At 73.4% G+C, this 56,776-nt stretch carries 55 protein-coding genes (2 of these 55 running past the window's edge); 18 read left to right on the top strand and 37 right to left on the bottom strand.

Annotation, left to right across the window (positions count from 1 at the left end; translation table 11 throughout):
- Positions 1-197, top strand: the 3' end of a protein-coding gene (locus DDJ31_RS37675; protein WP_127175944.1) for an ABC transporter permease. 2,062 nt of this gene lie to the left of the window's left edge; the window shows 197 of its 2,259 coding nt (coding positions 2,063-2,259); the start codon falls outside the window, past its left edge; the stop codon is at positions 195-197.
- 56 nt (positions 198-253) lie between these two features.
- On the opposite strand, the gene DDJ31_RS37680 is transcribed toward DDJ31_RS37675, so the two are convergent.
- From DDJ31_RS37680 to DDJ31_RS37725, 10 genes are all read right to left on the bottom strand, one after another.
- Entirely contained in the window at positions 254-1,360 is a 1,107-nt protein-coding gene (locus tag DDJ31_RS37680; protein ID WP_127175943.1) for a methyltransferase, read from the bottom strand.
- 207 nt (positions 1,361-1,567) lie between these two features.
- On the bottom strand, positions 1,568-3,463 hold the full coding sequence (locus DDJ31_RS37685; RefSeq protein WP_127175942.1) for an ABC transporter substrate-binding protein: 1,896 nt from the start codon (positions 3,461-3,463) through the stop codon (positions 1,568-1,570).
- Positions 3,464-3,726: 263 nt separating this feature from the next.
- Positions 3,727-4,758: an ABC transporter permease gene (locus DDJ31_RS37690; RefSeq protein WP_206280605.1), complete on the bottom strand. Its 1,032-nt coding sequence runs from the start codon at positions 4,756-4,758 to the stop codon at positions 3,727-3,729.
- A 126-nt stretch (positions 4,759-4,884) separates the two neighbouring features.
- Entirely contained in the window at positions 4,885-6,435 is a 1,551-nt protein-coding gene (locus DDJ31_RS37695) for a sugar ABC transporter ATP-binding protein (protein ID WP_127175941.1), read from the bottom strand.
- A 32-nt stretch (positions 6,436-6,467) separates the two neighbouring features.
- Positions 6,468-7,550, bottom strand: a complete 1,083-nt coding sequence (locus DDJ31_RS37700) for a sugar ABC transporter substrate-binding protein (RefSeq protein ID WP_127175940.1) — start codon at positions 7,548-7,550, stop codon at positions 6,468-6,470.
- A 117-nt stretch (positions 7,551-7,667) separates the two neighbouring features.
- Complete coding sequence (locus tag DDJ31_RS37705) at positions 7,668-8,510, bottom strand: polysaccharide deacetylase family protein (protein WP_127175939.1); 843 nt, start codon at positions 8,508-8,510, stop codon at positions 7,668-7,670.
- Positions 8,511-8,611: 101 nt separating this feature from the next.
- Complete coding sequence (locus DDJ31_RS37710) at positions 8,612-9,496, bottom strand: nitrilase-related carbon-nitrogen hydrolase (RefSeq protein ID WP_127175938.1); 885 nt, start codon at positions 9,494-9,496, stop codon at positions 8,612-8,614.
- Positions 9,497-9,551: 55 nt separating this feature from the next.
- Positions 9,552-10,271, bottom strand: coding sequence for an SDR family oxidoreductase (locus DDJ31_RS37715; protein ID WP_127175937.1), 720 nt, complete (start codon positions 10,269-10,271; stop codon positions 9,552-9,554).
- A 124-nt stretch (positions 10,272-10,395) separates the two neighbouring features.
- Positions 10,396-11,139: an SDR family NAD(P)-dependent oxidoreductase gene (locus DDJ31_RS37720; protein ID WP_127175936.1), complete on the bottom strand. Its 744-nt coding sequence runs from the start codon at positions 11,137-11,139 to the stop codon at positions 10,396-10,398.
- Positions 11,140-11,318: 179 nt separating this feature from the next.
- Positions 11,319-12,461, bottom strand: coding sequence for a permease (locus DDJ31_RS37725; RefSeq protein ID WP_127175935.1), 1,143 nt, complete (start codon positions 12,459-12,461; stop codon positions 11,319-11,321).
- 366 nt (positions 12,462-12,827) lie between these two features.
- On the opposite strand from DDJ31_RS37725, the gene DDJ31_RS37730 reads away from it, so the two are divergent.
- A complete protein-coding gene (locus tag DDJ31_RS37730) occupies positions 12,828-13,649 on the top strand; it encodes an NAD(P)H-binding protein (RefSeq protein WP_127175934.1) in 822 nt (273 codons plus the stop codon).
- Positions 13,650-13,786: 137 nt separating this feature from the next.
- Here the strand turns inward: DDJ31_RS37730 and DDJ31_RS37735 are convergent, their stop codons facing one another.
- Positions 13,787-14,107, bottom strand: coding sequence for a beta/gamma crystallin domain-containing protein (locus DDJ31_RS37735; protein ID WP_431029114.1), 321 nt, complete (start codon positions 14,105-14,107; stop codon positions 13,787-13,789).
- 494 nt (positions 14,108-14,601) lie between these two features.
- On the opposite strand from DDJ31_RS37735, the gene DDJ31_RS37740 reads away from it, so the two are divergent.
- On the top strand, positions 14,602-15,264 hold the full coding sequence (locus tag DDJ31_RS37740; protein WP_127175932.1) for a response regulator transcription factor: 663 nt from the start codon (positions 14,602-14,604) through the stop codon (positions 15,262-15,264).
- Positions 15,265-15,555: 291 nt separating this feature from the next.
- Positions 15,556-16,554, top strand: coding sequence for a sensor histidine kinase (locus DDJ31_RS37745; RefSeq protein ID WP_127175931.1), 999 nt, complete (start codon positions 15,556-15,558; stop codon positions 16,552-16,554).
- Here the strand turns inward: DDJ31_RS37745 and fabG (DDJ31_RS37750) are convergent.
- The 25 genes from fabG (DDJ31_RS37750) to DDJ31_RS37870 form a co-directional block, all read right to left on the bottom strand.
- Positions 16,506-17,252, bottom strand: a complete 747-nt coding sequence (fabG, locus tag DDJ31_RS37750) for a 3-oxoacyl-ACP reductase FabG (protein WP_127175930.1) — start codon at positions 17,250-17,252, stop codon at positions 16,506-16,508. The two genes, DDJ31_RS37745 and fabG (DDJ31_RS37750), sit on opposite strands and share 49 nt — an antisense overlap.
- 281 nt (positions 17,253-17,533) lie before the next feature.
- Positions 17,534-18,601, bottom strand: a complete 1,068-nt coding sequence (locus DDJ31_RS37755) for a beta-ketoacyl synthase N-terminal-like domain-containing protein (protein WP_127182404.1) — start codon at positions 18,599-18,601, stop codon at positions 17,534-17,536.
- A 5-nt stretch (positions 18,602-18,606) separates the two neighbouring features.
- Positions 18,607-19,863, bottom strand: coding sequence for a beta-ketoacyl-[acyl-carrier-protein] synthase family protein (locus tag DDJ31_RS37760; RefSeq protein WP_127175929.1), 1,257 nt, complete (start codon positions 19,861-19,863; stop codon positions 18,607-18,609).
- Positions 19,864-19,912: 49 nt separating this feature from the next.
- Positions 19,913-20,170: an acyl carrier protein gene (locus tag DDJ31_RS37765; RefSeq protein ID WP_127175928.1), complete on the bottom strand. Its 258-nt coding sequence runs from the start codon at positions 20,168-20,170 to the stop codon at positions 19,913-19,915.
- 177 nt (positions 20,171-20,347) lie between these two features.
- A complete protein-coding gene (locus tag DDJ31_RS37770; RefSeq protein WP_127182403.1) occupies positions 20,348-21,892 on the bottom strand; it encodes an acyl-CoA carboxylase subunit beta in 1,545 nt (514 codons plus the stop codon).
- Positions 21,893-21,966: 74 nt separating this feature from the next.
- Positions 21,967-22,779: a hypothetical protein gene (locus DDJ31_RS37775; protein ID WP_127175927.1), complete on the bottom strand. Its 813-nt coding sequence runs from the start codon at positions 22,777-22,779 to the stop codon at positions 21,967-21,969.
- A 2-nt stretch (positions 22,780-22,781) separates the two neighbouring features.
- On the bottom strand, positions 22,782-23,795 hold the full coding sequence (locus DDJ31_RS37780) for a 3-oxoacyl-[acyl-carrier-protein] synthase III C-terminal domain-containing protein (protein WP_127175926.1): 1,014 nt from the start codon (positions 23,793-23,795) through the stop codon (positions 22,782-22,784).
- The gene (locus DDJ31_RS37785) at positions 23,789-25,195 is read right to left on the bottom strand and encodes an NDP-hexose 2,3-dehydratase family protein (RefSeq protein WP_127175925.1); all 1,407 of its coding nucleotides are present in this window, start codon (positions 25,193-25,195) and stop codon (positions 23,789-23,791) included. Before DDJ31_RS37785 ends, DDJ31_RS37780 begins: the two co-directional genes overlap by 7 nt.
- A 6-nt stretch (positions 25,196-25,201) precedes the next feature.
- On the bottom strand, positions 25,202-25,990 hold the full coding sequence (locus DDJ31_RS37790) for an NAD-dependent epimerase/dehydratase family protein (RefSeq protein WP_240677931.1): 789 nt from the start codon (positions 25,988-25,990) through the stop codon (positions 25,202-25,204).
- Positions 25,987-26,970 carry a dTDP-glucose 4,6-dehydratase gene (gene rfbB, locus DDJ31_RS37795; protein WP_127175924.1) on the bottom strand — a complete coding sequence of 328 codons (984 nt, stop codon included), beginning with the start codon at positions 26,968-26,970 and terminating at the stop codon, positions 25,987-25,989. The genes DDJ31_RS37790 and rfbB overlap by 4 nt, the downstream gene beginning before the upstream one ends.
- Positions 26,967-27,998 (bottom strand): Gfo/Idh/MocA family protein, encoded by a 1,032-nt coding sequence (locus tag DDJ31_RS37800; protein WP_127175923.1) that lies wholly within the window; start codon positions 27,996-27,998, stop codon positions 26,967-26,969. Before DDJ31_RS37800 ends, rfbB begins: the two co-directional genes overlap by 4 nt.
- Complete coding sequence (locus DDJ31_RS37805) at positions 27,995-29,068, bottom strand: glucose-1-phosphate thymidylyltransferase (RefSeq protein ID WP_127175922.1); 1,074 nt, start codon at positions 29,066-29,068, stop codon at positions 27,995-27,997. The genes DDJ31_RS37800 and DDJ31_RS37805 overlap by 4 nt, the downstream gene beginning before the upstream one ends.
- 43 nt (positions 29,069-29,111) lie before the next feature.
- Positions 29,112-30,257, bottom strand: coding sequence for a glycosyltransferase (locus tag DDJ31_RS37810; RefSeq protein WP_127175921.1), 1,146 nt, complete (start codon positions 30,255-30,257; stop codon positions 29,112-29,114).
- Positions 30,254-30,682 carry an acyl-CoA carboxylase epsilon subunit gene (locus tag DDJ31_RS39955; RefSeq protein ID WP_346656259.1) on the bottom strand — a complete coding sequence of 143 codons (429 nt, stop codon included), beginning with the start codon at positions 30,680-30,682 and terminating at the stop codon, positions 30,254-30,256. The genes DDJ31_RS37810 and DDJ31_RS39955 overlap by 4 nt, the downstream gene beginning before the upstream one ends.
- A 42-nt stretch (positions 30,683-30,724) precedes the next feature.
- Positions 30,725-31,300 carry an NADPH-dependent FMN reductase gene (locus DDJ31_RS37820; protein ID WP_127175920.1) on the bottom strand — a complete coding sequence of 192 codons (576 nt, stop codon included), beginning with the start codon at positions 31,298-31,300 and terminating at the stop codon, positions 30,725-30,727.
- A gap of 72 nt (positions 31,301-31,372) precedes the next feature.
- Positions 31,373-32,812 carry an MFS transporter gene (locus DDJ31_RS37825; protein ID WP_127175919.1) on the bottom strand — a complete coding sequence of 480 codons (1,440 nt, stop codon included), beginning with the start codon at positions 32,810-32,812 and terminating at the stop codon, positions 31,373-31,375.
- 41 nt (positions 32,813-32,853) lie between these two features.
- Positions 32,854-33,621, bottom strand: coding sequence for an SDR family oxidoreductase (locus DDJ31_RS40135; RefSeq protein WP_127175918.1), 768 nt, complete (start codon positions 33,619-33,621; stop codon positions 32,854-32,856).
- On the bottom strand, positions 33,618-35,129 hold the full coding sequence (locus DDJ31_RS40140; protein ID WP_240677930.1) for an FAD-dependent monooxygenase: 1,512 nt from the start codon (positions 35,127-35,129) through the stop codon (positions 33,618-33,620). Before DDJ31_RS40140 ends, DDJ31_RS40135 begins: the two co-directional genes overlap by 4 nt.
- Positions 35,126-36,085, bottom strand: coding sequence for an aromatase/cyclase (locus DDJ31_RS37840; RefSeq protein WP_127175917.1), 960 nt, complete (start codon positions 36,083-36,085; stop codon positions 35,126-35,128). Before DDJ31_RS37840 ends, DDJ31_RS40140 begins: the two co-directional genes overlap by 4 nt.
- A gap of 73 nt (positions 36,086-36,158) precedes the next feature.
- Entirely contained in the window at positions 36,159-36,944 is a 786-nt protein-coding gene (gene fabG / locus DDJ31_RS37845) for a 3-oxoacyl-ACP reductase FabG (protein WP_127175916.1), read from the bottom strand.
- 57 nt (positions 36,945-37,001) lie between these two features.
- The gene (locus DDJ31_RS37850; protein WP_127175915.1) at positions 37,002-37,271 is read right to left on the bottom strand and encodes a phosphopantetheine-binding protein; all 270 of its coding nucleotides are present in this window, start codon (positions 37,269-37,271) and stop codon (positions 37,002-37,004) included.
- 61 nt (positions 37,272-37,332) lie between these two features.
- Positions 37,333-38,547, bottom strand: a complete 1,215-nt coding sequence (locus DDJ31_RS37855) for a ketosynthase chain-length factor (RefSeq protein ID WP_127175914.1) — start codon at positions 38,545-38,547, stop codon at positions 37,333-37,335.
- Positions 38,548-38,578: 31 nt separating this feature from the next.
- Positions 38,579-39,865: a beta-ketoacyl-[acyl-carrier-protein] synthase family protein gene (locus DDJ31_RS37860; RefSeq protein WP_276319288.1), complete on the bottom strand. Its 1,287-nt coding sequence runs from the start codon at positions 39,863-39,865 to the stop codon at positions 38,579-38,581.
- The gene (locus tag DDJ31_RS37865) at positions 39,862-40,191 is read right to left on the bottom strand and encodes a TcmI family type II polyketide cyclase (protein WP_127175913.1); all 330 of its coding nucleotides are present in this window, start codon (positions 40,189-40,191) and stop codon (positions 39,862-39,864) included. Before DDJ31_RS37865 ends, DDJ31_RS37860 begins: the two co-directional genes overlap by 4 nt.
- Before the next feature lie 79 nt (positions 40,192-40,270).
- Positions 40,271-41,725: an FAD-dependent monooxygenase gene (locus DDJ31_RS37870; RefSeq protein WP_127175912.1), complete on the bottom strand. Its 1,455-nt coding sequence runs from the start codon at positions 41,723-41,725 to the stop codon at positions 40,271-40,273.
- 961 nt (positions 41,726-42,686) lie between these two features.
- On the opposite strand from DDJ31_RS37870, the gene DDJ31_RS37875 reads away from it, so the two are divergent.
- The 14 genes from DDJ31_RS37875 to DDJ31_RS37940 all read left to right on the top strand — a co-directional run bounded on the left by DDJ31_RS37875 (position 42,687) and on the right by DDJ31_RS37940 (position 56,670).
- Complete coding sequence (locus DDJ31_RS37875; protein WP_240677929.1) at positions 42,687-43,043, top strand: hypothetical protein; 357 nt, start codon at positions 42,687-42,689, stop codon at positions 43,041-43,043.
- An 89-nt stretch (positions 43,044-43,132) separates the two neighbouring features.
- Entirely contained in the window at positions 43,133-44,374 is a 1,242-nt protein-coding gene (locus DDJ31_RS37880; RefSeq protein WP_164784809.1) for an MAB_1171c family putative transporter, read from the top strand.
- Between the two features lie 307 nt (positions 44,375-44,681).
- On the top strand, positions 44,682-45,146 hold the full coding sequence (locus DDJ31_RS37885; protein WP_127175911.1) for a hypothetical protein: 465 nt from the start codon (positions 44,682-44,684) through the stop codon (positions 45,144-45,146).
- 295 nt (positions 45,147-45,441) lie between these two features.
- Positions 45,442-46,221: an enoyl-ACP reductase FabI gene (gene fabI / locus DDJ31_RS37890; protein WP_127175910.1), complete on the top strand. Its 780-nt coding sequence runs from the start codon at positions 45,442-45,444 to the stop codon at positions 46,219-46,221.
- Between the two features lie 58 nt (positions 46,222-46,279).
- Complete coding sequence (locus tag DDJ31_RS37895) at positions 46,280-47,707, top strand: MFS transporter (protein ID WP_127175909.1); 1,428 nt, start codon at positions 46,280-46,282, stop codon at positions 47,705-47,707.
- 154 nt (positions 47,708-47,861) lie between these two features.
- Positions 47,862-48,389 carry a YceI family protein gene (locus DDJ31_RS37900; RefSeq protein WP_127175908.1) on the top strand — a complete coding sequence of 176 codons (528 nt, stop codon included), beginning with the start codon at positions 47,862-47,864 and terminating at the stop codon, positions 48,387-48,389.
- Positions 48,390-48,639: 250 nt separating this feature from the next.
- Positions 48,640-49,509 carry an NAD(P)H-binding protein gene (locus DDJ31_RS37905; RefSeq protein ID WP_127175907.1) on the top strand — a complete coding sequence of 290 codons (870 nt, stop codon included), beginning with the start codon at positions 48,640-48,642 and terminating at the stop codon, positions 49,507-49,509.
- The gene (locus tag DDJ31_RS37910) at positions 49,496-50,152 is read left to right on the top strand and encodes a putative quinol monooxygenase (RefSeq protein WP_127175906.1); all 657 of its coding nucleotides are present in this window, start codon (positions 49,496-49,498) and stop codon (positions 50,150-50,152) included. The genes DDJ31_RS37905 and DDJ31_RS37910 overlap by 14 nt, the downstream gene beginning before the upstream one ends.
- A 77-nt stretch (positions 50,153-50,229) precedes the next feature.
- A complete protein-coding gene (locus DDJ31_RS37915; protein ID WP_127175905.1) occupies positions 50,230-51,030 on the top strand; it encodes a class I SAM-dependent methyltransferase in 801 nt (266 codons plus the stop codon).
- Positions 51,031-51,146: 116 nt separating this feature from the next.
- Complete coding sequence (locus tag DDJ31_RS37920) at positions 51,147-51,869, top strand: hypothetical protein (RefSeq protein ID WP_240677928.1); 723 nt, start codon at positions 51,147-51,149, stop codon at positions 51,867-51,869.
- Positions 51,856-53,568, top strand: coding sequence for a GH3 family domain-containing protein (locus tag DDJ31_RS37925; protein ID WP_127175904.1), 1,713 nt, complete (start codon positions 51,856-51,858; stop codon positions 53,566-53,568). The genes DDJ31_RS37920 and DDJ31_RS37925 overlap by 14 nt, the downstream gene beginning before the upstream one ends.
- Positions 53,565-54,692 carry a class I SAM-dependent methyltransferase gene (locus tag DDJ31_RS37930; RefSeq protein WP_127175903.1) on the top strand — a complete coding sequence of 376 codons (1,128 nt, stop codon included), beginning with the start codon at positions 53,565-53,567 and terminating at the stop codon, positions 54,690-54,692. The genes DDJ31_RS37925 and DDJ31_RS37930 overlap by 4 nt, the downstream gene beginning before the upstream one ends.
- Positions 54,689-55,879: a hypothetical protein gene (locus DDJ31_RS37935; protein ID WP_346656258.1), complete on the top strand. Its 1,191-nt coding sequence runs from the start codon at positions 54,689-54,691 to the stop codon at positions 55,877-55,879. Before DDJ31_RS37930 ends, DDJ31_RS37935 begins: the two co-directional genes overlap by 4 nt.
- A complete protein-coding gene (locus tag DDJ31_RS37940) occupies positions 55,876-56,670 on the top strand; it encodes a DUF6182 family protein (protein WP_127175902.1) in 795 nt (264 codons plus the stop codon). The genes DDJ31_RS37935 and DDJ31_RS37940 overlap by 4 nt, the downstream gene beginning before the upstream one ends.
- A gap of 23 nt (positions 56,671-56,693) precedes the next feature.
- Here the strand turns inward: DDJ31_RS37940 and DDJ31_RS37945 are convergent, their stop codons facing one another.
- Positions 56,694-56,776, bottom strand: the 3' end of a protein-coding gene (locus DDJ31_RS37945; RefSeq protein WP_127175901.1) for a DUF3592 domain-containing protein. It continues 319 nt past the right edge of the window; the window shows 83 of its 402 coding nt (coding positions 320-402); its start codon lies beyond the right edge, outside the window; the stop codon is at positions 56,694-56,696.

Consider the following 56,776-nt stretch of genomic DNA (forward strand, 5'->3'; position numbering starts at 1 on the left):
TGGCCGGGCTGCCGCTGGCCCGCTGGCTGATCGACGTCCAGGGCCGGTCCACCGGTCTCGGCACCGGCCTCGCGCAGGCGCCCCCGGCCGGCCCGCTGGCGCTGTTCGTCCTGACGGCCACGGCGGGGGCCGCCGTCCTCGCGGCCCTGCCCGCGGCCCGCGCCGCCCACCGCCACCGCGCCGACGCGACCGGCTGACGGCACCCGGCCCCGTCGCGTGCGCCCAGGCCCCTACGCGGCCCGCCGGGGAGCCGTCAGACGGCCACCCCCTCCACCACCGACAGCACCGTCGACGTCGGGAGGGTCCGGGACAGCCGCAGCCCCGCCCGCTCGAAGAGGGCGGAGAAGTCCGCCTCCGTGCGTTCGCGGCCGGTGAGGGACGCCATCATCATCAGGTCCAAGGTCTTGGACTGGTGCGGCTCGTTGCCCCGGGGGACCACCGCGTCCAGGACCAGCACCCGGCCGCCCGGCCGCAGCGCGCCGCGGCAGTGGCTCAGCAGCGTCACACAGCTCTCGTCGTCCCAGTCGTGGGTGATCCGCTTCAGCAGATGGACGTCGGCGGGCGGCACCGCCGCGAAGAAGTCGCCCTCCGCGACCGCCCAGCGGCCCGCGATCTCCGGCTCACCGCCGAGCCGGTGCCTGGCCACGACATGCGACCGGTCGTAGAGGACGCCGTCGAGGCCGGGGTTGCGGCGCAGCACCTCGATGAGCAGACCGCCGTGGCCGCCGCCGACGTCCACGACCGTGCCGGTCGCCGGGAAGTCGTAGGCCGCCGCGATGACCGCGTTCTCCGGGTCGGACATCGCCGCCATGCCCTCGTGGAAGACGGCGGCGGTCCGCTCGTCCTGGGCGAAGTAGTCGAAGAACGCCATGCCGAACAGGCCCTCGAACGCGGTGGTGCCCTCGGTCAGACAGCGCGTCAGCTCTCCCGCGGGCAGCCACATCGTGCGGTCGGAGATCATCTGGACGGCTGTCCGCGCCGAGTACGGCACATCGCCGCGCAGCGCCTGCCCGGCGTCGGTGAGCGCGAACCGGCCCTCGTCGTCCTCGGCCACCACGCCCCGGGTGGCGAGCAGGCGCAGCACCCGGTAGAGGCTGCGGGCGTCGGTGCCGGTCGCCTTCGCGAGGTCGGCGGGGGTGCGGGGACCGTCCGCCAGGTGGTCGGCCACGCCCACGTCGGCGGCGGCGCGCAGGGCGGCGGGGAAGAGGAAGCCCAGCGCCTCGTCGATGAGGAAGGCGGCGGACCGGCGCAGCCGTTCGTCCCGGCCGGTGTCCCCGGCCCCGCCGCTGCCCGGGGTGTCCGTCGCGCCCGCGGCTTTCGCGGCCCCGTCGTCGACGCTCTCGCTCTGGGTCTGGCGCATCCCGTTTCTCCCTCTCGACGTGGCTGCCCCCGCCCCGGGAAGGTTCCCTCGGCCCGCCGGGGCCAAGCACAACGTCACCACTCCGGTGCGCGGAGTGACCGAAAGGCGTCGGGGCCCGGGTCGCACGGAACCGGACACCCGGCGTGCGCCCTCAACACCCCTGGGGGGGAAGGGGCTTCGACGCCGGGGCCACCCGGCCTCGGCCGGCTACGGCGTCGGCGCCCGGCCCTCCGTCGCGTACGCAGTGTCCCCGTCCCCGCCGTCGCCGCCGTCCCGGCCGGACCTGCCGTACCAGGGCGGCAGCCGGAACCGGCCGTCCGAGTACGGCGTCGGCGACAGGATGCGCTGGTGGCCCTCCTGGATCTGGTACACGAGGTGGGCCTGACCGATGGACGGATCGGGTGTCAGCTCCGGGTAGGCGAGCGCGGCCTGGCCCGGATCGGCCAGGTAGTAGGCGCCGTTCACCCCCCGGTGGATCGTGGTGCGGATGGCCTTCGCGACCCGGCGGTGGTCGCGCGGGTCGTCCACCTGGGACCACGCGCCGGCGATCATCCGGGCCCGGTCGTAGGCGATCCCGGCGTGCGAACGGCCGGGGGAGACGCCGTGCAGCGCGCGGAAGCGGGCCGCGAACGACCGGCCCAGATGGTCGGAGTAGGTGCCCGTGACCGTCGCCCAGAGCAGCCCCTCGGAGAGCGGGCCCAACTCCTCGCGGAAGCTCGGGATGGACGGCGTGTACAGCAGGTAGGGCAGGATCGGCGGTCCTTCGGCGAGGAGTTCGCGCAGGAAGGCCAGGCTGCCCGGCATGAAGTAGTGCCCGACGAGGACGGCGGCGGGCGCGGCGGCCCGCACCTGCCGGGCGGTCCGCTGCCAGGCGTCGTCGTCCATCCCCACCTCGCAGACCGTCTCCAGGGTCCAGCCGCCCGCCTCCACCGCCGCCGCCATCTCGGACCTGCCCAGGTCGCCCAGCGGCCAGATGCCCTGGATGACCATCAGCCTGCGGGACTCGGGCCGCCACGCGCCGCTGTCCCGCAGGGACGTCAGGAAGCGGACGAATCCGGGACCGTAGCGGGTGTCGCTCGGACAGACCTGGAAGATGCCGCCGTAGCGCTCGGGGTCCTCGGCGACCCGGGAGACCATCGAGTCCAGGGTCGCCGCGTGCAGATACGGGCAGCCGTAGTCGGCGGCGATCTCATGGGCGACGTCCTGCGGACCGATGTAGCCGGAGGTGAGCGCGTCGACCTCCTGCTCGACGAGTTCGGTGAACGCCGACCTGACGGCCGAGGGGACGGTCACGTCGAAGTCCGCGGTGACCAGCTCGATCCGGCGGCCCGCGATCCCGCCCTGGTCGTTGATCTCCTCGAGCGCCAGCCGGGTGGCGAGCAGCATCTCGCGGCCGTCCGCCGCGGCCGGTCCGGTCAGCGGCAGGGCGGCCCCCAGCATCAGCGGGCGGCGGCGCAGCGAGCGCGGCGCCCCGGGCACCGGGGAGGGGGCGGGGACGCCGCCCCGGGCCGCGGTGGCGATCCGGCCGAGGCCGAGCCGCTCGAAGCGGGTGTCGCCGCCCGGGAACGGCAGCCGGACCAGGCCCTGGTCGAGGGCGAGCGCCGCGGCGGCGGCCCGGCCCGACAGCTGGAGCTTGGTGAGCAGCCGGTCGACATGGGTGGTGACCGTGCGGGGGCTGGTGAAGAGGCGTTCGGCGATCTCGTTGTTGGTGAGGCCGGCCACCACCAGGGTGAGGACGTCGAGTTCGCGCAGGGTCAGACCGTAGGGGGAGGGGTGGCAGGGCTCGATCAGGACCCGGCCCATCGGCCTGCCGCGCGGGTCGGTGAACGGGTCGACCCAGACCCGTACCAGGGTGCGGGCGGTGGAGTCGGTCCACATGAAGCCGGTGCGGCCGGCCTCGGTGCGCAGACACGCCAGCACCAGTGCGGCGAGTTCGGTGTGCTCGCGCAGGAAGGCGACGGCGGGTCCCGGGCCCGGCGTCGCGTCCTGCCGGGTGTGGTCGGCCGCCTCCACGGTGCCGTCGGCGAGCATGATCGCCGAGGCGGGGGGCGAGAGGGTGTCTCCGGCGGGCCAGGCGGGTGCGGTTCGTTTCCGAGCGGACACGGGCGTCGTCTCCCGTCCCTTCGTGCGCGGCCTGCCGCGTGGATCGCGGCGACCGGTGCGATGACAGGCTCATCATGCCCAGGTACTGGGGGATGCGACAGGGTTACGTGTAACGAACGGGTAAGGAATCATTTGGGGTTACTGTCGAGTTTTCCGGGACGCGTGAGGCCCGTGCGACACCGGCACGGAGGGGAGCCTGACCGGTGTCGCACGGGCGGGAGAGCGGCCCCGCGGCGGCCGACGGCCGCGCGGGGCAGCCGGGTTCAGGTGCGGCGGCTGCGCAGCAGCGAGTCGAGGGCCACCGCGGTGACGACGATGACGCCCTTGGCGATGAGCTGCCAGTGCTGGCTGATGTTGAGGCTGTAGAAGACGTTGGTCAGGGTGGCCAGGATCAGCAGGCCCACCGCCGAGCGCCAGACCGCGCCCTCGCCGCCGCGCAGCGAGGTGCCGCCGACCACCACGATGGCGATGGTGTCCAGGGCCACCGTGGCGCCGACGTCCGCCTGCCCCACGCCGAGCCGGGAGGCGTCGATCATGCCGGCCAGGGCGGCCGTCACCCCGGTCATCACATAGGCGCTGCCCACCAGCCACGGCACCCGCAGACCGGAGAGCCTGGCGGCCTCCTCGTTGCCGCCGATGGCGAAGATGTTGCGGCCGTACCCGGTCCGCGACAGCAGCACCGAGCCGATCAGGAAGACGCCGAGCAGGATCCAGATCGGCAGCGGCACCCCGGCGACCGCCGTCAGCGCCAGGTACTGGAAGGAGAGGTCGTCGACGATGAAGGGCGCCGAGTCGGAGTACACGTACGCCAGGCCCGCGATGACCGACGACATGCCCAGGGTGGTGACGAAGGGGTTGACCTTCCAGCGGGCGATGATCGTGCCGTTCGCGGCGCCCACCGCGATCCCGGCGAGCAGCGCGCACACCCCGGCGAGCAGCACCGACCCGGTGCTCTTGGTGACCCCGGCGAAGACGGTGGAGCCGAGCGCGTAGGTGGCGCCCACCGACAGGTCGAAGCCGCCGGAGATGATGACGAACGTCATCGCGACGGCGATGATCCCGACGGCCGCGTTCTGGGTCAGGATGTCCTGGAGGTTCGCGGCCCGCAGGAAGCCCGGGTACAGCACGGTCGCCGCGACGACCAGCAGGACCAGCACCCAGAGCATGCTGAACCGCAGGGCGAGGGCCCGCAGCCGGGCGGCGCGGTCGTCGCCGCCCGGTCCGGTGGTCTTCGGGGGTGCGACGGCGGGTCCGCCCGACGGGGCGGACGGCTGGGAGAGGGTGGACGGGGTCACTTCAGCTCACCTCGCGGGTGGTCGGGTCGATGCTCGGGGCGGCGGTCGGACGGCACGGCGGGCGCGGGCTCCGGGGACGCGGGCGGCACTCGCCGCCCGGGGAGCCGCCGTGACCGGCGCGGGGCGTCACTCGGTGTCCTGGTCGTGGAAGCCGAGCCGGACGATGTCCCGCACCCGGAAGTTCGGCGAGTCGGCCGGGATCTCGGACACCACCCGGCCGCCCGCGAAGACCAGCAGCCGGTTGGCGATGGCGAGCACCTCCTCCAGCTCCGACGAGGTGACGACGACGGCGGCGCCGTCCTGCGCCAGCCGCACCAGCGACGCCAGCACCTCCGACTTGGCGCCCACGTCGATGCCCCGGGTGGGTTCGTCGATGAGGAAGACCCGCGGGTCGCGCGCCGCCCACTTGGCGAGCAGCACCTTCTGCTGGTTTCCGCCCGACAGATGGCGCACCGGGGCGCCGATCCTGGCCGCGTCGAAACCGAAGTAGCGGGTGTAGCGCTCGGCGCGCCGCCGTTCGGTGCCGTGGTCGATCTGTCCTGCGCGGGTCGCCCGGGTGACCCCGACGCTGATGTTGTCGGTGCCGTCCATCGCCGGGACCAGACCGTTCTTGCGGTCCTCGGGGACCATCACCACGCCGGCCGCGATGGACTGCCGGGCCGAGCGCGGCCAGGGCACCGGCCGTCCGCCGAGCCGCAGTTCGCCGGTGGAGGTCCGGTCGAGGCCGGCCAGCGCGCGCAGGAACGTGGTGCGCCCGGAGCCGACCAGACCCCACAGGCCGACGATCTCGCCCTCGTGGACGCGGATGTCGATGCCGGACAGCACGCCGGGCACGTCGACCCCGGCCGCCTCCAGGGCCGGGCCGCCCGGCTCGTGGGTGCCGCCCCGGGCGGTGACCTCGATCTCCCGGCCGACCATGGCGCGGATCAGGGCCTGGCGGTTCCAGCGGGCCCGGGGCGCGGTCTCGACGAGCTGCCCGTTGCGCAGCACCGAGATGCTGTCGCTCAGCCGCAGCACCTCGTCCAGGTTGTGGCTGACGAAGACGATCGTGGTGCCCTGGGAGCGCAGCCGGTCGAGGACCCGGTAGAGGATGTCCCGTTCGTGCTCGGCGAGCGCGGCGCTCGGCTCGTCGAGCAGCAGGATCCGCCCATCGGCCTGCACCCCGCGCATGATCTCGAGGAGCTGCTGCTGGGACACCGACAGGGTGCGCGCCAGGGCGTCGGGCGGGATGTCCACCTCGAAGTCCTCGCACATCCGCAGATAGCGGCGGCGCATCTCGCGGGACGAGAGCAGTCCGCGCCTGCTGAGGGTGCCGCCGAGGAACACGTTGGCCTCGGCGCTGAGCGCGGGGACCATGGTGAGTTCCTGGTAGACGGCGACCAGGCCGAGGCCGCGGGCCTTGCGGGGGCCGCCCGCGTCGAGCGGGGTCCCGAAGACCTCGACCGCGCCGGTGTCGGCGGCGAGCCGTCCGCTGACCATGCCGAGCAGGGTGGACTTCCCCGCCCCGTTCTCACCGACGAGCGCGTGGACGGTGCCCGCCGGGATCCGGAGGCCGACGTCGCGGACCGCGTAGGTCCTGCCGAAGATCTTGGAGACGCCGTGGCAGACGACGGCCGGGTCCTGGGGTGCGGTGACGGCGTCGGCCGTCGGGGGTGACGCGGGGGAGGTGGCGGGCATCGGGGCTCCTTTCCTGCCGTGCCGCGGGCCGGTCAGTACTCGGGGGTGAAGTCGTCGACCGTGTCGGCGGTCGCGAACGGCGTGCCGGGCAGTTCGGAGGACTCGGTGAGGTTGATGAAGTGCGGCACGGTCTTGCCGGACACGTGGTCGGCGAGCGCCTGGAGGGCCTCCTCGGTCTCCTTGGCGGGCAGCATCATCACGCTCTGCTGGAGATCGCCCTTGCGGACCGAGTTCAGCGCCCAGGTGTCGCCGCCGAAGTCGTAGATCTTGACCTTGCCCTTGCGTCCCGCGCTGTTGACGGCCTGCACGATGCCGCGGCTCATCCCGGAGAAGTTGGACATGATCACGTCGAGGTCGGGGTTGGCCCGCAGGATGGTCTGCGCGGCGGAGTTGCCCTTGGGCGTGGTGTAGTCGGTGGCCTGCTGGGCGACCACCTTGAAGCCCTTGTGGGTGGCGAACGCCTTGGCGGCCTGCTGGAAGCAGAGGGTGTTCGCGTTGAGGTCGGGCCCGGAGATCAGCGCGATCCGGGCGCCGCCCGGGTGGTCCTTGACGACCTGGGCGACCCACCGCTCGTACACGTCGAGGGTCTGGCCGCCGACGTAGGTGACGGTGCCGGGCTCCCAGGTCTCCTCGCCGAGCTTGGTCGCCCGGCCGCAGATCGGCAGGTTGAAGACGGAGACCAGGATGCCCTTCTGCGGCGCCTGCCGGGTCAGCAGTTTGCAGACCAGGTTGCCGTCGTTGGGCTCCACGGCGAAGGCGTTGTACTTGCCGCTGGTGAGGGCCGTCTGGATCTGGTCGAACTGCTTCTGCGCGTCGAACTGCCCGTCGAAGACGTCGAGTCCGACGCCCAGGGCGGACGCCTTCTTCTTGCCTGCGGCGATGGCGGCCTGGAGGTAGGCGTTGCTGGTGCCCGCCGAGAAGTAGGCGATCTTCAGGTCGCTGACCTTCTTCGGGCCCGCGGCCTTGCCGCTCGCGGCGGACGGGTCGGCGGCGGACTGGTCGGTGGGCACCGAACAGGCCCCCGCGCCGAGCAGGACGGCGAGGGCGGTGGCGGCGACAGCGAGCCGGCGCGGGGCGGCGCCGCGTCTGACGCGGCGGGACGAGGCACGGTTCATGGCGGTGGTTCTCCCTGTTCGAGACGGGCGGGGCGGGGCGGGGCGAGGCAGGGCGGGGCGAGGCGCCGAGCCGGGTCGGGCGGGGCCCGGCGGCACCGCGGGAGCGCGAAGCGGTGATCAGTCCTCGGTCCAGGTGTCGTAGATGTCGCTCAGCGGGGCGAACCAGGTGCCGGCGTGCCCGGCCATGTACTCGATGAGCCGCTCGAAGCCCATCAGGTAGTGGGCGCGGGCGATCGTCTGCGGGTGGACGGTGAGGGTGAGCACCCCGCCGGGGACGTTGCGGTACGCGTAGTCGAAGTGGTCCTTCCAGCGCTGGAACATCACCTCGCTCGACCCCAGGCCCTGGTTGACGCCCGGGATGTACTCGGCGGCCGGGAAGTCGTCGAGGAACCAGGAGACCGGGAACTCCAGGAGCGGGCTCGGCGGTCCGAAGGTGCTGCCCTCCTCCCAGCCGACCTGGACCGGACGCGGGTGGTACGGCTCGAAGTCCCGGCCCATCAGGGAGGAGTCCCACACGAAGCCGTTCTCCTCCAGCACGCTCATCGTCTGGTCGGTGAAGTCCCAGGCGGGCGACCGGTAGCCGCGCGGACGCACCCCGATGTACCGGTCGTGCTGGGCGAGTTGGGCCTCCATCAGACGGCGCTCGGTGTCGGCGTCCAGCTTCGGCACGCCCTCGTGGTAGCAGCCGTGGGCGGCGATCTCGTGACCGGCGTCCACGATCTGCCGCACCCGCTCGGGGAACGTGACCATGGTGTGGCCGGGCGTGCACCAGGTGGCGCGCACCCCGTGCCGTTCGAACAGGCTGATCAGCCGGGGCACCCCGACCTCGGCGCAGAACTCGCCCCGGGAGAGGTAGCTCGGGCTGCTGAGGTTGAAGGTGCCCATCCAGACGCTGTGCGCGTCGAAGTCGGCACCGATGTTGACGGCGAGGGACTTGCCCTCGGGAAGGTTCAGGGGCATGGGAGACCTCCGTGCGGAGAGGGACGGGCGGAGTGGGACGGGCGGGACGGGCGGGCTGGGTGGGACGGGAGCGGCCGGGTGGGAACGAGTGCGGAATCGATTCAGCTGGTGAGCAGGTCGTCGGCCCAGCGGCGGTAGAGGCCGGCCCGGCGGCGCCGGTCGGTGTCGGTGGTCGCGGCGCCGGTGCGCCGGTTCTCCCGCAGCAGGTCGAGATCGAGGCGGACCGTGATGACGTCCTCGACGTTGGTGCCGGCCTCGGCGAGGACGCCGTCCGGCGCGAAACCGGCGTCGCAGGGCGACAGCACGGAGGCGCGCGCCCAGCCGGGGGAGAGGGGCCCGCCCGGGTCACCGGTGGTCGGGCAGTGCACCACGTACACCTGGTTCTCGATAGCGCGGGCCTGCGCGCAGTGCCGCACCCGCCAGAAACCGGCCTCGGTGAAGGTGTACGACGGGCTGACGATCAGCTCGGCGCCCTGCCGGGCCAGCACCGTCGACACCTCGGGTATCTCGGTCTCGTAGCAGACGGAGACCCCGACGCTGATCCCGCCCACCGTGAACGGCGCGAGGGTGTCGCCCTCCCGGGTCCCCCAGCCGGCCTCGGCCGGGAAGATGTGCGTCTTCACGTGCCGGGTGACCGAGCCGTCAGGGAAGAACACGAACGCGGTGTTGAGGACGCCGTCGCCGTCCGGGTCGCGCACCAGATGGCTGCCGGCCACGATCACCTGCCCCCTGACCCGCGCGAGGTCGGTGAAGAGGGCCAGGTAGTCGTCGGTGTGGTCGGCGATCCGGCCGAGCGCGGAGACCGGCTCGTCCCGCCAGCCGGGGCGGGCGGTGAACAGGGCCGCGGTGAACAGCTCGGGCAGCACGACGAGTTCGGAGCCGTCGGTGCGGTCGAGAAGGGTGCGGACCTGGCGGGCGAAGGCGTCGAAGCCGTCCACCCGCCGCATCTCGAACTGCACCGCGGAGACGGTCAGGGAAGTGCCCATGGACTGCGTTTCCTCTCAAGGGGCGGGGTGCGGGAGCGGAATCTCGCGCCGGTCGTCACTGCGCGAGCAGACCGCCGTCGATGACGAGGTCGGTGCCGGTGACGTACGACGACTCGTCGGACGCCAGGTAGACACAGCCGTGGGCGATCTCGGCGGGGGTGCCGCCGCGCCGCATCGGGGTGCCGGCCAGCACCGCCGCGTTGAGGTCGGCGGGCTGCGCGTCGGTCAGCGGGGTCGCGATCCAGCCGGGGATCACCGCGTTGGCGCGGATGCGGTCGGGGGCGTAGGTGATGGCGGCGTTGCGGGTCATGCTGCGCACCGCGCCCTTGCTGGCGTGGTAGGCGTGGGTGCCCACCCCGCCGACCACGCCCCAGGCCGAGGAGAGGTTGATGATCGACCCGCCGCCCGCCCTGCGCAGGGCGGGGATCGCGGCCCGCATCCCGAGGAAGACGCCGGTCTGGTCGACGCCGACGACCCGGTTCCACTCGTCGAGCGTCAGGGTCTCGATCGGCTCGTAGGAGATCAGGCCCGCGTTGTTGACCAGCACGTCGAGCCGCCCGTGGCGCCGCTCCACCCCGGCGACCGCCGCCGACCAGCCGTCCTCGTCGGTGACGTCGAGGCGGATCTCCTCGACGCCGGGCACCGGCGGTCCGACCTCGTCGAGGTCGGCCGAGACCACGACGGCGCCCTCGGCGGCGAACGCCTCGACGATGCCCCGGCCGATCCCCCGGGAACCTCCGGTGACCAGTGCCACCTTGCCTGTCAGACGCCCCATGGCGTGAACTCCCTTCCTGCGGACGGCCCGAGAGCACGGCCGGCGGTGGTGTGCGGACGGTGTGCGGACGACGGCACACCCGGGCGACGCGGTGGGCGGCGCCGCGCGGGGCGCCGGCGCCGGGTCAGCGGGCGAGGAAACCGCCGTCGATGACGAGGTCGGTGCCGGTGACGTACGACGACTCGTCGGAGGCCAGATAGAGGCAGCCGTAGCCGATGTCCCGCGGCTCGGCGCCCCGCCCGAGCGGGGTGGAGGCGATGACGGCGTCGTTGAACTCGCGGGTCTGCGCCTCGGTCATCGGGGTGCGGATCCAGCCGGGCAGCACGGCGTTGGCGCGGATGCGGTCGGGGGCGTAGGTGATGGCGGCGTTGCGGGTCATGCTGCGCACCGCGCCCTTGGTGGCCTGGTAGGCGAGCGATCCCGGGACCGCGGCGGCGCCGTAGATGGAGGAGATGTTGACGATCGACCCGCCGCCCGCCCTGCGCAGGGCGGGGATCGCGGCCCGCATCCCGAGGAAGACGCCGGTCTGGTTGATGCCCACGACCCGCTGCCACTCGTCGAGTCGCAGCTCGTGGACGGCCTCGTAGGAGCCGACGCCCGCGTTGTTGACGAGGATGTCGAGCCTGCCGTGCCGCTCCTCGATCCCGGCGACGGTCCTGGCCCAGCCGCGCTCGTCGGTGACGTCGAGCGGCCCGTGCTCCACGCGCCCGGCGCCGTCGTCCCCGGTGGGGGCGGCCGGTGCGACGGGGTCGAGGATGTCGACCGCCGTCACGACGGCGCCCTGCTCGGCGAAGAGTTCGGCGGTGGCCCGCCCGATCCCCCGCGCACCGCCGGTGATCAGCGCGACCTTGCCCGTCAGACGTCCCATTCCTGCCCTCCGTCCCGAGCGCCCCGGTGCTCCGGCGACGCCGGCCGAGAAGCTCGTGGCAGGACAGTAGGAGCGGGGGGCGGGCGGCTACGTCCGTAAAACTGCTTACTTTGCGGCGGGCCCCGCTCCGGCCACCGGGGCCGCCGTCCCGCCCCGGCGGGGCCACCGACCGGCGGCGGTCAGCGGCCCGAGCCGGGGGAGCCGCCCATCCCGCGCAGCATCGCCCGGCCGCCCGTGCGCAGGAACCGGATCAGCAGGACGGCCGCGACCAGGAGGAACGCGAGGTTGAGCCATGTCGTGTAGTCCCACCGCACCCCGTCGTCAGGGACGGTGGCGTCCGCGCGGTCGGGGATCAGCCCGAGCCCGCCGAAGACGGCCTCCACCAGCAGACCGGCGGCCACCATGGCCGCGTAGAAGGTGGTCAGCAGGAAGACGGCGGTTCTGGCGCCGTAGTACTTCCGGTAGATGTTCAGGATCGGCAGGATGATCAGGTCCGCGAAGAGGAACGCCACCACGCCGCCGAAGCTGATGCCGCCCTTCCACAGCACGACGGCGAGCGGCACGTTGCCGATCGAGCACACGAACGACACGACGGCCACCAGCGGCCCGACGAACGGCCCCCACACCCGGGCGGCCAGCGGATGGCCGTCGAAGAAGAAGCCCTGCCAGAAGGCGTCGGGCACCCAGGCCGCGATCGCGCCCGCGATCAGCAGGCCGACGACCAGGTCGCGCAGGACCGCCGCCCACTCCATGACGAAGACATGGGCCACGGAGGTGAAGCCCTCGGGTGACACCAGCCGGGCGGCGAACGAACCCTCGCGCCGGACGGACATGTCCATCGCGGCATGGCCCTCCATGGACCCCGCCACCCCGCGCCCGGCCTGCGCGCGGGCGGCCCGCACCAGGGCGTCGCTCAGGAACAGGCGGAACAGCACCGCGAGCACGATGATCATCACGGGCCCGCCGACGAACTCCGCGGCCGTGAACTGCCAGCCCATCAGCAGCGCCAGGATCACCCCCAGTTCCACGACCAGGTTGGTGGAGGCGATCTCGAACGCCATCGCCGCCGTGAAGTGCGCGCCCTTGCGCAGCAGCGAACGGGCGAGCGCCACCGCGGCGTAGGAGCAGGACGAGGAGGCCACGCCGAGCCCGACGGCGGTGGCCAGGGTGCGGGGACGGTCGTCGCCCAGCAGGGAGACGACGGTCGCCTTGCGGACCACCGCCTGCACCACGGCGGACAGGGCGAATCCGAGGATCAGCGCCCAGGCGATCTCCCACGCCATGGACCCGGTGATCGACAGGGCGTGCCGGACGGCGTGCATGGGACTCCTCGGAACCCGGACGGGCACGGTGCGCCGCCGCCCGCACCGTCTACCACCGTGTCCGCACGGCGCGACGCGCGGACACGCCCCACCCCGCCGACCGGGGGAACACCCTCCCCGGAGCCCCCGGACACGGCCGTTCCCGCGCGGCTGGTTCGGGCGGCTGGTTCGCGCGCCTGGTCTGACTGCCGCGGCGGCAGAGGTGGGGCGTGGGCCCCCACAGCGGGGCTCCCGACGCGGGCCGGGCGCGGCGCTACGATCTCCGGGACCGGACTCAAGCACTCGCCGCCGTCCGGCCGCGCGCCGCCCCGCGCGGCCGGCTGGACGCGGTGGTCGACGAGGATCTGCCCAGGGGAGGCCCGCACGATGGTCACGGTTGTTTTCGGTGCGCGAGGGAACGTCGGCCGTCAGGTCGCCGCCGGACTGGCCGACTTGGGCGTGCCGACGCGGCTGACGAGCAGAACACCGGACGCCACCCGGGTCGCGGCGGACCTGGAGGTTCCCGGGACGCTGCCCGGCGCGCTGGAGGGGGCGACGCAGGTCTTCCTCTACGCGAAGCCCGCGGGCGTCGACGCCTTCGTGGCGGCCGCCCGAGCCGCCGGTGTGCGGCACGTGGTGCTGCTGTCGTCGGCGGCGGTCGTCCAGCCCGGCGCCGACACCAACCCGATCGCGCGGGACCACCGGGCCGTGGAACAGGCCCTGGAGGAGTCGGGGCTGTCCTGGACGTTCGTCCGGCCGGGGATCTTCGCGACCAACACCCGGTGGTGGTGGACGCGGCCGATCGTCGCCGGCGAAGCCGTCCGGCTGCCGTACCCGGAGGCGTTGACCGCTCCCGTCGGCGAACGCGACATGGCGGCCGTCGCGGTGGCGGCGCTGACGGACCGGCGCCACGCGGGCCGGGCCTACACCGTGTACGGACCGCAGGCCCTCTCGCTGCGCGCGCAGGTCGGCCATCTCGGCGCGGCCCTCGGCAGGGAGATCCCCATCGAGACCGTCACCCCCGAGGAGGGGCGGGCCGACCTGGCCGCGACGATGCCGGCGGTGGCGGCGGACGCGGTCATGGGGGCCTGGCGGGCGGGTGCCGAGGCGGCCCCGGAGACCTCCACCGTCGTCGAGGAGATCACCGGGCGTCCCGGCCAGACGTTCGCGGAGTGGGCACGGGAGCACGCCGACGACTTCCGCGCCTGACGCCCCGGGCGGTCTGTGCCACCCGCGCGGCCGAAGGGCGCCGAGGAACGGGAACGGCTCCGACGGGCGTGGAGGAACGGGCACGCTCCGGCGGGAGGGCGTGCCCGCCCCGGTGCGCGCGGCCGGGTGTCAGGCCGTCAGAGGATCTGGATGGAGGCGACCTTCGGCGGGTGGTTCGGGAAGGTGATGTCGTGCCAGCGGTTGATCCGCACCGAGTCGCCGTTGGCGTCGTAGTAGATCAGGTCGTTGTTGCCCGTGACGATCCGGTCGACCCACCAGCCGCCGAAGTTGGTCTTTCCCGCGTTCGCGTAGCAGTCCACGCTGTTGCGGCCGTTGAGGTGCGAGTAGATCTTCAGGAAGTTCTCGCCGCCGACGCACTGGACGTGGTCGATGGCGTAGGCGCTGCCGCTCGGCACGCCGACCGTGAGGGTGGCCGCCGCGGCGAACGCGGCGACCATGGAGCAGACGGCCCTCTTGATTTTCGAGATCACGGACTCTCCTTCGTACCTGCGGGCGGAGCCGAACCGGCGGTCAGTCCCTGGTGACGCGCTGGACCCCTCCCCGCATCGGTCACTCAAGGTGAATGACCCATGGCACACGGTAGTCGCCGGGCGCGGCCCGGGTCATCACTCACACAGGTGATCGCTTCTGGCGGCGGGGAAAGGGCCGGCGGCCGGGCCGTGTTCATCTTTTCGGCCTTGCCTCACGAGCGGTGGCGCGCCGGGTGGGGTGCGTGCCGGAAGGTCGCGGGCCTGCCGCTGGTCGCTTCAACTCCCGCTTCTCGTGCGGTGGTTGGCGAACCGACACGCCGGACGGCACGCGGCGGATCGCCTTTCCGCCAACAAGTCTCGTACACTATAGTTATCCGAAAGCGGTGGAGCTCCGTCGGGCAGGCCCGCCGCCCGGAGTCTTTCGTCACCACGATCAACAGCGTAGCCAGCGGAGGGTTTCCATGCGCGTTCTGATCGTCGAGGACCAGGCTGACACCGCCGATGCTCTCAGCAGTGGCCTCAGCGACCTCGGTTTCGAGACAGCGACGGCGCACACCTGCCGGACGGCCCTGGAGCGGTACGCCGAGGCGGACGCGATCCTGCTGGACGTCGGGCTGCCGGACGGCAACGGCATGGACGTCTGCCGCACCATCCGCGCCTCGTCGAGCGTTCCCATCATCATGGTCAGCGGACGCGACGACGAGTTCGACCGCGTCCTCGGCCTGCGGATGGGGGCCGACGACTACGTCGTCAAGCCGTACGGCCTGCGTGAACTCGTCGCCCGGATCGAGGCGGTGGTCAGGCGCGCGGTCGGCGGCCTGACACGGCAGGGCGGCGGATCCCGGGTCGTCGGCCCGCTCACCATCGATCTCAAGCAGCGCCGCGCGTTCATGGACGGCAGGGAGATCGCCTTCACCCGCAAGGAGTTCGACCTGCTCGCGCTGCTCACCGGCGAGCCGGGCAAGGTGTTCGACCGGGAGGCGATCATGCGCCATGTCTGGGGGCACCCCAGCGTGGGGGACACCCGGACGCTCGGCGTCCACATGGTCAGCCTGCGCCGGAAACTGGCCGCGCCCGAACTGATCCAGACCGTGCGCGGAGTCGGCTTCCGGTTCGTTCTCTGAGACCCGCCTCCGCGGACCGCCCTCCCGAAGCGGTTCCCTCCAGCCCCCGATCCCGGCCCAGTTGCCCAGGGCCCGTCCCTCGGGGCCCGTTCCCCAGGGCCCGTTCACGCGGCCCGATCTCAAAGGCCGTCTCCCGTAAGCCTGTTCCGGCCGCACTGATTGCCCAGGCCCGGCCTTCCGGGGCCGTACCGCCGGGCCCCGCCGACCCGTCCGCTCTCCGAACAGCCCTCCGGTCGCCACCCGTTCACCCCGGTCGTCCGCCCTTCGCGCGGCACAGCGCCCCCACACCGCATGGAGAGGCACACGTCGATGCTCCTGCCCCTGCTCGCTGCCGCGGCGGGTCTCGCCCTGGCCCTCCTGGGTGGCGCCTACCGCTACTGGTGCTCACGGATGCTCGTCTCGCTGGACGCGGTCACCAGGACCGTGCGCCAACTGGAGCGCGGTGAGCCCGTGGAACTGCTCGCCGAGCACACCGGGCCGCCGCAGACACGGGAGTTGGTGGAGTCCGTCAACCGGATCGCCTCCGCTGCCCAGGCGGTGGACGAACGCAACCGCATGCTCCTGTCGGACATCGCGCACCAGCAGCGCACCACCCTCCACCTGCTCGGCATCCGCCTGGAACGGCTGGCCCCGCATCTGCCGGCGCACAGCGGCGAGGTGCACCGCATGATCACCACCGATCTGGAACGGCTGCGCGCCACCGTGTCGGAGCTGCGCGAGGCGTCGACCGCCACCGCGAGCCCGCCCGTCGAGGTGGACGCGGCCGCCGTCGTGCGGGAGCGGGTCGCCGCCTGGGCCGACGCCGCCGCCGAACGCCAACTGGCCCTCGGCGCACCGCACACCGGCGGCCGGGCGACCGTCGTGACCCGCGCCGGCACCCTGGAGCGCGTCATGGACATCCTGCTGGACAACGCGGTCCGGATGTCCCGGCCCCGGGGCGCGGTCATCGTGCGCACCACGGTGACCGGCGACCACGTGCACATCAGGGTCACCGACGAAGGTCCCGGCATGACGCCGCGGGAGCGGGAACAGGCGGTGCGCGGAGGCTGGTCGGGCGAGAGGGCGGACGGCGCGCGCGGCGGAGAGGGGTGGGGGCTCGGGCTCTCCATCGCCCACATGCTGGTCGCCTCCCACGGGGGCGAACTCACCCTGGAGAACGGGCCGGGCGGGCGGGGCCTCGCGGCACACATCCGGTTCCCGCGAATGCCGGCGGGCGGCGCCCGCGCGGGCCGCCCGCCCGGTCAGCCGACGACACCGCCGTCGACCCGCAGCACGGACCCGGTCACATAGCCGGCGCCCACCAGGTAGGCGACGCCGTCGGCGACCTCCTCCGCGGTGCCGAACCGGTTCAGCGAGATCGAGGCCAGCAGGTCCCGCCGGGTCTTCTCGGACAGCCCGCCGAGCATCTCGGTGTCGATGAAGCCCGGCGCGATCGCGTTGACCCGGATGCCGAACCGGCCCAGCTCCTTGGCGAGCGACCGGCTGAACCCGATGATCCCCGCCTTGGTGGCCGCGTAGTTGGTCTGGGAGGCGTTGCCGAGGACCCCGGAGACCGAGGAGACGTTGACCACGGCGCCCGACCTGCGCTTGATCATGGGGAAGACGGCCGCGCGGCACACGTGGTAGGTGCCGGTGAGATTGACGTCCAGGACGTCGTGCCAGTCGGCGTCGTCCATCGTCGCCAGCGGGCGGTCCCTGACGATGCCCGCCGAGGTCACCACCGCCCGCAGCGGCCCGAGTTCGCGCTCGGTCCGTGCCACCCACTCCTGGACGGCGCCCAGTTCGACGACGTCGACGCGGCTGCCGACGGCCCGCCCGCCCAGCTCCGACGCGTCCTTCTCCACCGTCCTCGCGTCGTCGCCGCCGGAGCGGTGGCAGAACGCCACGTCGAACCCGTCACGCACCAGGCGCAGGACGACGGCCCGGCCGATACCGCGCGAACCGCCGGTCACCAGGGCGACCGGGCGGGCTTGTTCAGTGCTCTGCATACGTGTCTCCAGGGATCGGGCCGCAAGGGCGCGGGGCCCCTCCGGGCCGCCGGGCGGCGACCGCGGAGCGAGGGAACAGGGCAGGGAGGGAGCAAGGGAAAGCAGGAACAGGAAGCGGGGCCGAGGCGGGCGGCCCGCGGCGTCGGACGTCCGGTCCGGGTCCGCCGCCGCACCGGTGGACCCGGACCGGGGGCGGACGCGGACGCGAGGCCGTCGGCCGGCCTTCCCGTCCGCGTCCGCGAGGCCCGGCGCGTGCCTCCCGCGGCGCGCGCCGGTGCTGGTCAGGCGAGGCGCAGCAGCGCGGCGGCGGCCATGCCGCTCGGGTCGACGGAGGTGACCACCGCCGTGCGTCCGGCGGACGCCGGGTCCCGCTCGGCCAGGCCGAGGACCGCGGCGATCTGGAACGCCGAGGCCGCGGAGTGCGTCTCCCCGATCAGCTCCGCCACCGGCGGGATCAGCGTCTCGGCGCCGAACACCTCCTCCAGCCTGGCCTGTTCGGCGGCGCCGGCCGCGCCCGCGGCACCTGACGGCGACACCGCCCACACCTGGTCGGGCTTCTCCTCGACCTGGGACAGCACACCGTCCACACAGTGGCCCACGGCCGCGCCCCAGTCGCCGTCGGCGGCCATCCTGGTCCGCACCGAGAGCACCGACGCGAGCGGCCTGGCGCCCGCGACCGGTTCGAGGCCGAGCAGGAAGATCGCGCAGCCCTCGCCGAGCACCGTGTCGGGCTCACCCTCGGCCCGCCCGTGGTGCTCCACCCAGGACCTGGCCGGGGAGAACTCCTCGGCGGCCCCGCAGAGCACCTGCCTGGCCCGCCCGGCCAGCAGCAGCCGCCGCGCGTACGTCAGACCGACCATGCCCGTCGGACGGCCGGCCGCGACCGTGCTGTTCGGACCGCGCAGGCCGTGCCAGATGGCGCAGCGGCCGGCCGCGCCGTTCATCACCGCGTACGGGATCGTCGCCGGCTCCACGTGGTAGGGCCGGGCGCCGGTGAGGGAGCTGTGGGTGATCTCCATCGAACTCTGCATGCTGCCCGCGGTGGTGCCGAGGACGAGCGCGACATCGTCGGCGCCGCCCTCCGGATGGCCCGCCTCGGCGAGCACATGGCCGACCGTGGCGATCGTCAGGCCCGTCACCCGGTTCATCATCCGGGTGCCCTTGCGGCCCAGGCTCTCCCGCACGTCGAAGCCGGGCACCACACAGCCCTCGCGCTCCGGCACCTGCCACCGCACCGGGTCCAACAGGGCCCTCGTCGACCGGCGTTCGGCGACCCCGGCGGTGAACTCCGCCCGCCCGACGCCGAAGGGGGAGGTCGCCGACCAGGTGCTGATCACCGGGTACCGCATGCCGCTCACCGCGTCTCCTCGTCGTAACGGCCGAGTACCACGACCGAGTTGTTGCCGCCGAAGGCCAGGCCGTTGTTCTGCACGATCCGCAACCGGGCCGGGACCGACTCGTTGGGCACGCAGTCGATCTCGCACTCCGGGTCGGTCTCGACATGGTTGATCGTCGGCGGGATGAACCCGTGGGTGATCGCGAGCGAGCAGGCGATGGTGGCCAGCGCGCTCGCCGCGCCCATGGCGTGGCCCAGCATCGACTTGAGCGAGATGGTGCGCGGCGGCAGATCGTCGTAGACCTCGCGGATCGCCCGCGACTCGGTGGTGTCGTTGGCCCGGGTGCCGGTGCCGTGCGCCGAGATCAGATCGACCTCGTGGGGGGCCACGCCCGCGTTCTCCAGCGCCGACGTCATGCACCGGGCGACACTCGACTGGTCGGGGACGGCCGGGTGGTGCGCGTCGCAGCTCAGCCCGTACCCGAGGACCTCGGCGTAGACGCGGGCGCCGCGGGCGAGCGCCGACTCCAGGCTCTCCAGCATCACCACCCCCGCGCCCTCGCTGTTGAGCAGACCCCGCCGGTCCTTGTCGAACGGCCGGCAGACGTCGGGAGCGACGGTGCCCAGCCGGTAGAACGAGACGAAGTTCTTCAGGCAGACGGCGTCCGCCCCGCCGCACAGCGCGAAGTCGGCGTCACCGACCCGGATGGCGTCGAACCCGTTGCCCACCGAGTAGTTGCCGGCCGAGCAGGCGGTGCCCAGGGTGAGCGCCTCGACGTCGGTCAGCGCGAACTCCCGCGCCACGGCAGCGGAGAGACCCTGCACCCCGAGCCGCCTGGCCAGCCTCCGGTCCACGCCCGCCGGATCGCCCGCGATGCGCTGCGCCACCAGGGTGTCGGCGTCCCGTGACTCGCCGTCGGTGGTGCCGATGGAGATCTGGCCGCGCAGCGCGCGCAGGTCGTCGTCGGTGAGACCGGCGTCCTGCACCGCCATGCGGGCGGCGGCCACGGAGAACTGGGTGGCCCGGCCGAGCTCCGCCACCGGAGTGTGGTGAATCCATTTCTCCGGTTCGAACGCGGCCACCTCGCAGCCGTTGGCGTATTCGAAACCGGTGGTGTCGAACGCCGTGATGGGCGCGACCCGGCTGCGTCCGGTACGCAGTCCCTCGGTGAACTCAGCGACACCCGTGCCTATGCTGGAGAAAACCCCGAGCCCGGTGATGACAACGCGTTGGGACGCCGGCCTGCGGTCAGCTCGGGAAAGAGCTGAATTCATGAGTACCCCTCGTGGGTCGATTCCGGTTCCTCTGGGTCCCCGCCGCCCGCTACTTGACCCTCGTCCGCGCGTCGGCCAGCACCGCGTAGATGCCTTCGAGGTTGACCATGCGCTTCATCTCGGCCTGCGCGATGGAGACCTGGAGGGCGACCTCGATGGCGGCCAGGATCTCGATGGAGCGCAGCGAGTCGGCGTCGTGCTCCTCGGCGAGCAGGCTGGTCTCGGTGACCTCCTCGGGCTCCACCTCCAGGATGTCGCAGACGATGTTCTTCACGTGCTTGCGGGTCGCTTCGTCGATGGCGGACACGATGCCTCCTGTGCGGAATGAGAAAGAACCAGCGGGAAAGAGCGGGACGGCCCGCGCGATGGAATATGCGGCGCCGGACCTCCGGTAATTCGCCGTACCAGCTTTCCGGTCGGGCGACCTGCGGGCAAGGCGCGCTTTTCTAAGATTGCGCGAAATCCGCGGGCGGTGGCGGCCTGTTCACTGCGGCGGATTTCCGTGCTTGCGGGACGGCAGCTCGGCGTGCTTGTCGGCCAGCATCGTCAGCGACCGGATCAGCACCTCGCGGGTGGCCGCCGGATCGATGACGTCGTCCACCAGGCCGCGTTCGGCCGCGTAGAAGGGGTGCATCAGCTCCGCGCGGTACGCCTCGACCATCTCGGCCCGCGTCGCGTCGGGATCGTCGGATTGCGCGATCTGCCGGCGGAAGATGACGTTGGCGGCGCCCTCGGCGCCCATCACGGCGATCTCGTTGCCCGGCCAGGCGAAGGTGAGGTCGGCGCCGATGGAACGCGAGTCCATGACGATGTACGCCCCGCCGTAGGCCTTGCGCAGGATCAGCGAGACGCGCGGCACCGTCGCGTTGCAGTACGCGTACAGCAGCTTCGCGCCGCGCCGGATGATGCCGTTGTGCTCCTGGTCGACACCGGGCAGGAACCCCGGCACGTCCAGCAGCGTGACCAGCGGGATGTTGAAGGCGTCGCACATCTGGACGAATCGGGCGCCCTTCTCCGACGTGTCGATGTCGAGCACCCCGGCCATGGACTGCGGCTGGTTGGCGACGATCCCCACCACCTGGCCGCCCAGCCGGGTCAGCACGCAGAGCAGGTTGCCCGCCCAGCGCTCGTGGACCTCGACGTACTCGCCGTCGTCGACGATCTCCTCGATGACCCGGCGCATGTCGTACGGTGTGCCGCCGTCCAGCGGCACCAGGTCGGTCAGCGCGTCGCAGCGCCGGTCGGGCGGGTCGTCGACCGGGACGGACGGCGGGTGCTCGCGGTTGTTCTGCGGCAGCAGCGACAGCAGGTAGCGCACGTCCTCCAGGCAGGACTGCTCGTCCGCGTGCGCGAAGTGCGCCACCCCCGAGGTGGAGCTGTGCACATCGGCGCCGCCCAGCCCGTTCTGGCTGATCTCCTCGCCGGTCACCGCCTTCACCACGTCGGGCCCGGTGATGAACATCTGCGACGTCTCACGGACCATGAACACGAAGTCCGTCAGCGCCGGACTGTAGGCGGCGCCGCCGGCGCACGGCCCCAGCATCACGCTGATCTGCGGGATCACCCCGGAGGCCCGGGTGTTGCGCTGGAAGATCCCGCCGTAGCCGGCGAGGGCGCTGACCCCTTCCTGGATGCGGGCGCCCGCGCCGTCGTTGAGGGAGACCAGCGGCGCGCCCGCCGCCATGGCCATGTCCATGATCTTGTGGATCTTCGCGGCGTGCGCCTCGCCGAGCGCGCCCCCGAAGATCCGGAAGTCATGGGCGTAGACGAAGACCGTCCGCCCGTTCACCGTGCCCCAGCCCGTCACCACCCCGTCGGTGTACGGCCGCTTCGCCTCCATGCCGAACCCGGTCGAGCGGTGCCTGCGGAAGGGCTCCACCTCCGTGAAGGAGCCCTCGTCGAGCAGCAGGTCGATGCGCTCGCGCACGGTCAGCTTGCCCTTGGCCCGCTGCGCCGCCGTCGCCCGCTCGTCAGGACCGTCGAGGACCGACCGCCGCAGCGCGGCCAGTTCCGCGACCCGGTCGCGCAGGGCGGCGGGCCCGGCCGCCGCCGCGGACTCGCCCGCGGCGGGCGGGACCGCCCGGCGCTCGGCCGGGGGCGCGCTCACTGGCCCCGCCCCAGCACGGCCACATGGGCGGTGTCCGAGCGGGGGTCGCGGTCGCAGAGGACGACGGTGTCGTACTCCTCGCGCCACCGCGGCCCGTGCTCGGCCAGCGCCGACCAGACGCTGGTGCAGTAGCCGCCGGGCGGCACCCGGTGGCGGTCGACGCCCTCGGGCACCGCCGCCGGGTCGGTCCAGGGGCCCGCCACCACCAGCGGACGCGGGGCCGCCGCCGTCACCTCGGCGAGCCGCGGCCCGAGCAGGCCGGCCTCCGGCAGCCGCGTCACCGAGTCGATCTCGCCGAAGCCGCCGCCGCTCTCGAACAGCAGCAGCACCCCCGAGTCCCGCACCGGCACCCCGTCGTGCACCACCGGGTCGTGGGCCGGCAGCGTGGTCTGTTCGAGGACCGCGAGCAGGAACGCCGAGGAACCGCCCGTCCGTTCGTGCGCGGCCCCCACCCGCAGCGCGGTGAACGCCGCGCCGAGACCCTGCTCGGTGACCGAGAAGCACTGGTCGGCCCGCCCGCCGGTGAGCAGCCCCAGATAGGCCGAGACCGACCTGACCGGGTTGAGGTCGGGCAGCGCGGCGGCCAGCACCACCAGGTCGGGCCGGACGCCGCCGGCCGGCAGCCGCTCGACCAGCAGCTCCGCCATCCGGGTGTGGCTGACCTGGGCGCCCGCCCGCAGCAGCTCCTCGTCCAGCTTGCCGCCGAAGAGTTCGACCAGGTCCCGGTGGTAGCGCAGCACCGTCTCGTTCGGCTCGTAGGTGCCACCTGAGGGTGCCACCACGGCACCGGAGTGAAGTCGCAGAGGCACGGTTACCGGCCCTCCGTTTCCTGAGTCGCGCCCGCGCCCACGGCGGCACGGGCAGGCACCCGCGCCTCCTGGGCCGTGGCGGTGAAGACCATGGCGGTGAACGTCGAACCGATGCCGGTGGCCAGGAACAGGTAGCTGCGGCCGGGCACCAGCCGGCCCTCGTCCCGCAGCGTCACGTAGTTGACCATCAGATCGGCCGTCAGACAGTGGCTGTAGCGCGGGATGTTCTCCAGGAAGAGCTTGCCCGGCGGCCAGCGAAGGTCCTGCGCGATCTGCCCCCAGAACGTCCGGTTGGGATGGGTGGGGATCACGATGTCGATGTCGTCGAACGTGCACCCGGCCGCCTCGACGGCCTCCTCGATCAGCTCCGCCATCACCGCGGGACGCTGCTCGCCCGCCACCCGGTGCTGCTCGGGCGTCATCTCGACACCGGCCGCGTACTCCCCGAAGGTGCGCACCGCGAAGGAGCGGACCGGGTCGCCGGGACCGTTCCAGGACAGCAGGCAGGCGCCCGCCGCCTCGCCGATGACACACGAGTTGAAGATGATCTGGAGGTCCCGGGTGAAGATCTTCTCCCCGGTCAGGATCAGCGCCTTCGCCTCCGGGTCGCCGTCCGCCCGCAGCAGCCGCCCGGCGACGTCGATGGCCGACACCGTGCCCGCGCAGTTCTGCTGGGTCAGCGCGAACGCCGTCGCGTGCCGCAGCCCCAGCATCCCGAGCATCTCCTGCACCGGGTCGACGGTGGAGGGGCCCGCGTGCGGCACCGCGTGCGGATACACGACGTACCGGATCGCTGCCGGGTCGACCCCCGCGAGGACCTTGCGGGCCGGCGGCAGCACCAGGTCGTACAGGCTCAGACCGGGGTCGTAGCGCAGCCGGTCGAGACCGTGGATGGAGCGGAACAGATGGACCTGGGCCGGGGAGAGGCCGAAGGCCTCGGCCCGTTCCTCCACGGTCGTCTCGCGTTCCGGCAGGAAGATCTCGACGGCGTCCATCGTGAGCGTGCCGCTCAGCATGACGGCTCCTCTCCTGTGTCCATGGCGTACAGGCAGGCCAGCAGGGTGCGTGCCTGGACGTTGATGTAGTGGGCGTGCCGCACCAGCGAGGTCAGCTGACCGGCCGTCACCCAGCGGAAGCCCTCGGGCGCGGCCGTCGGGGCCTCCTCGGCGGTCGCCTCCACCACCAGGTAGCGGCTCTCGGCGTTCAGGAAGCGCCCGCCCTCCTCCGCGTGCACGGCCGCGTACCTGATCCGCTCGGGCCCGGCGCGCAGCACCGTGTCCAGGAACCGCGGCCGGTGCTCGGGCGGCAGATGGGCGACGTTGCCCGGCACGCACTGCACGGTGGGCCCCAGCTCCACCGTGTCGAGGAACCCGCCCTCCACCCTGGCCTGCGCCAGGTAGTGCCGCACCCCGCCGATCCGCCGGGTCAGGAACGCCGTGACGCCCAGGCCGCGCGGCTCGAACAGGGGCTGCGTCCACGAGGTGACCTCGCGGCTGCCCGCCCGCACCGACACCGCGACGACGTCGAAGAACCGCTCGTGCGCGTGCCGGATGCGGGCCTCCTCCCGCACCCACCCCGCCACCTCGCCCAGCGGGATCAGCTCGGCCGCCACTTCGTGCCGCGCCCGCTCCCCGGTGATCCAGGACAGCAGCTCGGTGTCGGAGTGCAGCGCGCCCGGCGCCAGGTCGGGCAACGGCAGGCAGGACAGCACCGTGCGGGAGTCCATGTTGACCAGGTTGTCCCGGCGCAGCAGGGCGTGGATCTGGCCGAGCGTCAGCCAGCAGAAGTCGTCGTGCGGCTCGACCTCGCCGGACGTCTCGACGATCAGATTGCGGTTGGCCTTGCGGTAGAACCAGGAGCCGTGCTCCGACTGGAGGGTGTCCGCGACGACCCGCTCGGGCCGCTGGAAGTGGTCGAGGAAGCGCACCGGCGCCCCCTGGTGGACCCGCGTGTAGTTGCTGCGGGTGGCCTGCACGGTGGGGGAGAGCTGGAGCAGGTTGGGGTTGCCCGGCTCCATCTTGGCCTGCATCAGGAAGTGCAGCACCCCGTCGAACTCCTTGGCGAGGATGCCGAGGATGCCGACCTCGGGCTGGTCGATCACCGGCTGCTGCCAGGCGCCGACGGCCGCGCCCGCGGCCCGCGCCCTGAGCCCCCGCACGGTGAAGAACCGCCCGGTGCGGTGCCCGAGGTCGCCCGTGACGGGGTCGAACGACCAGGCGTCCAGCTCCGCGAAGGGGATGCGCCGCACCTCGAACCGGTGCGCCCGGTCGCGCCCGGCCAGCCAGCCGGGAAAGTCCGCGAGGGACAGGTGCGCGCCCTCGGTGGTGGCGGCGGAGCGGGCGAGCCGGCCGGGCAGCTCGGCGTTGTCCCGCGGCCGCGGTGAGTCGAGCACGGCGCTCGTGACGTGCCGGGTCATGGGTTCCTACCTCTCCGTTCCCAGGGGCGCGGGGGCCAGGGAGGCCGCGTACGCGTCCAGCACCCCGCGGTAGTAGTGCGGTCCGAGGACCTGATCGGCCACCTCAGGCACCAGCGCGCGCAGCCGCTCGACGCTGACGACGCACCCCGAGCCGGTGTCCCGCGGCTCGCGCCTGAAGACCAGGCCGAGCCGCCGTTCGAGATGGTCGACGACGGCCGGTACCGGTACCGCCGTGCCCGACGCCACGTTGACGACGGTGTCGCGCAGGCCGAGCGCCAGCAGCCGGTCCACGACGGTGACCACGTCGCAGACCGCGATCAGGTCCCGGGTGGCCCGCAGATGCACCTGCACCACGCCCTCGCGCATCTGCCGCACCAGCGTCGGCAGCAACTGGTGGGGCGGCTGCCCCGGGCCGACGACATGGCTCAGCCGCAGCACCAGATGGTCGGCGCCGGACGCGCGCAGTCGCTGTTCGAGGGCGAGCTTGTGCCGCGCGTACGGGGTGCTCGCGGCCACCCGCGCGTCCTCGCGGCCCGGTGCGTCGCCGGTGCCGTACATGCCGGTGGAGGCGGTGGAGAAGAACAGCAGCCGCCGGCTCGAGGCGCGGCACGTGTCGATCGTCCGGTCGAGGAGGTCCGCCTCGCGGGCGAAGCCGCCCGGCTCGGTGGCGCTCGCCAGGGAGACCCCGGCGGCCAGGATCACCGTGTCCGGGTGGCGTTCGGCGACCGGTTCGAGGGAGCGGGCGAGGAACCCGCGCCCCACCAGCGTCCGCTGCGTGGCGCTCCGGGCGCTCACGAGGCGCGCCTCGTACGGTCCTTGGCGGCCTTCCACCAGTCCGGGTTGTCGTGGTACCAGGCGACGGTGGCGGCGAGCCCCACGTCGAGCCCGATGCGCGGCACGAAGCCCAGCTCGTCGCGGATCTTCCCGGCGTCGAGGGAGTAGCGCAGGTCGTGGCCCTTGCGGTCGGCGACCCGGTGGATCATCGAGGCGTCGCCGCCGCACAGGGCGAGCAGCCGCTCGGTCAGGGCCAGGTTGGTCAGTTCGCTGCCGCCGCCGATGTTGTAGACCTCCCCGGCGCCGCCCCCGGTGAGCACCGTGTGCAGGGCCCGGCAGTGGTCGTCGACGTGCAGCCACTCCCGCACGTTGCCGCCGTCGCCGTAGAGCGGGACGGGCCGGCCCTCCATGAGGTGGGTGACGAAGAGCGGGATGACCTTCTCGGGGTGCTGGCGCGGCCCGTAGTTGTTGGAGCAGCGGGTCACCGACACCGACAGGCCGTGGGTGCGCCAGGCGGCGCGGGCCATCAGGTCGGAGGCCGCCTTGGACGCGGCGTAGGGCGAGTTGGGCAGCAGCGGGCTCCGCTCGGTCCAGGAGCCCTCGGCGATGGAGCCGTACACCTCGTCGGTGGAGACGTGCACCATCCGCTGCACGCCCGTCGCCCGACAGGCGTCGAGCAGGTTCTGGGTGCCGCTCACGTTGGTGCGCACGAACTCCGCCGCGGACACCAGCGACCGGTCCACATGCGACTCCGCCGCGAAGTGCACCACCGCGTCGTGGCCCGGCAGCACGTCGAGGAGCAGCGGCAGGTCGCAGATGTCGCCCTTGACGACGTCGAGACGGCCGTGCCCCTCGGGCAGGTTGGCGAGGTCGCCCGCGTAGGTCAGTTTGTCGACGACGGTGACCCGGGCGTTGCCGGTCCCCGGCCAGGCGCCGTCCAGCACACGGCGGACATAGGCCGAGCCGATGAAACCCGCCCCGCCGGTGACGAGGATCCTCATGAGTACTCCTTTCCGGAAAGGGATGCCTGGGCGGGCGCGTGTTCCGCGGCGCGCCGCACGTCGGCGAGCAACTCGGCCTGGAGCAGCGCGGCCTCCTCGGCGCGACCGACGGGACTGGGCGGGCCGCCGGGCCTGGCGGCGCGCACCGCGCGGGCGAACTCCCGTACGGAGTTCGCCACTTGGTCGTCCGGTTCGAGCACGACCCGCCGGCTCGCGGTGCCGCGCGTGACGCGCAGCACCGGGCGGTGGTCGGCGGCCGGGGTGAAGGCGTGGTCGACGCTGATCCGGCCCTCGTCGCCCCGCAGTTCGTAGGCCGAGCGGTAGCCGTGGTCGAGGCCGAAGTCCAGGTGCGCGTGGACCCCGGCCGCGCTGGTCAGCAGCACGCCGCCCGCGAGGTCGACGCCGGGGCCGCCGGGACCCGGGCTCAGCACCGCGCCCGCCACCCGCAGCCCGGCGCCGAGGAAGTGCAGCGCGGCCCGCACCGGGTACACGCCGACGTCCCACAGCGCGCCGCCGCCCAGCTCAGGCACCAGTCGGATGTCGCCCGCGGGGCGGCGCGGCACCTCGAACGCCGCCGCGAACGACCGCGGTTCACCGATCGCGCCGTCCGCGACCAGCCGGCGCACCGCCGCGTGCTGCGCGTGGTGGACGAACATCACGTTCTCCCGCAGCACCAGACGGCGGTCCCTGGCAAGCGCGAACAGCGCGCGCGCCCGGTCCGGGTCGGTGGTCAGCGGCTTCTCGGCGAGCACGTGCTTGCCCGCGCGCAGCGCCGCCGCCACCCACTCGGCGTGCAGCGCCACCGGCAGCGGCACGTACACCGCCTCCACGTCCGGCAGCGAGACCAGCTCCGCGTAGTCGGCCACCACCCGGCAGCCGTACGGCATCGCGGTGCGCGCCGCCTTCTCCTCGTCGCGGCTGGCGACGGCGGCGACCTCGGTCTCCCCGGACGCCGCCATCGCGGGCAGCAGCCGGCGCCGCGCGATGTCCGCGCAGCCCAGCACGCCGATGCGGACGGGGTGCGTCACCGCTCTCCCCCGACCTGGACGCGGCTGTGGTCCCCGATCACCAGGCGCTGGCGGTCGCCGTCGTCGGTGACCGGGCCGACCACCGCGAACCGTCCGATGACCGAGCCGTGCAGCCGGTCGACCCGGTGGATCTCCGCGCCGTCGAGCACGATCGAGTAGCCCAGGCGTGAGCCGCCCAGCGAGCAGTCGCGGCCCACCGAGGTGTGCGGGCCGATCACGCAGTCCTCGACCAGGGTGCCCGCCCCGATGATCGCCGGGCCCTCGATCCTGGACCGCGTGACCTGGGCGCCGGGCTCCACGACGACCGCGCCGTCCAGCTCGCTGGCCCCGTCCACGGCGCCGTCGACGCGCCGCACCAGGCCGTCGAGGAGCTTGCGGTTGCACTCCAGGACGTCGTCGATGCGGCCGGTGTCCTTCCAGTAGCCGCGGTAGCGGCCGGCCCGCACCTCCGCGCCGTCGGTGACCAGCCACTGGATCGCGTCGGTGATCTCCAGCTCGCCCCGGGCGCTGGGCCCGATCGCGTCGATCGCCCGGTGGATCGCGGAGGTGAAGAAGTACACGCCGGTCAGGGCGAGGTCGCTGCGCGCGTCGCGGGGCTTCTCGACCAGCCGGCGCACCGTGCCGTCCGGGTCCATCTCGACCACCCCGAAGGCGGACGGGTCGGCGACCTTGTGCACGACCACGTACGCCCGGGGGCGCAGCCGGGCGAACTCCTCGGCCGCCTCCGCGACGCCCCCGACGAGCATGCAGTCGCCGAGGTACATCACGAAGTCGTCGTCGCCCAGGAAGTCACGGGCCACCCGGACGCAGTCGGCGAGGCCGCGCGGCTTGTCCTGGCGCAGATAGGTGAGCCGGGCGCCGAGCCGGCTGCCGTCGCCGAGCACCGCGGTGATCTCCGGCTCCCAGTCGCCGACCACGACGCCGATGTCGCTCACGCCGAGCGCGACGATGTTCTCCAGGACGTGTTCGAGCACCGGCTTGTTGGCGACCGGGATGAGCTGCTTGGGCATGGAGTGGCTGAACGGCCGCAGGCGGGTGCCCGCCCCGCCCGACAGCACCAGGGCTTTCATGGAAAATGCCTCCTCGTGCGGCCGAGTGCTCCGGCCGTCGCGGTCACAACTTCTCGAGCACGCCCACCAGTTCGGCCGGCGGCGGCATCTCGGAGATCTCCTGGGCCAGCGCGTCGGCCCGTTCGGCGTACGAGGGCCGGGTGAGCAGCTCGCGGCAGGACTCCGCGACGCGTTCGCGGCCGGCCTCGGCGGGCTGGAGGGTGAGGGCCGCGCCGTGCTCGGCCAGGCGCCGGGTCGGGGGGCCGAGGATGCCCCACTGGGGCAGCAGCAGTTGGGGGACGCCCGCGTTCATCGCGTTCAGGGTGGTGACCCCGCCCGCGTGGCCCACCAGCAGGTCGCAGGTGCGCAGCACGACGTCCAGCGGCACCCAGCCGGCCCGCACACCCGGGAGTTCGGCCCGCAGGTCGGCGGCCACGCTCTCCGGCGCGGCGATCACCACCTCCGCGTCCAGGGCGGTCACGTCGAGCGCCAGGTCGCGCAGGAACACGTACGCCTCGCGCAGGTAGGCGGTGCCGTCGTCGTTGGCGACCCGGCTGCCGGCCGTCACACAGACCCGGGTCCGCTCGCCGCGGGTGTACATCCACGGTTCGAGGGCGCGCTGGGTGTTGGCCGGGCGGCAGGCCATCGGATGGGCGGGGGCCGCGTCCGGGGGCCGCAGGCTCGGCGGGCAGACGTCGATGAAGAGATCGGGCACGGGCAGCCCGGAGAGGCCGGACGAGGTCAGCTCGGGGGCGAGTTCACTCTCCCCGCCCGGATCGATCCGGGTCGCCTCGACGGCGTCCCAGGCGTGCCGCACATAGGGCACGCCCAGCCGGTGGGCGAGCAGCCCGGCCGCGTACATCATGGTGCCGCCGACCACCAGGTCGGGCCGCCAGTCGTGGGCGAGCGCGGTGAGCGCGTCCAGGGTGGCCGCCGCCATCCGCCCGAACCAGCGCCCGGTGAAGTCCGGTTGCTCGTCGGGGTCGGTCGGCGGCGTCACGGGAGCGCCGTCGCGGTCGCGGTAGATGAAGTCGCGCAGGGGCGTGGACGTCATGGAGACGGCGGGCAGGCCGACCCCGGCGGTCACCGGCACGATGTCGGCGACGGAGGCCATCAGGACCTCGTGCCCCGCCCCGCGCGCCGCGTTCGCGAGCGGGGCCAGCGCGAACACCGTGGCGGCGCTGCCGCCCGCGACGAAGAGGATCTTCACAGTGCTCCCTGCCGGGCGCGTCGGGGCGGCCTGGCCGCCTGCCAGCTGTGGGCGGTGCGGTAGCCGTGGCCGCGGTCGGGCCTGCGCCACCGGGGCGCGGGCCGCGCCGGACGGCCGTCGGCGAGGGCGCCGGCCGCCCCGGCGGCGGCCGCGCGGGCCAGCAGCACGGTGACCACGGCCGCGAGTTCCTCCGCGGTGGGCCGTCCCCTGTCCACCCGGATCAGGCCCGTGAGGGGCTCGGGCTCCGGGGCGGGGGCGACGGGCGCGGGCGCCGGGGCCGCCGTCGGCGCGGCGCCCGCGCCGTCGTCCGCCGGGACGGTCAGGAGGCCGGGGCAGACGATCACGACGTCGGTGACGCGGACGGGCGCGTCCGGGGTCTCGGTGGACGTGGCGTGGGAATGCTGGAGCAGGCCGGTGGCCGGCACGGGGTCCCCCTGTCGTAGGCGTGGCGGTGGGTCGGGCTGCGGTCAGACGCGGTAGGGCCGGGCCTGCCGCCCCGCGCGGAGGGCGTCCGCCCACCACACGAGCTGGTCGAACATCGTCTTGGCGGCGGCGTCGCAGCCGGCCGGCTCCACGGGGAACTCGCCCTGCTCGCCGATGTGCTCCCAGACGTTGTGGAAGCTGACGGTGTCGCGCACGCCGACGGTGTGCGTCTCGGCGAACACCTGGCGCAGCTGCTCCACCGCCCGCAGGCCGCCGGCCATGCCGCCGTAGGAGACGAAGCCCACCGGCTTGGCCTGCCACTCGGCGCGGAAGCAGTCGATCGCGGTCTTCAGGGGCGCGGGGAAGCTGTGGTTGTACTCGGGCGTCACCACCACGAAGGCGTCCGCCCTCGCCAGGCGCGGCGCCAGCGCGGTCACCTGCGGGGAGTCGGCGTCGAGGTCGCTCGGCAGGTCGGCCTCGGCCAGGTCGACGACGTCGACGTCCAGGCCGCCGTGGTGGCGGGCCCGGTCGGTCAGCCAGGCCGCGACGAGCGGCGCGACCCGCCCCGAGCGGGTGCTTCCCACGATCACGGCCAGGCGCAGCGGAACGGTGTCGGACACGGGTTTCCTCCCGGAGGGTGGGGTGAGGGGCTTGTCTGGGCACGGCGTGCGGCGTGCGGCGTGCGGCGGCGGTCAGCCGCGCGGCCGGTCCGGTCCGGCTGTCGGGGTCTTAGGGGCCGTCGGGGTCTTCGGGCGGCGGCCGGTGGCCGCGGTCAGGGCGACCGCGAGGCCGCCCGCCGCGACCGAGGCCACCAGGGCGAGCGCGGTGCGCCGGCCGCCGCCCGCGCCGAGCAGCGCCGCCACGGCCACGACCGTCAGGGCGCCCGCCGCCTGCACCGACGTCTGGTACACGGCGCCCGCCGGGCCCCGGTCGGTGTCGCGCACGCCCGCCATGGCCTGGGTGTTGAGCGCGGCGAACTGGAGGGCGAAGCCGAGCCCCACCAGCAGCAGCGCCGGGAGCGCGGCGGACGGGTAGGAGGGGTGCGGGCCCGCCGTCAGGTACCAGAGGTATCCGGCGGGCGGCGCCCAGGCGCCGAGGGCGATCAGCCGGGCCGGACCGAACCGGCCCACCAGACGCCGCGACAGCCCCGACGCGACCGCCACCGCCAGCGGCAGGCTCGCCGGCAGCAGCGCCGCCCCGGTGCCCAGCGGCGAGAGGCCGCCGTCTTGCTGGAGGTCGAACGTCACGACGAACAGGAAGCCCAGGTAGGACCCGTTGAGGGCGGCTGCCCCGAGAGCCGACCACCGCAGCGGCCGGTTCGCGAGGAGCCCGGGGCGCAGCAGCGGTCGCGGCGCGCTCCGTTCGACGCGCGCGAACACCGCGCCGAGCGCCCCCGCGAGCAGCAGGAGGAAGAGCGTCACCGGGTCCGTCCACCCGGCGCCAGGACCCCGGGTGAGCGCCCAGGCCAGGGCGAGCAGGGCGCCCGCGGAGGTGACGGCACCCGGAAGGTCGTAGGCGCGCGCCGTCCCCGCACCGGGTCCGGTGCCCGGGACCAGCCTCAGCCCGGCCAGGAACAGCACCAGGGCGACCGGCGCGGGGAACAGGAACGTCAAGCGCCAGCCGGCCTCGGTCAGCAGCCCCGACAGCAGCAGCCCGGCCGAGAACCCGCCCGCCCCGAACAGCGAGTAGACGGAGACCGCCCGGTCGCGCGCGGGCCCCGCCGGGAAGGCGTCCGCGATGATCGCGAGGCCGGTGGGCGCGGTGAGCGCGGCGCAGGCGCCCTTCACGATCCGCGAGGCGATCAGCAGCGGTCCGCTCGGCGCCAGGCTGCCCAGCAGCGAGGCGACGGCGAACAGCAGCAGCGCGGCGAGGTACACCCGGCGCCGGCCCAGCTCGGCCACCAGCCGCCCCGACAGGAGCAGCAGGCCGCCGAAGCCGAGGGCGAACCCGCCGACCACCCAGCCGAGGGCGGTCGGCGACAGCCCGAGACCGGCGCCGATCGACGGCAGGGCGACGACGGCCACCGACACCTCGAGGGCGTCGAGGAGCATGTTGCCTGAGAGCACGAACAGCAGGCCCCGTCCGACGACGGTCGCGGTGGAGCCGGGGGCGGCGGCCCGGTCGGTGGTCATGCGTGTCCTCGTCCTCTCTCCCGGTGGGGCGGTGCGGCGGGTCAGCCGCCGAGCAGGGTGCCGCCACTGGCGTCGAGGAGCCCGCCGGTGATCCAGCGGGCGTCGTCGGAGGCGAGGAACGCCACCACGTCGGCGATGTCCCGGGTCTGGCCGACCCGGTGGAACGGCGACAGCGCCGCCATCTGCTCGACGACCTCCGGCATGTCGAAGACCGGCGTCCCGTTGTCGGTGATGCCGGGCGCCACCGAGTTCACGGTGATGCCGCGGGCCGCCAGGTGCTTGGCGAAGTGCAGGGTGAGCTGCTCGATCGCGCCCTTCGTCATCGCGTAGGCGACTTCCTGCGGGTTGGCGAAACGGGTCAGCCCGGAGGAGATGTTGACGATGCGTCCGTTGTCGTTGAGGAGCCCCAGCACGCGCTGCACGAGGAAGAACGGCGCCTTGGCGTTGACCGCGACCAGCCGGTCGAAGATCTCCGGGGTCACGTCCTCCGGGGCCACCCCGCCCATCACACCGGCGTTGTTGACCAGGATGTCGAGCCCGTGCCCGCTCGCGCCGTGCTCGTCGAGGCCCGCCTCCAGACCCGCGACCAGCGTGTCCACGTCGCCCGGCACGCCCAGTTCGGCCTGGACGGCGAAGGCCCGGCCGCCCTCCTCGGTGATACCGGCGACGACCTTCCCGGCCGCCGCCTCGTCGCTGTTGTAGTGGACGGCGACCAGCGCGCCGTCGCGCGCCAGGCGCTCGGCGGTCGCCCGGCCGATGCCTCGGCTCGAACCCGTCACGAGTGCGGTCCTGCCGGCGAGCCTGCTCATGAGATTCCTCCAGAAGTGGGGTGTGCGGTGTCGGGCAGCCCGAGCCAGCGGTGCAGCGCCGCCTCGGGACGTGGGGTGTCGGACGCGGTCCAGGCGATGTGCCCGTCGGGCCGCACGAGCACGGCGCCTGCGCTCGCCAGTGCGGCGTCGCCCGGGGCCGTGGCGGACAGGGCGCGCACCCGCCGGCCCCACGGCGCCGCCGCCGCGGCCAGCAGGGCGGCCCGGCGCGGGTCGCCCGACAGGTCGAGCAGCAGGGCGCGGCCGGCGCGCAGCAGTCGCGCGCCGCTCACCCGGCCGAGCGCCGCGGTCTCAAGGACGGTGGGCGGCAGCCGGCGGCCGAGCAGCGGGTGCGCGCCCTCGCCGACGTCGTAGCGGATGTCGAGACCGCTGATGGTGGACGCCAGATGGCGGCGGACGGCGTCGGAGCCGAGCAGTTCGCCGACGACCGCGCGCAGCGGCTCGACCTCGGGCCCCGAGAGCAGCAGCAGCGCCTGCGCCCTGATCCCGGACAGCACCCGCCGTCCCACCGCGTGGCGTTCGTCGTGGTAGCTGTCCAGCAGCCCGGCCGATCCCTTGCGGGCGACCTGGACGGCCAGTTTCCAGCCGAGGTTGACGGCGTCCTGGAGGCCCAGGTTGAGGGCCTGGCCGCCGATCGGCAGCTGCGCGTGGGCGGCGTCGCCGGCCAGCAGGACGCGTCCGGCCCGGTAGTGCGAGACCTGCCGCGACACGTCCCCGAAGGCGTTGATCCACAGCGGGGTGCCGCCGCTGACGTCCTCGCCCGTGACCCGCTTCCACACCGTGGCCAGCTCGCCGAACCCGGGGGCGCCCGAGCGCGGCGCGGCGACCCGCCCGAACTCGTGCACCATGATCCGGGTGACGCCGTCGCCGCGTCTGGCCGCGATGGCGAGACCGCCCTCCAGCCGCTGGAACCTGCGGTCGGGGACCTCGATGCCCGCGACGTCCGCCCGGATCAGCTCCCTGGTGGCGTCGGTCCCGGGGAAGTCGAGCCCGGCCAGTTCGCGCACCGCGCTCCGCTCGCCGTCGCAGCCGACCACGCACAGGGCGCGCAGCCGCAGCCGGCCCGCCGGACCCACCGCCTCGACCTCGACGAAGTCGTCGGCCACGGTCAGCGCGGTCACCTCGTGCCCCCGGCGCACATCGGCGCCGAGCCGCTTCGCCCAGGAGCCGAGCAGGGCCTCCGTGCGGTCCTGCGGCACCTTCCACTGGCCCGGGTGGCTGCCGGGCAGGGTGAAGTCCAGCGGGAGCCCGGCGAAGTGGCCCCGGGTGTCGCCCGGTACCGGGCCGAGCGCGTCGAGCAGGCCGCGGCTGTCGAAGAGTTCCATGGTGCGGGCGTGCAGGGTGGAGGCGCGGGACTCGGTGGTCGGCGCGGGAAGCCTCTCCAGGACGACCACCCGGGCGCCGCCGAGGCGCAGTTCGGCGGCGAGCATCAGCCCGACCGGGCCCGCGCCGACCACCACCACCTGGGTCTGTTCAGGCCGCTCGGTCACGCCCTGACCCGCCGTTCCGCGTACTCCTTGGCGTGGCCGAGGGTGGCGCGGCTGTTGGTGCTCAGGGCGGAGTGCACGTACTGCCGGGCGTCCGCGACACTCGCCCGCTCCCCGAGGACGCGCGCGATGTTGTCGGTGTTGAGGACGACGGTGTGCTGCGAGGTGGCGGCCACGCCCCCGTCCCGCTCGGTGAACGTCCACAGGCCGGTGTGCAGGGTCATCAGCGCGGGCAGCGTGACCTGCTTGTAGGCGATGCGCCGGTGCGGGAACGCCACCCGGTACGACTTGGTGGTGTGCGTCGAACCGTCCTTGGCCCGGGTGTCCATCTCCAGGACCTGGAGCCCCGGTACGTCCTCGGAGAAGCGGACCGACGCCACGTGCGGCAGCCGCTCCACCCAGAGACCGGCCTCGTCGATGAAGGCGTAGACGTCCTTCACCGACCCGGCGATCCGCACGGTGTCCTCGAAGGAGAACGTCAACTCGGCCGACTTGTGCGCGAGTTCGACGTTCCGCTTCAGGGCGGCCAGCTCGGAGCGGGAGTTGCGGTCGACGGCCTCGTCGATCCACTTCAGGCCCGCCGGGTCGTCGTCGACCGCCCGGTAGTCGTGCAGCAGCCGCACCCGCGAGGTGGCGCCCGACAGCGGCTCGACGATCCAGGTGCCGCCCATCGCCGCGACCGGCGGGGTGGAGACCTCCTGCCGGAAGGTGATGCGCGCCCGCTCAGGGTCGAGGATGCGGCGCGACGTCCAGTTCTTCGGTTCGCCGTTCGCGGTCGCCCAGATCTCGATGCGCTCCTCGCCCGCGCCGCCCTCGCCGCCCTCGATCCGGTCGACGTGGATGGTCGGCGGGAAGATCCGCGGCCAGTTCTCCACCTCGGCGATCAGCCGGTAGACGGCGTCCGCCGGGGCGTCGATGGCGATGTCGTGCTCGACCTCGCGGAGGCCCTCCTGCGACATGTGCTCACTCCTTGCTGGTCGGAGCCGGTGCTCTGGTGTGGGTGCCGGTGGCGCGGGCCGCCGGCGGGCCGGGTCAGAAGTTGCCGAGTCCGCCGCAGACGTTCAGCGCCTGCGCGGTGATGGAGGCGGCGGTGTCGGTGGCCAGGTAGCCGACCAGGCCGGCGACCTCCTCGGGCGTCGAGTACCGGCCGAGCGGGATCTTCGCCTGGAACTTCTCGAGGATGGCGGCCTCGTCGGTGTCGTAGGCCGCCGCGTACCCCTGCCGCACCCGCTGCGCCATGGGCGTCTCGACATAGCCGGGGCAGACCGCGTTCACGGTGATGCCGGTCGGCGCCAGCTCGTTGCCCAGCGCCTTGGTGAAGCCGACCACGCCGTGCTTGGACGCCGAGTAGGGGGCGCCGAGGACCACGCCCTGCTTGCCCGCGGTGGAGGCGACGTTGATGATCCGGCCGCGGGACTTCTCGCGCATGCCGCCGGTGGTCAGCACCTCCCGGGTGAGCAGGAAGACGCTGTTGAGGTTGGTGTCGATGACGTCGAACCACAGGTCGTCGGCGATGTCCGCGGTCACCCCGCCGCCGCTGCGGCCCGCGTTGTTGACCAGGACGTCCACCGGGCCGAACCGTTCCACGACCGTGCGCACCAGGGCGCCGATCTCCTCCCGCGACCGCACGTCGCAGGCCGCGCCGTCGGCGGTCAGGCCCTCCTCGCGCAGCTGCTTGACCGTCGAGTCGACCTTCTGCGCGTCCCGGGCGCAGATGAACACCCGGTGCCCGGCCCGGCCCAGGGCCCGCGCGGTCGCCAGACCGATGCCGCTGGTGGCACCGGTGATCAGAGCGACCCGCTCGCCTTGCTGTGACATGTGCTCCCCTTCGTGGATGGGTGGTGGTGCGGGCTCCGGCCCGCCGGGGCCCGCGGGTCAGCTCGCGCTGGGGGCCACCAACTGGTGGTTGACCAGCCGGAGCAGGGTGCGGGGGGTGTCCGTGATGGTCAGCGTGTCGTCGTCGATGCTGACCTTGAACTCGCGCTCGATGCTGCCGCAGGTCTCGAGGAGCGCCAGCGACTCGTAGCCGAGGCTGTCGAAGGCGGTGTCGAGGATGTCGCCGTCGAAGTCGACCCCCTCGGGGACGCCCGCGGAGGTGTGCAGGATGCGCTTGAGGTCGTCGATCGTGAACGCGTGGGTGCTCATGGCCGTGTCACCTTCTGTCGTTGGGGGTCGCGTGGGTCGTGCGGTCGTGCGGGGGCCGCGCTCACTCCGCGCGCCGGACGACGACCGCCGAGTTGAAGCCGCCCTGCCCGCGGGCCACCACCAGCGCGGTGTGCACGTCGGCGGAGCGGGGCCGCCCGGTCACCAGGTCGAGTCCGTACGCCTGGTCGGGCGAGACGTTCACGGTCGGCGGGATCATCCGGTCCCGGATCGACAGCAGCGCCGCGACGACGTCGAGCGGCGCCGCCCCCGAGTGCAGCCGGCCGGTCATGGTCTTCGGCGCCGTCACCGGCACCCCGCGCGGTCCGAACACCGCGCTGAGGGCCTCGGCCTCGGCCCGGTCCAGCTCCGGCACGGCCGCCGCGTCCGCGAACACCACATCGATGTCCTCCGGCGCCAACCGGGCGTCGTCCAGGGCCAGTTCGATGGCCCGGCGCAGCCCGGGCGGCCGTCCGCCGTGCGGAGCGGGGTCGAACGTCGCCGCGTAGCCCGCGAGTTCGCCGTACAGCCGGGCGCCCCGGCTGCGGGCCGCCTCGGCGTCCTCCAGGACGAGGATCGCGCCGCCCTCGCCCGGCACATGGCCGCCGGCCGCCGCGTCGAACGGCAGATAGGCGCGCTCCGGGTCGTCGGAGGTGCTCAGGCGTCCGGCCGCGAGCTGCGCGACCCAGCCCCACGAGCAGATCGACGCGTCCACCCCGCCGGAGACGATGACCCGGGACCCCTTGCGGATCTGCCGCCTGGCCTGGGCGAGGGCGTCGAGGCCGCCCGCCTGGTCGCTGACGACGACCCCGCTGGGGCCGCGCATGCCGTGCCGGATGGAGATCTGGCCGGTGTTGACCGCGTAGAACCACGCGAACGACTGGTAGGCGCTGACGTGCGCGCCGCCCTTGCTCCAGAGGTTGCGCAGCTCGCGCTCGCCGAACTCGAACCCGCCGGACGAACTCGCGGTGATGACCCCCGCGTCGAACTCAGGCAGCTCCTCCGGGGTGATGCCCGCGTCGGCCAGCGCCCAGTCCGCGGCCAGCAGCGCCAGCCGGGTCATCCGGTCGGTCTGCGCGATCAGCCGGCTCGGCAGGTGCTCCTCGGCCACGAAGCCGGGGACCTCGCCCGCGATCCGGGACGGGTAGCCGTCCGCGGTGAACCGGGTGATCGGTCCGATGCCGCTGCGGCCCGCGCGGGTCGCCGCCCAGTACTCCTTCGCGCCCAGCCCGTTGGGGGCCGTGACGCCCACGCCGGTGACCACCGTCGCCTGTCCCACGTCCGCTCCTCTCCGCCGTGTCGCCGGCCGGTCAGCCACGGTCGGCCGTGGTCAGGACCATGGCGCTCTGGAATCCGCCGAACCCGCTGCCGACCGTCAGGACCGTGTCCGTGCGCCACTCGCGGGCCGTCAACGGCACGTAGTCCAGGTCGCACTCGGGGTCGGGGGTGTGCAGGTTGGCCGTCGGCGGCACCAGGTCGTTCTCGATGGCGAGCGCCGACGCCGCGATCTCGATGGACCCGATCGCGCCCAGCGAGTGGCCGACCATCGACTTGATGGAGCTGACCGGCACCCGCCGGGCGTGCTCCCCGAGGCTGCGCTTGAACGCGGCCGTCTCGTGCCGGTCGTTCTGCTTGGTGCCCGAGCCGTGCGCGTTGATGTAGTCGATGTCCTCGGGCGCCAGCCGGGACTCGTGCAGCGCCATCCGGATCGCCTCCGCCATCTCGCGGCCGTCCGGGCGCAGCCCGGTCATGTGGAAGGCGTTGCAGCGGGACGCGTAGCCCGCGATCTCGGCGTACACGTGCGCGCCCCGCCGCAGCGCCGCCTCCCGCTCCTCCAGGACGAAGACGGCGGAGCCCTCGCCGAGGACGAAGCCGTTGCGGGTGCCGTCGAAGGGCCGCGACGCGTGCTCGGGGTCGTCGTTGCGGGAGGTGGTCGCCTTGATGGCGTCGAAGCAGGCCACCGTGATCGGCGAGATCGGGGCGTCCGTGGCACCCGCGATCATCACGTCGACCGAGCCCTCGCGGATCAGGTCCACCGCGTGCCCGACCGCGTCGAGCCCGGAGGTGCAGCCGGTGGAGACGACCGTGGTCGGCCCCTCGGCGCCCACCGCCCACGCCACCTCGGCGGCGAAGGAGCTGGGCACGAAGTGGTTGTACAGATGCGGGACCGCGTAGGTGTGGTCCACCGGGTCGAGCCGGCCGCCGTCGCTGACGACGTTGTACTCCTGGTCGAGGCTCATGGTGGCGCCGACCGCGCTGCCGATGGTGACCCCGGTGCGGCACGGGTCGAGATCGGCCGCCTCCAGACCGCTGTCGGCCAGCGCCTCCCGGGTGGTGACCGTGACGAACTGGGCCGCCCGGTCCATCCGCCGGATCTCCTGCGGCGTCAGACCGTGCGCCTCGGGGGAGAAGTCGATCTCGGCGGCGACCCGGGAGCGGAACTGCGAGGGGTCGAAGAAGGTGATCCCGCGGGTCGCGGTGCGGCCCTCGCTCAACAGGCTCCAGAAGTCCTTGACACCGACCCCTCCCGGCGCGAGCACCCCGATCCCGGTGATGACGACGCGACGGCCCAGGGGGCGCGGGTCGCGGGCGCTCACGCGGTCCCGTCCCAGTGGTAGAAGCGGGTCGCCATCGCGTCGGCGGGCGAGCGCCAGGTGGCCGGGTCGTAGGCGCCGATGAACGGCTTCAGGTCGTCGCTGATCCGCACGAAGGCCGGGTGGTCCTTGGCCTCCTGGATGGCGGCGCCGCCGTCGTCGGTGTCGAAGTCCTGGAGGTGGAAGTACAGGCCGCGGTAGGAGAAGAGCTGCCGCCGCCTGGTGCCCATCAGACGCGGCATCTCGGTGGTGTCGAACTCGCCGAACAACCGGGCCACGTCACCGCCGGAACCGGGTTCCATCCGGGCGACGATCAAGGTGCTGTGCATGAGGTGCGTCTCCTTTGCCTGCGCTTCGGCTGCGGCGCTCCCGGCGCCGCGGGGTGGGACGGGTGCCTTCGACGGCGGCTCAGGCGGGACCGAACCAGCGCTCCAGGGCCGCCGTCAGGTCCTTGCGGGGCGACGCCGTCCAGGCCACATGGCCGTCGGGGCGCACCAGCACGGCGGTGGTGTCCGCCAGCGGGCCGCTGTCGTGCGGGGTGGCGGTGACGACGTCGACCCGCTCCGCCCAGGGCGCCGCCGCCGCGCGCAGCGCGGCGTCGTCCGCCAGGTCGAGGAGCACGCCCCGCGCCGGGTGCAGCAGTTCGGTGGTGCTCGTCTTGGTGTCGCCGCCGACCAGCTCCAGATGCGGCAGCCGGCGGCCGAGCAGCGGGTGGTCGCCCTCGCCGACGTCGTAGCGGATCTCCAGGCCGCTCACCATCCGGGCCAGGTGCAGGGCGGCGTCCGGGTAGCCGGTCAGCTCGCGCAGGACGTCCCGCAGCGGCTGCATTTCCGAACCGCTCAGGAACAGCAGCCCCTGCGCCCGGGTGTTCATCATCAGCCGCTCGCCGACCGGGTGCCGCTCGTCGTGGTAGGTGTCGAGCAGCGCCTCGGGCGCGGTGCCGCGCACCACGGCCGCGAGTTTCCAGCCGAGGTTCACCGAGTCCTGGAGGCTGGTGTTCATCCCCTGGCCGCCGGCCGGGAGATGGATGTGCGCGGAGTCGCCCGCGAGCAGCACCCGGCCCCTGCGGTACTCGGTGGCCTGCCGGGTGGCGTCGCCGAAGGAGCTGATCCACACCGGTTCGCCGTGCGAGATGTCCTCGCCGGTCAGCCGCTGCCAGGCGGCCGCCACGTCCGCGTAGGGGACCGGCGCGGTGCGCTTCTTCGGCGGGGTGCCGCCCTCGCACACGATCAGGCGGGTGATGCCGCCGTCGAGGTGCCCGACCATCACCATGCCGCCGGGCAGCGTCTCGCCGATCATGCGCTGGCGCAGGTCGAGGCCGCGCACGTCCGCGAGGTACATCTCCAGCGTGGCGGCGGTGCCGGGGAAGTCGAAGCCGGCCGCCTTGCGGACGGTGCTGCGCCCGCCGTCGCAGCCCACCAGGTAGGCGGCGCGCAGCCGTTCGGTGCCCGCGGGCCCCTTGACCTCCACCTCGATGTGGTCGGCGCCCTCGGTCAGCGAGAGCACCTCGTGCCCGCGCCTGATGTCCGCGCCCAGCTCGGCCGCCCACTCCTCCAGGACGCCCTCGGTGCGCGACTGGGGGATCGTCTTGTTGGGCAGATGCGCCCCGTCGAGGACCGACAGGTCCAGCGGGACGCCGCCGAAGTGGCCCTGCGCGCTGGTCTCCAGGTCGCCGAAGCGGGGCAGCAGCCCGCGCTGGTCGAACACTTCCATGGTGCGGGTGGTGAAGCCCAGACCGCGCGACTCCCCGGTGGACTCGGGAAGTCGCTCCAGTACCGTCACCTCGACGCCCGCCAGGCGTAACTCGCCGGCCAGCATGAGTCCTGCGGGACCGGCTCCCACAACTATCACCGCGGTGTCCATGAAACCCTCCTCGACCGAACCGCTTGATGGTGCCTTCGGCATCGTTGAAACCGTGGATCACCCACTGTGTGAACCCGGGAGAGACCGGACCGGACACACTGATTCCGGGAACGGACCCGCGTCGGGAAAACGGGTGGGGAATTCCGGGCCGTTTCGAGGAACGCTGCGATGTGCAGGCCGTCGCGATAGGGCGATCGGTTGTCTTCCCCCGGCCACCGGCGAGAGTCCGCCAGGCGGTGTCCACAGCTTTGTTGGTGGATTGAGGGACGGTCAAGGACGTACCTCTAAGCCAGGGTGAAGTTTTCGCTAGGCGTTGCGGAGTTCCCGTTCCGCTCCGGTGTGCCCGGTCTGACCGCACCCCTCCCGCACGGGCGATTTGTCCGGACTTCTGGAGTCGGTGCCGCACTGGTCAGGGCCGTGCGGCCGGCGGCGCGCCGTGCGGGGGAGCGGTCGGGGCATCCCCCAGACCCTGGACGGTGATTCGCCTGATCCGGTTCAGTCTGCGCCGGGAATTTTACCTTTCGGCTTCCTTGGAATTATCTATTGAATCGGGTTCAAGGATGTCGCGCCGCGTTGACAAGAGGGAATCGCCTTGCCTGTCGTGTTCGCCCCGGTGTCGAGCGGGCCGTTTCCGGCGGATGACGTCCGGGTGAGGAGCGTGTGCCCGGCTTTGGACCTGTCCGAGGAGCCGAACTGGCATACGTTACGGCCATGTAAAAATTTCTGTGCAACTCGGCATCGCTGAGCTAGGGTTGACCGAGGTTGCCGAATTCGCGCAGTGACGCAACGCCTTATGAGGGGGAGTATGAGGAAGCGTAGGTTGCGGCGGCGATGTCGCACCCTCTTACGGGACCTCGAAGTCGGATATCCACTCGACGTCCAGGACCTGTGCAGACGTCTGAGTATCCGCCGGGGCCGGGAAATCAGGCTGATCCCGTATCCGCTGGAGTCACCGGGGCCATTGGGCGTCTGTGTCGCCACCGACACCGCCGACGTGATTTTCTATCAGCAGGACACCACGCGTCCGCACCAGGACCACATCATCCTCCACGAAGTGGGCCACATTCTGTTCGAGCATCTCGCCGTGCCCGCGGCGGACCTCGTCAGCCACGAACTCGGCCCCGCAGGCGGGCGCGTGCGCATGCGCACCGTCTACGACTCGGAGGAGGAGCTCGAGGCCGAACTGATCGCCACGATCATCCTCGAACGGTCCGCCGTGCGCGGCGTCTGCGCCCCGGCCGAGAGCACCTCCTTCGCCGAGGACCCCGTGATCGAGCGCATGGGGCAGGCCCTCAAGAACCGAGCCTCCTGGCTGTGATCCACCTGGCGTGCGCCGGGCGGCGGATCCCCCCGACCGGCGGTACGCCCCACGTCCGCGGTGTCCGTCCTCCCGGTTCGGGGTGAGCAGTGCACATCCAGATCTTCATCTGCACCTACATCGACCTGCTGGTGTGCCTGTGCGCGGCGAGCCGGATCGTCCACGTCCGGCGGGCCCCCGACGACCAGCCGCTCAAGGCCATCACCCGGTGCACCGTCTGCATCGCGCTCGCCCTGGTGCTCTTCCACCCCAGCGTCTACGCCTGGATGCTGACCGCGACCCGAGGCGTCAACGTCCTGGTCGCCTGCGTGGACTGCATGGTCGCCGCCTTCTGGCTGCTGCGGTTCTTCCACCTGTCGGCCGCGGGCCCCGAGGAGGACAGGTCGCAGACCCTGGCCGTCTCCTGCCTGCTGCTGTTCGCCGCCGCGGCCGCCGTGGTGTGGGGGGCCTCCCCGCAGCCGCTGCGCGCCACCCCCGCCGAGTGGCTGAACCGCAACGGCGGCAGCGCGGCCCTCTTCGTCCTGGTGGTGTCCAGCTACATCGGCGGCGTCGCCGCCATGGCGATGCGCTGGTCGCTGGTGTACTCGGTGGTCACCATCCGCAGGAACCTGCGCACCGCGCTGCGCGTCCTGTCCGTCGCGCTCGTCGCCGAACTGTGCGCCTGCGTCCTCAAGGCCTGCGCGGTCCTGACCCCCCTCGCCTTCGCCGTCGACCCGGAGGTGCTGGGCGTGATGAACCGGGTCTGGTACGTGACCACCCTGTTCGGGGTGTGGATGCTGGTCGCCGGAGTCACCCACCCGGTCACCGTCGCACTCGTCGGCCGCCTCTCGGCGGTGTTCGCACGCCGGGCCGTCTTCCACGAACTAGGACCGCTCTGGCGGGCGTTGCACGACGCCTTCCCCGAACTCGCCCTGCCGCGCACCTCCGAGGGCTGGTGGACGCGCGGCTCCTGGGTCAGGCAGTGGCGGGCCCGCGCCTACTACCGGCGGGTGATCGAGATACGGGACGGCCTGGTACGCCTCACGCCCTACTACGCCCTCGGCGTCGAGCACGACGCGCGGGCCGCGGGGGAGGCGGCGGGGCTGACCGGCCGGGACCTCGACCTGCACGCGGGCGCCGCCGTCGTCGCCGCCGCGCTGGGCCGCAGGGCGCACGGTCTGCCCGCCGACGAGCGGTGCGCCGTCCCGGACGGCGGGGGCCGCGACCTGGACTCCGACGCGCGCTGGCTGGTGAGTCTGTCCAGGGCGTTGACAACGTTTCAGGCTTCGGGCAGGGTCCCGTCCGACCCGGCAGACCCGCGCATTCCCGCCGTCGGGTCCGCACACGACTAGACAGCAGCCGCCAAGGCCCCGCGCGCGGCCCCGGCAGGCCCGGCGCCCCTCTTCGCGGAGGCGGCGCGGGGCCGTGCCGCTGCCGCGCCGGACGGCCTCCCCGCGGGTCCCGTCCCGCGCCCGCGCCCCCCGCGCCGCGCCCGGCCCGCCCCGCGCACCGGGGTGGCCGCGCGAGGCCTTCCGCGGGCCGGGCGGTGGCCGGGACACGGTGTCTGCTCAGGGGCTTCTCCTGTAAAGTCGGAGCGCCAATTCACTTCGACGAGGCGCGGAAGGGCGGCATCCGGTGGTGGGTGAGGAGAGCGGGTCCATGAACTGGCATCGCCCCGCCGGTGACTTCACCGAGGGCCTGAACGGTCTCTTCGCGTCCGTGACGTTCCAGGACGACAACGGCCGTACCCAGTCGTACTCCACGCCGTACGTGGCCCGGAAGATCACCGAGGACCCCTCCCACGACACGACGGTCTCCCGCGTCTATCTCGCGGCGCTGCGCTCCGGGCGCAACACCAACCCGACCATCGCCGTCGTCAAGGCCATCGCCAAGTTCTTCGACGAGCGCCGCGCCCCGGAGATGCCGCCCATCACGGCCGCCTATCTGCTCGGCGTCGAAGAGGTCGAGGAACACGAGGAGTTGGAGCGCAAGCTCACCGACCGCCAGGTGCGCACCATCGCGATGCGGGCCGGTGAGATGACTCCCGCGATGCGCCGTCAGCTGCTGCGGATGCTGGACGCGCTCGACGAACAGGCCGTCCCCGCCCCGACGGACCGCGGCTGACCGCTGCCTGACCGGCGGCCGCGGCGAGGCATCGTCCCCGTCTACTCCCTTGTCCCTGGCGGGTGTTGCTCCCGCAGGCCCCGACGGCCGACCCGCGCGCGGCCGGTCCCCGCGTTCTCCGGTTCGGGAGCGCGGTGGGTGGCCCCCGCGACCATGCGTAAAGTATAGTTTACGCATCGGCGGGGCGGCGCGCGCCGTCCGCCTTCCTGAGCAGCAGCCTCACCCACCACCGGAGCACCACCTGAGCCGTCCCGCCCTGTCCGGACGGCGGATTGGGCATGGGTCACCGAGCACCATGAGTGGAATTCTCGCAGGCAAACGCATCCTGGTCACCGGCGTCCTCACCGACTTCTCCATCGCCTTCCACGTGGCGCGACTCGCCCAGGAGGAGGGCGCCGAGGTCGTCCTGACCGGCTTCGGCCGGCTCGCCGCCGTGGAACGGGCCGCCCGCAGGCTGCCCAAGCCGGTCCCCCTGATCGAACTCGACGTGCAGAACCAGCAGCACCTGGACGACCTCGCCGCCCGGGTCGGCGAACACCTCGGCGACGGCGTCGGACTCGACGGCGTCGTCCACTCCATCGGCTTCAGCCCGCAGGACGCCCTCGGCGGCAACTTCCTGAACACCCCCTGGACCTCGGTCGCCACCGCCGTCGAGATCTCCGCCTACTCCCTCAAGTCCCTCACCACGGCCCTGCTCCCGCTCCTGGACAAGCGCGGCGGCTCCGTCGTCGGCATGAGCCTCGACTCCCAGGTCACCTGGCCGATGTACGACTGGATGGGGGTCGCCAAGGCCGCCCTCGAATCGACCTCCCGCTACCTCGCCCGCGAACTCGCCGACCGGGACATCCGCGTCAACCTGGTCTCCGCCGGGCCCGTCAAGACGGTCGCCGCCCGCTCCATCCCCGGCTTCGCCCACCTCGTCAAGGTGTGGGACGACCGCTCCCCGATGGAGTGGGACATCAGCGACCCCGAGCCCGCCGCGCGCGGTGTGGTCGCCCTGCTCTCCGACTGGTTCCCGAAGACCACCGGCGAGATCGTCCACGTCGACGGGGGACTGCACGCCGTCGGCGGATAGCGCCGCCGGCGACCGCACGCAGCACCGGGACCACCACCCCCGACCCCACAGGAGCGTCATGCACCAGCGACCGGCAGCCCGTCGCGACACCGCGTTATGGACGCTGATCATCGCCAGCGCGGCCGGCTTCATGGCCGCCCTCGACAACCTCGTCGTCACCACCGCCCTGCCCTCGATCCGCGAGGACCTCGGAGGCGGACTCGGCGACCTGGAGTGGACGGTGAGCGCCTACACCCTCACCTTCGCCGTGCTCCTGATGCTGGGCGCCGCCCTCGGCGACCGGTTCGGCCGCCGCCTGCTGTTCACCATCGGCCTCTGCGTCTTCACCGCCGCCTCCGCGGGCGCCGCCCTCGCGCCCGGCATGGAGGCCCTCATCGCCGCGCGGGCCGTCCAGGGACTGGGCGCCGCCATCATGATGCCGCTCACCCTCACCCTGCTCTCCGCCGCCGTCCCGCCCGAGCGGCGCGGTGTCGCCTTCGGTGTCTGGGGCGCGGTCAACGGCCTCGCGGTCGCCGCGGGCCCGCTCATCGGCGGCACCCTCACCGAACACCTCTCCTGGCAGTGGATCTTCTGGGTCAACGTCCCGCTGGGCGCCGTCCTCGTCCCGCTGGCGCTGCTGCGCCTCGACGAGAGCCGCGGCCCCTTCCCCCGGCTCGACCTGCCCGGCACCGCGCTCGTCAGCACCGGCCTGTTCGGCATCGTCTACGGACTGATCCGCGGCAACGGCGACGGCTGGACCAGCGCTCCCGTCCTCGGCGGGCTGATCGGCGGCACCCTGCTGATCGCCGCGTTCGTCGGCTACGAGACGCGCGCGGTGAACCCGATGCTGCCGATGCGGCTGTTCCGCGGCCGGGCCTTCAGCGCCGTCAACGCCGCCAGCCTCCTCATGTTCGTCGGCATGTTCGGATCCATCTTCCTGCTCAGCCAGTTCCTCCAGGACGTCGGCGGCTACTCGCCGATGGAGGCGGGCGTGCGGATGCTGCCGTGGACCGCCATGCCGATGATCGCCGCGCCCGTCGCCGGCGCCCTCTCCGACCGCTTCGGCGGCCAACCCGTCGTGGTCACCGGCCTGTTGTTCCAGGCCACCGGACTCGCACTGCTCGCCCTCGTGGTCTCGCCCGACCTGTCGTACCCCGAACTGATCCCGAGCCTGGTCGTCAGCGGCCTCGGCATGGGCTTCTTCTTCGCCCCGACGGCCGGCCTGGTGATGAGCAGCGTCCGCCCCGAGGAGCAGGGCATCGCCTCCGGCTCCAACAACGCGCTGCGCGAGGTCGGCGGCGCCCTCGGCGTCGCCACCATGTCCGCGGTCTTCTCCGCGCAGGGCGGCTACACCTCCGCCCGCGCGTTCGTCGACGGACTCACCCCCGCGCTGTGGACCGGCACCGCGGCCGTCCTGCTCGCCGCCGTGGCCGCCGCCCTGGTGCCCCGGCACACCGGACGCGTCCGCGACAAGGACGCCCCCCACCAGGACCCCGTCACGGCCTGACGGGCCCCCGTTCCCTCCCGCCCCTCACCTGTCGACGTCTCCCCGCGGCCCGGTGCACGGTTCGGCGGCACGTCGGGGAGGCGGGAGCGATATAAGGGAACCGGCCCACCCAGACGTCCCGGTTCCCCTTTTCCGACAGCGCAGAGGAGTCACCATGGCCGTTCACGGAAACGCCGTACAGTTCAGGCCCACAACAGGCACGTACACCATCGACCCCGCACAGTCGGCGGTCAGGTTCCGAATCCGCAATTTCTTCGGACTCGTCGTCGTCCGCGGCACGTTCGCCGTCGACCGCGGCGAAGTGGTGGTCGCCGACCCGGTGGACGCCTCGACCGTCGACGCCTACATCTCGGCCGCCAGCATCGACACCGCCAACGCCAAGCGCGACAGCCATGTCCGCGAGGCCGCGTTCCTGGACGTCGCCACCCACCCCGAGATGCACTTCCGCGGCGAGCGCGTCGAGACCGGCGACGAGGCCCATCTGCTGCACGGGCGGCTGACCGTGCGCGGGATCGGCAAGCCGGCCGCGCTGACCCTCGACGGCCTCGCGGGCGACGACCGCAGACTGGTCTGCCACGCGGTCACCACCGTCGACCGGTACGCCTTCGGCGTCACCAAGGGCAAGGGCTCCATGGGCCGCCACCTCACCCTGGAACTCGACGTGGTCGCCGAACGGAACTGACCGCGCCCGAAGGCCCACCGGAAACTTCGCGGAATCTTAGAGAAAGATCCTTGCCCCTCGGATTCCCGGGCTGTGAAGCTGTATCCCGAATTCCCGGGAAATGGCACCGGCGGGAAATCGGCCGCCCCTCGCACGATGTGCGCGGGCGAGCGCCGCATTTCGTCCGATCCGGATATCGGCCGGGAACCCGGGGGGTCCCCATGGGGCTCACCGCGAGAATCCAGCGAAGCCAACGGAAAGGAAAAGGGTCATGGGTGCGGACAGTACGGCTCTGGTCATCGGAGCCACCGGGAACGTCGGCCCCAACGTCGTACGGCAGTTGATCGGCGAGGGCGTCACCACCCGCGCGCTGCTCCTGCCGGACGACCCCAGGGCGGGCCGCCTGCCGGCCGAGGGCGTCGAGATCTTCCACGGCGACCTGGCCGACCCCGACAGCCTGCTGCCCGCCCTCGAAGGCGTCGACGCCGTCCTGCTGATGTGGCCGTTCTTCACCCTCGACGTCGAGACCGCCCCGGCCGTCCTGGCGCACATCGAACGCCACGCCCGGCGCGTCGTCTTCGTCTCCTCGATCGGGGTGCACATCGGCTACGAGCACGCCGACAACAACTGCCACGCCTACCTGGAGCAGTTGATCGAGAAGACCGGTCTCGCGTGGACGTTCCTCCAGACCACCGGGTTCACCGCCAACGCCCGCCTCTCCTACGCCGCCCAGATCAAGGCGACCGGCGTGGTGCGCTCCCCCTACGGCGCCGCCGCCCGCTCCTCCATCCACGAGGAGGACGTCGCCGCCGTCGCCGTCCGCGCCCTGACCGGCGGCGACCTCGCGGGCCGCCGCCTGGTCATCACCGGACCCGAGGTCCTCACCCAGGTCGAACAGGTGCGGATCATCGGCGAACTGATCGGCCGCGAACTGAGCTGGCAGGACGTCCCCGCCGAGGCCGCCCTGAACGCCATGGTGGGGGCCGGCTGGCCGCCCGCCTACGCCAGCGGCGCCCTCGACTACTTCTCCCAGCTGACCGAGGAGCCCGAACTGGTCACCACGACCGTCGAAGAGGTCATCGGCCGCCCGCCGCGCACCTTCCGCGAGTGGGCCGCGGAGTTCGCCGATGACTTCCGCTGACCCGGCGGGGGAGGGGTTCAGGACCTTCCTGGTACTGCGCACCGGCGGCCCCGAGGCGTCGGCGGCGGCGCTCGACACGCTGCACACGGAGGTCGCGCACCGGATCAGCCGCCTGGACGGCTTCCTCTCCTGCCGCACCCACCTCGGCCTCGACGGCGACGTCGTCGTGCACACCGTCGGCTGGCGGGACGAGGCGAGCGCCCGGGGCACCTACCCGGCCACCACCCTCGGCGAGGCGCTCCTCGCCCGGCTCGGCCGGCAGGTCATGCTCCGCACCGACCTGGTCGGCGGCGCCCCGGGACCCGGCGTGCGGGGCCCGGCCTCGGCGATGCCGCCCGGCCTCGCCTGCGTCGCGATCCGCTACGTCGCCGACCGGGCGGCGGGCGAGGCGATGGCGGACCTGCTGTTGCGCAGCGGCGACTGGAAGAAGGACTTCCCCGGGTTCGTCTCGGCGACGCCCTACCTCGGCCCCGACGGCACGACCTACGTCAACTACCCGCAGTGGACCGACCGCGCCGCCTTCGACGCGTACATGGCCGACCCGCGCAACGCGGCCGGGCAGCAGGACATCGCCGACCTGGAGGTCGCACCGCCCGACCTGCTGCTGTGCACGCTGGTCGCCGAGACCGTCGCGGCCAGTTAGCGGCGGCCCGTCCCCCGATCGCACCGCCCGCACCGCCCGAGCCGCCCGCACCCGACCGCCCGCAGGAAGAGACCGGCATGACAACGGACGCGCACTCCACCCGCAGCACCGGATCGCTGACCCGGGGACGCCTCTCCCCGCTCGACCAACTGCGGCTGTTCGAGAAGAAGTACGACGCGGTGACCACCGACCTCGTCGGCCGGCTGCCCCTCGCGCCCACCTGGCGCTGCCTCGACCTCGGAGCGGGCGCGGGGTCCATGGCCTACTGGCTGGCGGAGCGGGTCACCGAGGGCTCGGTGATCGCCCTGGACACCGACACCGGACACCTGGAACCCGACCGGGCACCCAACTTGACGATCCGTCAAGAAGACCTGACGGAAGCTGAGTTCCCGGACGGCGGCTTCGACCTGATCCTCGTGCGCGCCGTCCTCGAACACCTCCGGGCGCCCGAGGAGGCGCTCGCCCGCATCACCCGCTGGCTCGCGCCGGGCGGCTGGCTGGTCGCGGAGGACTTCTACTACCTCCCCGCCGAACACGCCCCCACCCCCGTCGGCAGAGCCCTCGTCGGCGGCTATGTGCGGCGGATGGAGGCCCAGGGCGCCGACATGCGCTGGGCCCGCGGCCTGCCCGCCGCCCTGAGCCGCGCGGGACTCACCGCCGTCGACTCACAGGTCACCCCCGCGGGACCGGGCCAGTCCGCGGCCGACGACGAACTCATCGGCACCCGGCTGCGCCAGGAGGGCCACACCCTCGTCGACAGCGGCCTCGTCACCGCCGAGCAGCTCGCCGACTTCCTCGACGCCCTCGGCACCCCACGGGGCCAGGACATGACCACCCTGCTGATCTCCGCGTGGGGACAGCGCCCCCCGAACGGCTGACCACCCGCCGCCCACGGCGCCCGACCGGCCCCGACCCCCGTCGGCGGGGCCGCCCCGCGCGCGGCGACCGCACCGGACGAGAACCCACGCGACCGGTAAGGAGAGGAAACCGCCCCATGCCCCCCAGCCGTAACGACGCGGCTCCGCACCGAACGACCCCGCACCCGTCGCACGGCGGACCCGGCGGACCCCTCTCCCGCGACGGCACCACCCCACGCTTCCTCGTCCTGCTCGGACCCGACTACGCGGGCAAGTCCTCGGTCCTGGCCGAACTGCGGCGCGCCCGCGCCCCCTGGCGCCTCGTCTCCGTCGACGACACCTTCCTCGCCCCCGAACACGCCCTGATCGGCAGGCTGCGCCGGGACGTGGTGCGGGACGTCGCCCCCCACGACGGCCGGTGGTCCCCCGACTTCCTCGCCGCGATGGTGCACACCGCCGTCGTCCACCTGCGCGACCAGCTCCTCGACGGCGACCCGCGCACCCCCGCCGTCGTCGACTCCTACTACTACAAGTTCCTCGCCAAGTGCCGGCTCGCCGGCGTCCCCGACGACCCCCTCCTCACCTGGTGGCGGTCCTTCCCCCGGCCCGGCCGCGTCATCTACCTCGACGTCACCCCCGAGAGCGCCTGGCGCCGCTCGCGCGAGGGCGCCGACCTCAACCCCCTCGAACACTACGGACCGCGCCCCGAACCGCACGGGTTCGCGCGCTACCAGACCGACCTCGACCGCCTCGTGCGCGAGGAGATACGGGACCTGCCCGTGACCGTCCTCGCCGAACAGGCCGACGCCGCGCGGACCGCGGCCACCGTACGGGAGCTGATCACCCATGAACTCGGCTGACCCGCGGCCCGGCACCGACCGCGCGGCGCGCTACACCGCACGGGTCCTCGCCGAACGGGCCACGCTGCTGGCCGCACTCGGCGACCCGGCCGGCCACCGCCGCCAGGTCCTCGACGACCTCCTACGGTTCAACGCGGGCACCGACTACGGCACCGCCCACGGCTTCGCCCGGATCCGCACCCTCGACGAGTACCGCGCGGCCGTGCCCCTCCAGACGTACGCCGACCTCGAACCGTGGATCGAGCGCAGCGCGGCGGGCGAGGCGGGCGTCCTCACCGCCGACCGGCCCGCCGTCTTCTTCACCAGCAGCGGAACCACCGGCGTCCACAAGAAGATCCCGGTCACCCCGCGCTTCATGCGCACCACCTTCTTCCCCTTCTACTACGCGGCTTGGGCCCCGCTGCTCCGCCACTTCCCCGAGGTGCTGCACCGCCCGGACGCGGTCCTCAACCTCAAGCACGACCCGCTCACCCGACCGCCCACCACCGCCTCAGGCCGGCCCCATGTCGGCGCCAGCCAGGTCGACTTCGGGGAGACCTTCGGCGAACCCCTCTCCCGTGAACCAGGCACCGACGCCCCCTGGGCGGCCCTGCCGGTACCGGTCGCCGCCCAGGACCACCTGGAGAAGGCGTACCTGCGGCTGCGCCTCGCCGTCGCGGGCGACGTCCGCTGCGTCATCGGGATCAACCCGGCCATGGTCGCCGCCCTGCCCCACCAACTGCGCCTGTGGTGGCCGCGGATCGTCAAGGAGATCCGCGACGGCACCCTCGGCGGCCTCCCGCACACCGCCCCCGACCCGGCCCGCGCCGCCGAACTGGAGCGGATCGCCGACCGGTTCGGCACCGTGCGGCCCGCCCATATGTGGCCCAGGATGCGCGCCCTGTTCTGCTGGACCACCGGCCTCGCCACCCTCTATCTGCCCAGACTGCGCGAGGAGTTCGGCCCCGGCGTGACCGTGCTGCCCGCCCCGGTCGCCGCCTCCGAGGGCCCGGTCGCCGTCGCTCTCGACCGGCACGCCGGCGCGGGCAGCCCCGTCGTCACCGCGTCCGTGTACGAGTTCGCCGACGCCGACGAGGACCTGGCGCCCGACACCCCGACCCTGCTCGCCGAGGACCTCGAACCCGGCCGCGACTACCACGTCGTCTTCAGCCATGTCGGCGGCCTCTACCGCTACGCCGTAGGGGACGTCGTCCGGGTCGTCGACCGCGCCCACGGCGTCCCCCGCCTCGCCTACGCGGGGCGCGCGACCCGCAGCGACCACGCCGGGGAGCGGCTGCGCGACGCCCAAGTCGTCCGGGCCCTGTCCGGCGCCCTCGACGCCACCGGCCTCGAACTGCACAACGCCGCCACCCGGGTGGAGAGCGCGGACGGCACCGCCCGCTACACCGTCGCCGTCGCCCCCACCACCCCCTGGCACGACGACGAGTCGGCCGCCTTCAGCGCCCGGCTCGACGAGGGGCTGGCCCGCGAGTCGCCCGGCTACCGCAGCGCGCGGGCCACCGGGCGGCTCGCCGCGCCCACCGCGCTCCGGCTGCCGGCCGACGCGTTCCTGCGCGACTGGCAGGACACCGTCGCGGGCGGCGTCCGCCCCACCCAGGTCAAGGACCGCATGTTCCGCCAGGACCCGGCCGCGTGGGCACGCCTCGTCGGCCCCGCCGCCACCGCACCCGGTTCGCCGCCCCAGGAGGACGCCGTATGACCGCGCAGGGCGAACACCGCGCCGCCGAGCGGCCGTTGACCGGGCGGGGCGCACACCTCGCCGTCGAGTTGCCGTTGACCGGGCGGGGCGAACATCTTGCCGTCGATCCGTCGTTGACCGGGCAGGGTGAACAACGCGCCGTCGAGTCGCCGTTGACCGCGCGGGGCGAACACCGCGCCATCGGGCTGCCGTTGACCGTCCAGGGTGCACAACGGGCCGTCGAGCTGCCGTTGACCGCGCAGGGCGAACGCACACCCGTCGAGCCGTCGTTGACCGGGCTGGAGCGCACCGCGCTGCTCACCGCCGCGCTGCGGGCCGCCGAGACCAGCCGTCCCGACCGGCTGTACACCGACCCCTACGCGGCCGGCCTGGCAGGGGAGGCGGGCTGGGCGCTGCTCGCCGAGGTCGCCGCGGCCGGCCGCCGCCGCACCGCCGGCCGGGACGTGCCCAGCACCCCCGACTTCAACGCCATCCGCACCCGCTTCCTCGACGACCACCTGCGCCGCCTCACCCGCGAACAGGGCATCCGCCAGGTCGTGTCGGCGCCTGCGGGCCTAGACACCCGCGCCTGGCGGCTGAGATGGCCGGACGGCACCCGCTGGTTCGAGATCGACCGGCCCGCCCTCCTCGACCACAAACGCCGCCGGCTGGCCGAGGCCACACCCCGCGCCGACCTGCGCACCGTCGCGGCCGACCTCACCGGCCCCGACTGGGAGCAGTCCCTGCACGCGAGCGGCTACGACCCCACCCGCCCCTCGGTGTGGGTGCTCGAGGGCCTGCTGTACTACCTCCCCGAGGACGCGGTGCGCCGACTGCTGACCAGGATCGCCGCCTGCTCCGCGCCCGGCAGCGAGATCGCCGCCGACCTGGTCAACACGGCCGCCCTCACGCTGTCCGACATGCGGCCCCTGCTCGCCGTCTTCGAGGAGTGGGGCACGCCCTGGGTGTCAGGCAGCGACGAGCCCGAGCACCTCTTCGACACCTGCGGCTACACCGTGACGGCCCGCCAACCCGGCGACGAGGAAGCCGACTTCGGCCGCTGGCCCGATCCGGTGGTGCCGCGCGAGGTGCCCGGCGCGCGCCGGGTGTTCTTCGTCCACGGCTCGCTGCGGGCGCCCCGGTGAGCGACCACGGCACGGCCACCGCCACGCCGGCCCCGGGAGCGTACGCCGCGCACCACGGCACCGGCACCCGCCAAGCCCGGCACCGGGTGCTGCTGGCCCCCGTCACCGTCACCCCGTCCAAGCCGCTCACCCCCAGCCACCTCAAGGGCCTGCTCTGGGCGGACGTCATGTACCGGGCCACCCGGCACGTCGCCGACGTCACCCTGCGCTACAGCCACACCACCTACCACCCCACCGAACAGACCCTCGGCTTCTGGGAGTTCCTCGACCGCCGCTACGGCGACCGGGACTACACGGCCCTCGACGAACGCGCCGTGGGAGACCTCTACGTCGCCTTCCGCGCCGCCGACGAGAACGTCCCCGCGGCCGCCCTGCGCCCCTACCTGGACGCCGTCGAACACGGCTGGACCCATCCCGCCGCCCGCCGGGTCCTCGGCATCTGGGCCGAGCAGTACGCCGAACTCGGCCTCACCGACCCCGGGCTCCTCGCCCACCAGCCGCCGGGGCTCGCCCTCGACGAGATGGTCGAGCGGCTCGGCGCCCTCGGAATGTGCCTCGACCAACGCGCCCTCGGCGGACCGGTCTTCCTCGACCTCACCCGCCACGGGCTGCCGCTGCGCACCCTGGTCGGCGCCGACGGCAGGCCCAACTACCTCGCCTGCGCCCTGCGTGAACTCCTGCCGCTGGCACCGCGGTTCGACGAGGTCGCGCTGCTCTACGACAGCCAGCTCGACCCCGACTACCAGCGGCTCGCCCGGGTCCTCGCGGAGCTGGGCCCCACCGTGGCCCGGGTGCCCGTCGGACGGGTCCCTATCGACGGCACGATCCGCTCCGCCCGCCAGGGCGACTGGCGCGACGACCACGCGGGCGCCCTGCTCGCCGCCGCCCGCTCGGGCCACCGCCCCGAAGCCGTACGCCTCGGGGTGCGCCTGTACTTCATCGCCGTCCTCGGTCCTGGCCAGGCCGAGGGGTACAGGCCCGACCTGCTGCACCAGTGTCTCGGCCGCGCCGAACGCCTCCTGGCGGCGGCGGACGCCGACCCGCTGCCGCCCGCCGTGCCGCTGCCCGAACGGGTGGCACGCCACCGCGGCTCCCGGCTGCACGTGGACCCCTACCGGCTGACGTCGTCCCTGCTGGGCAGGGGCCGCCGCCCGGCCGGCGACCTCCTGACCGGGGTGTACCTGTGACCATCGACACCGACACCGGCACCGACGCCGTCCAGGGGAGCCTGCGGGCCGCCGTCGCGGAACGGCTGCGCCGGGCGCGGCCCGAACTCGCCGCGCGCCACGACCTGTCGACGGCGGCGGGCCTGGCCGCGGCCGGCGCGGCGGCGGGCGACGACGCGGGCGACGACACCCTGGTGGCCGTCGTGGTGCGCGACCTGGACCTCGCCGGCTGGGCTCGGCAGACCTGCGCGTACGCGCTGGGACTCGACGCCGCGGAGGCCGCCGCCTGGCGCCGCGCCTTCACCAGGACCGTGTTCCTGGCGGGGGACCCCGAGCGGATCGGGGCCCGCTTCCCGCTCGCCAGGACCGCCCCCGACGGGTCGGCCGCGTGGACGGCGCCAGGACCGCCCGGCGCCACCACCGCGCTGCGCCGGCTGCTGAAACTCCTCCAGGCGCCCGCCGCGATCCGGGCCGGCGAGGACACTGCGTTCGAGATCCCGCGCCACCCGGCGTACCGGACGCCGGTGGTGAGCCGTCCGCCGGTGCGCAGGGACCTGTGCCTGGCCACCGTCGACTGCACGCTGGCCGACGCGCTGGTGCACCTCAACCATCTGCTGGCCGAGGCCGTCATGGACGGTCTGCTCGCGCCGGGGGACCGGCTGGTGCTGCGCACGGTCCCGAGGCCGGCCGCCGACCTGAACCGCTTCGCGGCCGTCCGCGCCGTGCCCGACCCGCACGCCCCAGACCGGCTGCGCCTGGCCGCCGCGCTGACCACGCCGTCGGCCGCCGGACCAGACGTCGGGCCGGTGTGACGTCGTACGGGGGCGGGTCGGGGTCAGCCCGCCACGATGACGGCGGCGACGCCGAGGAACGCGGCGGCGCCCAGCGTCAACGCCACCGCCGGACCCGTCATATGAC

The organism is Streptomyces griseoviridis (assembly GCF_005222485.1).
GTDB lineage: Bacteria > Actinomycetota > Actinomycetes > Streptomycetales > Streptomycetaceae > Streptomyces > Streptomyces hintoniae.

Coding starts and splice junctions, on each gene's coding strand:
- DDJ31_RS37700 (WP_127175940.1), bottom strand. CDS start 7,550: ATGAACCGTGCCTCGTCCCGCCGCGTCAGACGCGGCGCCGCCCCGCGC.
- DDJ31_RS37780 (WP_127175926.1), bottom strand. CDS start 23,795: ATGCTGAGCGGCACGCTCACGATGGACGCCGTCGAGATCTTCCTGCCG.
- fabG (WP_127175930.1), bottom strand. CDS start 17,252: ATGCAGAGCACTGAACAAGCCCGCCCGGTCGCCCTGGTGACCGGCGGT.
- DDJ31_RS37680 (WP_127175943.1), bottom strand. CDS start 1,360: ATGCGCCAGACCCAGAGCGAGAGCGTCGACGACGGGGCCGCGAAAGCC.
- DDJ31_RS37730 (WP_127175934.1), top strand. CDS start 12,828: ATGGTCACGGTTGTTTTCGGTGCGCGAGGGAACGTCGGCCGTCAGGTC.
- DDJ31_RS37805 (WP_127175922.1), bottom strand. CDS start 29,068: ATGAAAGCCCTGGTGCTGTCGGGCGGGGCGGGCACCCGCCTGCGGCCG.
- DDJ31_RS37850 (WP_127175915.1), bottom strand. CDS start 37,271: ATGAGCACCCACGCGTTCACGATCGACGACCTCAAGCGCATCCTGCAC.
- DDJ31_RS37695 (WP_127175941.1), bottom strand. CDS start 6,435: ATGCCCGCCACCTCCCCCGCGTCACCCCCGACGGCCGACGCCGTCACC.
- rfbB (WP_127175924.1), bottom strand. CDS start 26,970: ATGAGGATCCTCGTCACCGGCGGGGCGGGTTTCATCGGCTCGGCCTAT.
- DDJ31_RS37900 (WP_127175908.1), top strand. CDS start 47,862: ATGGCCGTTCACGGAAACGCCGTACAGTTCAGGCCCACAACAGGCACG.
- DDJ31_RS37895 (WP_127175909.1), top strand. CDS start 46,280: ATGCACCAGCGACCGGCAGCCCGTCGCGACACCGCGTTATGGACGCTG.
- DDJ31_RS37735 (WP_431029114.1), bottom strand. CDS start 14,107: ATGGTCGCCGCGTTCGCCGCGGCGGCCACCCTCACGGTCGGCGTGCCG.
- DDJ31_RS40135 (WP_127175918.1), bottom strand. CDS start 33,621: ATGAGCAGGCTCGCCGGCAGGACCGCACTCGTGACGGGTTCGAGCCGA.
- DDJ31_RS37925 (WP_127175904.1), top strand. CDS start 51,856: ATGAACTCGGCTGACCCGCGGCCCGGCACCGACCGCGCGGCGCGCTAC.
- DDJ31_RS37905 (WP_127175907.1), top strand. CDS start 48,640: ATGGGTGCGGACAGTACGGCTCTGGTCATCGGAGCCACCGGGAACGTC.
- DDJ31_RS37865 (WP_127175913.1), bottom strand. CDS start 40,191: ATGCACAGCACCTTGATCGTCGCCCGGATGGAACCCGGTTCCGGCGGT.
- DDJ31_RS37755 (WP_127182404.1), bottom strand. CDS start 18,601: ATGCGGTACCCGGTGATCAGCACCTGGTCGGCGACCTCCCCCTTCGGC.
- fabI (WP_127175910.1), top strand. CDS start 45,442: ATGAGTGGAATTCTCGCAGGCAAACGCATCCTGGTCACCGGCGTCCTC.
- fabG (WP_127175916.1), bottom strand. CDS start 36,944: ATGTCACAGCAAGGCGAGCGGGTCGCTCTGATCACCGGTGCCACCAGC.
- DDJ31_RS37720 (WP_127175936.1), bottom strand. CDS start 11,139: ATGGGACGTCTGACGGGCAAGGTCGCGCTGATCACCGGCGGTGCGCGG.
- DDJ31_RS37760 (WP_127175929.1), bottom strand. CDS start 19,863: ATGAATTCAGCTCTTTCCCGAGCTGACCGCAGGCCGGCGTCCCAACGC.
- DDJ31_RS37705 (WP_127175939.1), bottom strand. CDS start 8,510: ATGCCCCTGAACCTTCCCGAGGGCAAGTCCCTCGCCGTCAACATCGGT.
- DDJ31_RS37840 (WP_127175917.1), bottom strand. CDS start 36,085: ATGTCGCAGGAGGGCCTCCGCGAGGTCGAGCACGACATCGCCATCGAC.
- DDJ31_RS37785 (WP_127175925.1), bottom strand. CDS start 25,195: ATGACCCGGCACGTCACGAGCGCCGTGCTCGACTCACCGCGGCCGCGG.
- DDJ31_RS37920 (WP_240677928.1), top strand. CDS start 51,147: ATGCCCCCCAGCCGTAACGACGCGGCTCCGCACCGAACGACCCCGCAC.
- DDJ31_RS37710 (WP_127175938.1), bottom strand. CDS start 9,496: ATGGGCACTTCCCTGACCGTCTCCGCGGTGCAGTTCGAGATGCGGCGG.
- DDJ31_RS37715 (WP_127175937.1), bottom strand. CDS start 10,271: ATGGGGCGTCTGACAGGCAAGGTGGCACTGGTCACCGGAGGTTCCCGG.
- DDJ31_RS37930 (WP_127175903.1), top strand. CDS start 53,565: ATGACCGCGCAGGGCGAACACCGCGCCGCCGAGCGGCCGTTGACCGGG.
- DDJ31_RS37910 (WP_127175906.1), top strand. CDS start 49,496: ATGACTTCCGCTGACCCGGCGGGGGAGGGGTTCAGGACCTTCCTGGTA.
- DDJ31_RS37915 (WP_127175905.1), top strand. CDS start 50,230: ATGACAACGGACGCGCACTCCACCCGCAGCACCGGATCGCTGACCCGG.
- DDJ31_RS37885 (WP_127175911.1), top strand. CDS start 44,682: ATGAACTGGCATCGCCCCGCCGGTGACTTCACCGAGGGCCTGAACGGT.
- DDJ31_RS37740 (WP_127175932.1), top strand. CDS start 14,602: ATGCGCGTTCTGATCGTCGAGGACCAGGCTGACACCGCCGATGCTCTC.
- DDJ31_RS37725 (WP_127175935.1), bottom strand. CDS start 12,461: ATGCACGCCGTCCGGCACGCCCTGTCGATCACCGGGTCCATGGCGTGG.
- DDJ31_RS37745 (WP_127175931.1), top strand. CDS start 15,556: ATGGAGAGGCACACGTCGATGCTCCTGCCCCTGCTCGCTGCCGCGGCG.
- DDJ31_RS37870 (WP_127175912.1), bottom strand. CDS start 41,725: ATGGACACCGCGGTGATAGTTGTGGGAGCCGGTCCCGCAGGACTCATG.
- DDJ31_RS37825 (WP_127175919.1), bottom strand. CDS start 32,812: ATGACCACCGACCGGGCCGCCGCCCCCGGCTCCACCGCGACCGTCGTC.